This window comes from Bacillus cereus, from assembly GCF_025917685.1.
GTDB classification, from domain to species: domain Bacteria; phylum Bacillota; class Bacilli; order Bacillales; family Bacillaceae_G; genus Bacillus_A; species Bacillus_A cereus_AT.
On record NZ_CP089518.1, the window covers coordinates 5,185,187 to 5,226,893 of the forward strand.

Here is a 41,707-nt window from a genome sequence, read left to right on the forward strand (position 1 = left end):
TAACAGATGAGAATAGGTTTGGTCGTCGAAGGCAGCTACCCCTTTGTAAGTGGAGGAGTAGCAAGCTGGGTTCAAATGATTATCCAGCAGTTTAAAGAACATGAATTTACGATTTTTGCGATAGTCCCTCAAGTAAAAACAGAAGATGAATATCAATATGAAATTCCAAGCAACGTAAAAGATATCATCATGATTCCTTTGCAATCAGAAAATGAATCAAAACATATAAAAACTAATTTAACTGAGCAAGAAGTACAGACACTTCAAAAATGGTTTACATTTCAAGCCAACGATACAACAGCATTACAAATATTAGGGGATAAACAAAAGCTAGGAACACTCCATTCCTTCTTCGAAAGTCGTGAGTTTTATGAAATTGTTAAAGAAAGCTATTTATATGAAGAAAGTAGTGGTTCCTTCTTAAATTATTTTTGGATGTGGAGATCTATGTTCACACCAATCATTCAAATTTTACAAATTGACTTCCCTGAATTAGATCTTATTCATTCTGTATCGACAGGTTATGGTGGACTGCTTGGTGCTGCAATTAGCGCCAAGTCTGACATACCATTTATTCTAACTGAACACGGTATTTATTCTCGGGAGCGCGAAGAAGAAATACTACAGTCTACTTGGATACCAATTGAATACAAAAAAAGATGGGTTTCTTTCTTTCATCACTTGTCTCATCAAGCATATGAACAAGCAGCTGATGTAATTACGTTGTTCGGCCGAAATAGTGCATATCAAAAAGAATTAGGTGCCCCGGCTCATAAACTAAAAATCGTTCCAAACGGCGTTACTTTATCTGACTATAACGGGTTACGTAAACCAAAGTATAATTCGGATAAACTCATCATTTCCGCTATTATACGAGTTGTGCCAATTAAAGATGTAAAAACAATGATTTATGCAGCTAAATTATTATTTGAAAAAAATATTCCATTTATATTTTACTTACTAGGTCCTGATACGGAAGAAGCAGAATATGCTCAGGAATGTCGTGATTTAATTCAACAATTAGGATTAGAAGAGCATGTAATAATGACCGGCAAAGTAAATATTAAAGATTACTTAAAACAAACAGATATTCTCGTATTAACAAGTATATCTGAAGGGCAACCATTAGCTATGTTAGAAGGAATGGCGGCAGGATTACCATGGGTTGTTACAGATGTCGGTTCTTGTAGGGAGTTAATTTACGGGCAAGACGAAGATCCTTACGGGCAATGCGGATTTGTTGTACCACCTGTATCTCCTGAGCAAGTTGCCATTCATTTAGAGTGGTATTATCGTCACCCTGAATCCATTCAACAATTTGGGGATAATGGGCGCAATCGTATTGAAGCGCACTACCAATTATCAGGTGTCGTTGATAGTTATCGTAAGCTCTACTTAGAAAGAGGTAAAAAAACATGGCAGGAATAGGATTTCGTTTACAAAAATTATTCCAAGAAGACTACTATTCTTCAAGAATAAAAGCGTACGGATTTTCATTATTTGTTACAGCTGGTCCGTGGTTAGTCGTTATTTTAGCAGTAACAGCTATTCGATACATTTTAAGTTTGTTCCATTCTATTTCAATTGAGGAACAGCGCCTTTTCACAATTTCAATTTCATACTGCTTTATTTTTTCTCAAATTATATACGGTGCCTTGCAGCTCATCGTAACTAGATATGTGGCTGACCTTTTATACGAGCAAAAAGCTGATAAAGTATTTTCTTCCTTTTTAGGAATGACGAAAATCACACTTTTCTTAGCTATTATCTTATGGCTTTTGTTTGCAATTTTTACACCATTAGCCTTGTATTATAAAATCGTGATGCTATTTTTATTTTTAGCTTTAAATATCATTTGGATTCAATCCATTTATTTAACAGCAGCTAAAGATTATCAGTCAATCGCTCTTGCATTTTTAATCGGTTCAATTTTTTCTCTATGTGGAATTGCACTTATCGCTTACTTTAATCCAACACTTGGATTAGAGCACGGATTTGCCCTATTGCTTTTAATTTCTTTTACAATCGGGACCTTCATTACATTAGTTTGGTTAAGTATCGTTATTGTACGAATGTTTCCAAATAGTGATGCTACTGAACAATTTACCTTTCTTTCTTATTTAGATAAATATCCAGAACTATTTTGGTCGAGCCTACTTTACAATATTGGCATTTGGGTATGTAACTTTGTTATTTGGTTCGGAGAAGGGCGAGGAAATATTGAAAACACGTTTATTTATCATCAAATATATGATACCTCTGTTTTCTGGGCTTATTTAAGTATTATCCCAACTTATATTTTCTTCGTAGTATCCATTGAAACAAGATTTTATGAACGGTATAAGAAGTTCTTCGGTTCAGTTAACAATGGGGCAACATTAAATACAATTTTACAATTAAAAGAATCAATGAACTTTGTCCTAAAACAAGAAATGGAACGAATACTTCGTAATCAAGGTATTTTTTCTTTACTCATTATTTTTATAATATGGATGTTTAGTTCACAATCTGGGAATGTAGCACTTGAATACTCTATTTTGCAGCTGACTATAATTGGTGCTTATGCAAACGGTATGGTTCTTGTTATTACGTTACTACTCTTATATTTTGAAGATCGTAAAGGGGCATTTCGAACATCGGCTCTGTTCTTTTTTGCAAACCTGTTATTAAGTCTTCTTCTACTACCATTTGGATTCGATGGTTACGGTATTAGTTTTGCACTCGGATCTTCTATTACATTCTTATATGCCATTTCTAGACTCTTTACTTATATTAAAGATATTGACTACTATACATTTTGTCAGTCAAATACTTCTATGAAACAGCGAACTTTCTTTACTAAAGTGGCCAATAAACTTAATGGAAAATAAACAGAAAAAAAATGACCTCTTGCTTATGCAAAGGTCATTTTTTCTGTTTATTAAACTTCTAGATAGCCATTTTTGTTATTTGATTGCCATCTCCAAGAGTCTGCACACATCTCTTCTAATCCGCGTAGTGCTTCCCATCCTAATTCACGCTTCGCTTTTGATGCATCTGCAAAACATACTGCAACATCACCAGGACGACGTTCCGTAATTTTATAAGGAACTTCCTTGCCTGAAACTTTTTCAAATGCTTCAACCATTTCTAATACACTATAACCAGTACCTGTACCGAGATTGTATGCATCTATCCCAGTAGTGCCAAGTACCTTTTCAAGCGCCTTCACGTGACCATTTGCTAAGTCTACAACATGAATATAATCACGGACACCCGTGCCATCTTTTGTTGGATAGTCATTTCCAAATACACTTAATTCCTTTAACTTCCCTACCGCTACTTGTGTTACATATGGCATTAAGTTATTTGGAATTCCATTTGGATCTTCTCCAATACGCCCGCTTTCATGTGCGCCAAATGGGTTGAAGTAACGAAGTAATGCAATACTCCATCCTGCATCCGCAAATGCTACATCACGCATAATTTGTTCAATCATTAATTTCGTTTGACCATATGGATTTGTTGCACTTAATGGAAACTCCTCCGTAATTGGTGATGTTTCTGGGATACCATACACTGTTGCAGACGAACTGAAGATCATCTTCTTCACATCATGCTTCTGCATCACTTCACATAGCACTAATGTGCTTGTAATGTTGTTATGATAATACGTTAACGGAATTGCTACTGATTCTCCTACGGCCTTAAAGCCTGCAAAATGAATAACAGCTTCAATTGTATTTTCTTCAAAAATCGTATCCAGTGCTTCGCGATTTAAAATATCTTCTTTATAAAACTTAAACTGTTTTCCTGTTATCTCTGTCACTCGATTTATAGACTCTACCGAGCTGTTCGAAAGATTATCTACTACTATAATTTCGTAACCGTTATTTAGTAATTCCACGCATGTATGACTACCAATATATCCTGCTCCACCTGTTACAAGTATTGCCATAATTATAGTCCTCCATATTTCATTCATTATAAACTTCTCAAAGTATATCACATATTTCTTATCCCATGTTTATTATGCGAACACAAAAACTTACATTTTATCCCACACTTATTTTATACAATACACGATTCCAATTAGATAATAAAAAAACGCCACATAACAGACATCACGTGGCGTTTTTTGATCAAATTACGTAACAATATACACTTAGAAAATGCGCAAGACTACCTAACAATACAAAAACATGAAAAATTTCATGGTGTCCCATATATTTAAACTCCAACCATTTTGGCTTCGCACCATAAATAAACCCACCAATCGTATAAAAAATACCTCCAAGTACTAGGAAAAGAATACCTCCTGTACTTAAATTATCAGCTAGCGGTGCAAAGAATAGAACAATTAACCAACCCATCAGAAGGTAAATTGCTGTCGATAACCATCTTGGACAATTAAACCAAAACATTTTAAAAACAATACCACAAATCGCAGTTCCATAAACTAAACAAAATAATAGCAAACCATTCGCCGAATTTAATGTAATTAAGCAAAAGGGTGCATATGTACCTGCAATTAATATAAAAATCATAGAATGATCTAGCTTCCTAAAGAAATAAATAACACGTTCACTGGCTACAACACTATGATACACAGCTGATGCCATATAAAGGACCATCATCCCCATACCAAATAAAATAACAGCTGTAATTGCAGCAAAAGATGGCATCTTAACAGAAACCTTCACAATCATAGCTAATAATGCAATAAATGATAATACAGCTCCTCCTAAGTGAGTAAATGCATTAACCGGTTCTCTTACATAAGCATTCATATAAACACCCCTCATATAATTACATGTAGTTTTAATAACTACTTGTAATTATATATATATTATTCATACGGGTCAACATTTACATTTCATTTGTTTCGTAATACCATATTTAAAGATATACTAAACATTAAGTTCCACTAAGTTATAAAAGTGAGGGGTTCTACGTGGAAAATATAAATAAATTACTTGAATCATTACATTTAGAAAAAAATATTAAACTTGAGGATATCCCAAATGTCGACTTATATGTAGACCAAGTTGTCCAACTATTTGAGAATACTTATGCGGATACAACGAGAACTGATGATGAAAAAGTATTAACAAAAACAATGATTAACAATTACGCAAAAGGGAAACTATTCATCCCTATCAAAAATAAAAAGTATTCAAAAGAACATATGATTTTAATCAGCTTAATATATCAATTAAAAGGAGCACTCTCCATTAATGATATAAAAAGCTCCTTAGAAAATATAAATGCACCGTTAATAAACGATGATACATTCGAATTAAATACTCTATATAAAGATTATCTTTCTCTTACTGAAACCAATGTGGAAAACTTTAAGCAAGACGTAAATAAGCGTGTTACGGAAGTAAATGAGGTTTCTTCCTTAGAGGATCCAACACTAGAAAAGTTTTTATTACTAACATCCTTCGTGACAATGAGTAATATGTACAGACGATTGGCGGAGAAGTTAGTGGACGATTTAAAAGAATCGTAAATAAAAAAACTATCCACCTGTTACAGTGGATAGTTTTTTGTTTATTTAATTGCTTCATGAACCTTTAATTGTTTCCCTTTAATCGTTGTATTTTTCATGATTTTTAAAACAAGTGGTCCTTTTCCATTTAATATTTCAACGTAAGAAACATTGTCTTGTATTGTAATAATGCCTATATCTTCTGCTGTAACACCTTTAATTTTAGCAATTGTACCGACGAAATCTACCGCCCTGATTTTCTTTTTCTTCCCGCCATTAAAGTACAATTTCATAATTCCTTTGTTTAGGTCTGCATTTTTATCTTTCTTTATAATTGGTTTAGCATGTATCTTTTCCTCAAATACTGCTTTCCCTTTCATAACTTCTTCCTTTGAAGGTGCAAGTGCCTTTGGAATTTCAAAGCCGATGTACTCCTCAATCTCTTCTAAAAATCTATTTTCATACGGTGTTATGAATGTAATAGCTTTTCCTTTATTACCAGCTCGTCCCGTTCTTCCCGTACGATGTACATAACTTTCTTTTTCTAATGGAATATCATAGTTAATAACATGTGTAATATTATCAATATCAATTCCTCTAGCCGCTACGTCTGTCGCTACTAAATAACGGAACTTTCCTTTTCTAAAATCGTCCATAACTTCAAAACGATCTTCTTGTACCATACCACCATGTATTTTGTCACAAGGATAGTTAACGCGATCTAACTGTCTAAATACGTGATCTACATTTTCTTGTGTACGGCAAAAAATAATACAACTATCTGGATTCTCAATCGTTGTTACATCTTTAAGAAGTGACAGCTTCTCCTCTTCTCTCGTCTCAAAAAGTGTATGTTCAATTTTATCTGTTGTAATCCCAGCAGCCTTAATTTCAATATGCGTTGGCGAATCCATATACTTACGAGATAACTTTTCAACATCTTCTGGAAGTGTTGCTGAAAATAACATTGTCATTCGTTTTGTAGGTAACTCGTCAATAATTGCCTCTACTTGATCGATAAAGCCCATATTCAGCATTTCGTCTGCTTCATCAATAACTAAATACTTCAAACAAGCTAAAGAAAGAGTACCTTTTTCAATATGATCTAACACACGGCCAGGAGTCCCAACTACAATATGTGTTTTTTGCTTTAACTCTAATTTTTGACGTGCAAATGGAGATTTACCATAAACTGCAGCAGCCTTAATTCTTTTGAAGCGGCCTATATTCGTAATATCTTCTTTTACTTGTACCGCAAGCTCTCTCGTCGGTGTTAAAACTAAAGCTTGTGGCTTATTCTCTTCCCACTCCACCATTTCACAAAGCGGTATACCGAATGAAGCGGTTTTTCCACTTCCAGTCTGTGATTTCACAACAAGGTCTTTCTTTTGCAGTGCAACTGGAATAACCTCTCCTTGCACTTCCGTTGGATGTTCATAGCCTAAACCAGTAAGTGCTCTTACAATTTCTTTACTTAATGCATAATCAGCAAAACTTTTTTTACTCATATATTAACCTCTTTTTATGATATATTATTTTCTTTTTTTGCTTTTCCTATCACTGAATCATCATATACGTTATTATCACCTTATTCATTATACTTGAAAGCTCACATAAAAAGGCGAATCATTCGTGATTCGCCTGACTAAACAAAAGGGTTTTCTATTTCAAAAATTTTATAAAAATATTATTTCATTATAAAAATAAACATCTATCATTTCATATACTGTTCAACTAACTGATAACATCTTTCCCTAGTACTAGTTGCCTTCGATGAAATAGTTGCTATCCCTGATAATGTTCCCTGCCCAGATTCATTCCAAGCTTCTTCCGCCTTGCGATCTCGATACGTAATCCATTCACGCTGTTTCTCTCTCAAAGTGTTCATTTCACTTGTAGAAAGTTGCTTTTTCAAAACAGCATAAATCTCATTTAAAGCTTGATCCCATGCATCGTATCTTTTAACTTCCCCTTCTTTCATTTCAGTTGTAATTCCGTTCTCATATAAGTAATCGAACTTTTTCAAACTCTCCTCAATACTATTTAGTTTAGTAATATATTCTGCCTTCTGATCGGTAATAACACTTTCTTTCTTCGGCTTCCCTGCTATTACTTTTTCTTCCTTACGGTTCTCATCTTTTGTTTTATCTACCTCTACTGTCCTCGGCACAATCTGTGTAATTTGTTCATTCGCATTTTGATAATATATTTTAAACTGTTCTTTCCCTTTCGTTTCCCTAATAATTACGTTCAGTTGCTCTTTTACATCCACAAACTTCTGTTGGTTTTTCAACTCTTCTACTTTAGCAAGCATTTGCTTATATTTTTCTTCCTCATCTTTTTGATTAGATAAAGCTTCTCGTTTTTCTTTTGCTTGTTTGGCTAATATAACTGAACTAGCAGAATCATTTTCAATTTCTCTTAATAACGAAATTGCCCGATCTATATTACTTTCCTGCAATGCTTCACTCATTTTATTCGTTTGATTCATCTTCAGCCTTACTTCTCGATCATCCTCCTTTTCTTTTAATGCTAATTCAAAAGATGCGACTGCTCTATCGTATTCTTTATTTTCCAGTGCTAAATCTCCTTGTTTCTTCGCCTTATCAAATGCATCATTATTGCTGCATCCAGCAACAACCAACAAAGTTATTCCTATTGTTAGTATTAACTTTTTCATATTATTTCCTCAGCCCCCTCACCCAAAATAAGAAGCACACATACAATTTTATGCAATTATTGAAACTTTCCTTACTTTTTTTATAAACGAACGTTATTTATATAAAGAACTATTTAAATTCGTTTTTAACGTTATTTTCGAAAGATATTAGCTTTTTTTAAAAAAAATGTTAAGAAAATCTTTGACTTCTTAATAAAAATAATGTAAATTATCCTATGGACGAACATTTTTAATCAATAAAAATAAAATATTCGTATTTTAGGGGTGTAAATGATGGAAAACGTATTTGACTATGAAGACATTCAATTAATTCCTGCAAAATGTATTGTAAATAGCCGATCTGAATGTGATACAACTGTCACTTTAGGAAAACATAAATTTAAATTACCTGTCGTACCTGCAAATATGCAAACGATTATTGATGAAAGAATCGCAACTTATTTAGCTGAAAATAATTACTTCTATATCATGCATCGTTTCCAACCAGAGAAACGAATCTCATTCATTAGAGATATGCAATCACGTGGATTAATTGCTTCAATCAGTGTTGGTGTTAAAGAAGACGAATACGAATTCGTACAACAATTAGCTGCTGAGCAACTTTCACCTGAATACATTACAATCGATATCGCACATGGTCACTCTAATGCCGTGATCAACATGATTCAACATATTAAAAAACATTTACCAGAAAGCTTCGTTATCGCTGGAAACGTTGGAACTCCAGAAGCGGTAAGAGAATTAGAAAACGCTGGTGCTGATGCAACAAAAGTTGGTATTGGACCTGGTAAAGTTTGTATTACTAAAATTAAAACAGGCTTTGGAACTGGTGGTTGGCAGTTAGCTGCACTTCGCTGGTGTGCAAAAGCTGCAAGTAAGCCAATTATCGCTGATGGTGGTATTCGTACGCATGGTGATGTAGCTAAATCAATTCGATTTGGAGCAACTATGGTTATGGTCGGTTCTCTATTCGCTGGTCATGAAGAGTCTCCAGGGGAAACAATCGAAAAAGATGGCAAACTTTATAAAGAGTACTTCGGTTCAGCCTCTGAATTCCAAAAAGGCGAGAAGAAAAACGTTGAAGGTAAGAAAATGTTCGTTGAGCATAAAGGTTCTTTAGAAGACACTTTAATCGAAATGGAACAAGATCTTCAATCTTCTATCTCTTACGCTGGTGGAACAAAGTTAGACTCAATTCGTACTGTAGATTATGTAGTCGTGAAAAACTCTATTTTCAACGGTGATAAAGTATATTAATTTTTAAATCTAACTAGAAGGACAAGCATTTTTATGCTTGTCCTTCTTTTTCATGTATAAAAATGTAAATTATTTTCATTTTACTGAATTTTCTAGTATCATATTTTTAGATACTTATAATAAGGGGGATATAACAAATGAAAAATGTAATTGAGAAACGCCTTATTCGCGCAGAAGTCCCTACTGAATTGACATGGGATCTTTCTGATTTATACGAATCTGATAAAGAGTGGGAAATTGCATTACGTGTATTAAAAGACGATATAAAAAAGCTTGATACATTTAAAGGACAATTACACACTAGCCCCACTACTTTATTAAATTGCCTGCTTTTAGAGGAAGAGCTTTTAATGAAATTAACAAAACTATATTCATATGCAAATTTAAAAGAATCTGCTGATCGAACGGATCCAGTTATTCAAGCGAACTCTTCAAAAATTTCTGCTTTATGGACAACTGTACATACTGCACTATCCTTTATCCATAATGAAATCCTCTCACTCGAAGAAGGAACAATTGAAAAATATTTAATTGAAGAAACAAAACTTGAACCTTTCCGTAAATCGTTACTAGAAATACTACAAAAAAGGCAGCACACTCTCTCACCTGAAACAGAAGAAGCTCTTGCTGCACTTGGTGAAGTTCATAGTTCTCCCTACAAAATTTACGGTATGACTAAATTAGCCGATATGGATTTCTCTTCTATACAAGATGAACAAGGAAATGATTTGCCTGTATCGTTTGCATTATTTGAAAGTAAATATGAATTTTCTCCAAGCGCATATATACGTAGAAAAGCATATTCATCATTTGTTGCCACATTGAAACGATATAAAAATACAGTTGCAACAACGTATGCTACTGAAGTAAAAAAACAAGTGACACTTTCTCGTTTACGTAAGTACGAGTCTGTTACCCATATGCTTTTAGAACCTCAAAAAGTTCCACTTGAAATGTATAACAACCAACTAGATATTATTTATAACGAATTAGCGCCTCATATGCGCCGTTTTGCAGATTTAAAAAAGAAAGTATTAGGTCTCAATCAAATGCTCTTCTGCGATTTACACGCACCGTTAGATCCTGAATTTAATCCAACCATCACATACGATGAAGCTGGTAAATTAATTCAAGAATCTTTAAAAGTATTAGGACCTGAATATAATACGATTATCAAAACAGGCTTTAAGGAAAGATGGGTAGACCTTGCAGATAATGTTGGAAAATCAACAGGTGCTTTCTGCTCTAGCCCCTATGGTTCCCATCCTTACATTTTAATTACATGGCAAGATACGATGCGCGGGTGCTTCACATTAGCTCATGAATTTGGACATGCTGGTCATTTTTATTTAGCCAATAAAAATCAGCGCATTATGAACGTACGTCCATCTATGTACTTTGTTGAAGCACCATCAACGATGAATGAATTACTATTAGCCCAGCATTTACTAGCGACTACTGACGATAAGAGAATGCGCAGATGGGTTATTCTGCAACTACTCGGCACATATTACCACAACTTCGTCACCCATCTACTTGAGGGAGAATATCAAAGACAAGTATATACCCTAGCGGAAGAAGGGCAAGCACTCACAGCTACAACTTTAACCGAAATAAAAACAAAGGTCCTTTCAACATTCTGGGGAGATTCCGTAGAAATTGATGAAGGCGCTGGCTTAACATGGATGCGTCAACCTCACTATTATATGGGCTTATATTCTTACACATATTCTGCGGGCTTAACTGCATCTACTACTGTAGCTCAAATGATTAAAGAAGAGGGACAACCCGCTGTTGATCGCTGGCTTGATGTACTCCGTGCAGGCGGTACAATGAAACCACTCGAATTAATGAAACACGCTGGAGTAGACATGTCAAAACCAGATGCAATCCGTAAAGCTGTTTCTTACGTCGGTTCCCTAATCGATGAATTAGAGCGCTCTTATCAAGAATAAAAAATAAGCCCTCGCTTTATGAGGGCTTATTTCATATTTATTTTCCAAATCTTTTACGGTATCCACATTTCCTACATAGCTCTTCGACTGCAACTCTTTTCGAAAATCCATCGACAATATTTGTTGCTCTTTCACCTTCAATAATGTTAGAAAATGAATCAGTATTAATATTACCAAGATTGATGATACCTTCACCATCTAAGCAACAAGGAATAACAGTTCCGTTCGCTAAAATTCCAGCCTGATTACGAAGTCCATGACAGAACCCTTTTCCATCATCCTCTTCTTCATGTAATGCCGGCCACTGGAATTCGTAGTCTTGATTAATAAAGACACGTTCCGCAATTTTTATACCTTTTCCTGGTGTAAGCTTCTCTTCAATTTGATAAGATAGATCAAACTCATTTTCAATTATAGATAATAAATCCCTATTTTTCTGGATTTCAGCATTTGTTTTATTATCCTGAGTTAAATTCCATAATCTTAGTGAAACGATTAAATCCGATTGACTTGTCGCCTCTCTAATGAAAGAAAGTATACTCCTTACATAGCCTTCTTTATCTTGCGATCCTGGGTGTCCATCAAAACTGTGCAGCGAAAAATTCATTTGTCTTAACGCAGGCTTATTTAACAGCCTATGCCTTCTCTTATTAATTAACGTTCCGTTCGTTGTAATATTAACTTTAAACCCTTTTTCATGGCTTAAATCTAATAGTTGATCTATTTTCGGATGGAGCAACGGCTCACCCTTCACGTGCAAATAAATGTAGTCTGTGTGAGGTTTAATTTGGTCTAATCTTTTAGCAAAATCCTCTACAGAAATGAATTGCTTCTGCCTTTCCGTCGGCGGACAAAAGCTGCACGCAAGATTACATACACTCGTAATCTCCAAGTAAAACTTCTTAAACTTCTTCACCTTTAATTCCTCACTTCTCTGACTACTTATACTTTTTCCTCTTCATATTACAGCATATTTTTTTAGAAATAGAAACATACTTATTTTAGGAAATAAGCGTTTACTGTATAAAATACTCCTTCAATCTATTTCTAATTTCTGGAAGTTGCATATTACTATCATGTTTTCTATCTTTAATCTCTTGAATACCTCTCTCAAGGATTTCTTTTGCTTTCTCTTCTTTCCCTGACATCATATAAAAATCACATACTTTTTCATAAAAAATAATCGGACTTCTTGTAGCATAATCTGCCGCAGTATTCCAATCATCAATTTGCGAATAATAGGGAATCCCAATATTCATTACATTATGCATGAATTCACTAAATTCCACTTTATCACATTCTAAATTTTTCAGCTTAAAATGCTGGATATTCCTTGTCCATCCTGGAATATTCCACATAGTCCAAAACTCACAATAATTTTCAGAGTTCCATGTACTGAGCGAGAAGCTAAAGGTTAATTCAAAATCGCCTTGTTTACGAGAAAATTTAGGTACACTCTTTGCATAACGGAAGCCCAATCTTTGTAGTTCATCGACTAAAAAATTTTCTATATATAAACTTAGTAGTTGTTTTGGCTTCATACAGTTCTCCTATTACATATTATGAAATATAGAAAACGGCCACATCTGTAGCCGTTTTAATGTACTAGTATACAACTATTTATGATACGGTTCACCGCGATTAATACGAAACGCTCTATATACTTGCTCAAGCAATACTAAACGCATTAATTGATGTGGTAATGTCATCTTTGAGAAAGACAGAGATTCGTTTGAACGCTTCATTACTTCTGAGCTAAGTCCAAGTGATCCACCAATTACAAACGTTACTTTACTCTTTCCATATGTAGCAAGACGATCTAGACTTGCTGCAAATTCTTCTGATGATTTTTGTTTTCCTTCTATTGCTAACGCAATAACGTGCGTATCATCGGAAATTTTATCCAGTATACGTATACCTTCTTTTTCTTTTACAATCAACATTTCTGCTTCACTTAAATTTTCTGGTGCCTTTTCATCTGGCAATTCAATTATTTCTACTTTTGCGTAAGAAGATAATCGTTTTAAGTATTCTGCTATACCTTGTTTTAAGTATTTTTCTTTTAATTTTCCGATTGAAATAATCGAGATATTCACACCTATTCCCCACCTTACAAACACGTTATCCACAGCACTTATCCACATATCCACAAATGTTACCCACATATTGTGTGAGAATCTGTGTTCGATACAACATATGTCGCCTCATTTTGACAAAATTCACATGTTTTCTTCTCTTCTTCAGAGTTATCCACATTGTTAATAACCGGCGCAACTTCACACTCATCCACAATAATATCTAATGCTAATTCAACATGTTCTAAACAACAAGGTAAATTCATATTCTTCACCTCACTTTTCTACAATAGAAAACAGGAGGTAGGCCCTCCTGTTTTTAATACTTTTGAATGCCTAATTTCACAGTTGTTGTCGCTCGTTTTGTACCACGATAAAACGTAAGAGTCATTTTATCATTAATTTTTTTATTATATAAGGCCGTGCGGAACCCAATAATATCACGCACCGGTTTTCCATCTACCGCCACAATAACATCATGTTCTCTTAGACCAGCTTCCGTACCTGGCGAAGGACTTTTCACATCTAAAACACAAACCCCTTCTGTTACGTTACCTGGTAAGTGTAATGTTTTTGACCAATAGTAATTTGGAATCTCATTTAATGATCTTAGTTCAATCCCAACGTAAGGTCTTTTTACTTTACCGTACTTTTCAAGCTCATTCATAACAGGAACAGCTCTCGTAACTGGAATAGCTAGTCCAATTCCCTCTACTTCTTTTGCTGCAATTTTCATTGAGTTAATACCTATTAATTGTCCAGATACATTTACAAGCGCTCCACCACTATTACCTGGATTAATTGCCGCATCTGTTTGTAATACTTCTACTTGCCAATCGTAATGTCCATCTTGATTTAAATCTACAGGAACAATGCGCTCATTAGCCGAAATAATACCTTGTGTGACAGTTCCGGAAAATTGTAGCCCCAGTGGATTTCCAATTGCAATAACTGGTTCTCCTCTACGAACGGTATTAGAATCACCAATTTCAATCACTTTCTTCACATACTTTGCATCTATTTCTAGTACTGCTAAGTCCGTGACTACATCGGTTCCCAATACTTTACCTGGAACTTTCTTACCGTCACTTAAGCTAACTTCAATACGATTCGCCCCAGCGACAACGTGGTTATTGGTTACAATATACGCATGTCCATCTGTTCTCTTATAAATCACACCAGAGCCTGTACCAGCTTCCGAATCAGCCTCTGAAAAATCATCCCGTTGAATATTAATAACACCCACAACAGCCTCCGAAGCACGATCAACAGCGTCTACAAAGCTAACTTGTTTAACAGACACATTTCCGCTTTGAGCTTCAGCCATATTTTTTTCACTCGCTTCAACTTGCGGAAGCTTACCTTCATGATTTGAAAATAAAGGCGCTCCAAATGCAAATAATGAAGCCCCTACAATTGTTCCCGCTATACTAGAAATAACAATACCTTTATGTTTCTTTTTCCCTGCACGTTTAATACGATATTTTTCTTCATCAATAAAGGACATATTTGTTCACCTATCTTCCTGAAAACAACTATATTCACCTTTATTGTTTACTAAAATGAAGAATTATACGTATTGAATTTTCGTAGGCATTTTTGGATCTGTATCATGTATTTCAAAGGATTCTCCAACCCCAAAACCTTTTTCTTCTAATACTTGTGATACAGACATACGCGCTAATTCTTTCATGTTATTATCTAAGCTTAAATGCGCTAAATAAATGTGTTTTGTCTCGTCTGTAATAACATCCGCCATCGCTAATGCAGCATCCTCATTACAAACGTGACCTACATCACTTAATATGCGTCTTTTAATGCTCCATGGATAGCGTCCCATACGAAGCATTTCCACATCATGATTGCTTTCAAATACGAAAGCGTTCGCTCCCTTAATAACACCTTTCATACGGTCACTTACGTATCCCGTATCTGTAATAAGAGCTAACTTTCTATTGTTGTTATGAAAAGCATAAAACATCGGTTCTGCCGCATCATGAGAAACACCAAATGATTCAACTTCAATATCCCCAAATGTTTTCACGTCTCCTACTGAAAAAATGAATTTTTGATCAGTTGGGATATTACCTATCAAATGTTCCATTGCATTCCATGTTTTCTCGTTCGCATAAACAGGTAAATCATATTTACGCGCCAATACACCTAATCCTTTAATGTGGTCACTATGCTCATGTGTTACAAGAATACCTGATATGTCATTTATATTCAGTTCAGCTTGCTTAAATAAGGCCTCTGTAGCTTTACCACTTAAACCTGCATCGACAAGCAATTTTTTTTCATCTGTTCCTACATATAGCATATTCCCTGTACTTCCACTTGCAAGTACACTAAAATGCATACTCATTCTTTCTCACTCCATTATGTTCTTCCGGCACTTGAGTTTCCCCTAATTCCATAACTTGTCCTTCAATTGCATTCACAAAATAGTCCTTTTTCTGCTCAGTCTTTAAGTTCCACGTTGGAGCAAGCACTTGTATATTAGAAGAAGATTCAGCTAGAGTCGCATATCCAATCTGCGCCTCTTTCACGTGCGTATTTTCTGCAATTTTATTTTTTACATATATATTTTCTAAAGCTGTTTGAGCAGTGATAATTTCTTGTTCTTTCGTTTTTTCACTTTCGCCCATTTCCTTCAAATCCGTTAACATTGTTTGTGTATACGAAACAAGCTCATTTTTTTCATTTAAATCTACAACGATCATTGCATGATTGTTGTAGAAAATCGGCTTCTCCTTATACTTTTGAAAGAAATAAATTTTTGAATCTTTCATTGCCCCAAACTCGTATTTCTGCCCATCAAGCACGTAGTTTTTTAAGAAATCATTATACTTGTCCTTTGATAACGATTTTGCATTTAAAAATGGTTCTTTCAACTTACTTTCTATCTTATATTCTTCTTGCAGATGCACTGTTTGATTTTTTAAAGACTGCACATCTTCTTCCTTAAAGCTTTTATTTTTCGCCATAATAAACGACTCTTTTTTCGGCTCTTTAGGAAAACTCCCCATAGTAATTTTAGACTCTTTTAATTGTTGATCAATTTTTGTTTCTGTCACAAGTTCCAATTGATTACTATCTTGCTTTTGAATGAACTGAAAGATAAGAAAGAGATCTAAAACAAAAAAGGTCACAATAAATATGGTTTTAATTCGATCCCAATCCATTTAGTCCCCCCTCACTCCATTCAAATATTTTTTGCTTACCATTTTCTTCACATTTTACATACCATATCGGCTTTAAAATAACGTTTTTTCCTTCGTTAATGGAATTTTCCAATGATAACTTATAACCAATTCCAACATCCTGAATTGAATTTTTATCAATTTGCGGATTATTCTCTAATGATGTCATCACTGTACGACCCGATGCAAGAGAAGTTGTTAGTTGTTTACTAGGTAATTTGAAACTTGGATCAAAAAGGGATCTTTCATACTGCATGATTTCACCCGAACCCCATGCTTGCTTTAATTCCGCCATTCCATCGCTATTAAATACAGGCAACCCATCCTCATATAAACGGAAGGACGTTTTCCCCTTATTAATATAATCAAAACGATAGAGTTTTAAAGCACCACTATGCCCACTTACAAAGTCAAAACTTTTTTGTAAAAGTGCTGCATTATCCATAGATTCATCACTATGTACAGCGGAGTTTTTGTATTTCAACATTGCATTTGACTGATCAATTTCCATAGAACGTATACCATCTGTAAATATTTTCTTTGATTTCTCAGAAATAGGGCTTAAATAACGTGGATCACTAAATAGTGCATTTTTAAATGTATCCTCATCTAACCTAGATCCAAAATACTCTACCTCACTTAATTCCGTAATTCCATCTGGTAAGTACAGTTTTTTTCTATCACTTATTTGATATTCAAAATACGGTCTCGCTACTGTTATAAGTTGATTTTGAGCATTTATAACATCCTTTACATAAACACCACTCAATTTCGCTTCATATATTTTACGATAAGGATAAGTATCATAGGAAACAAAACTAATTTTAATTTCTTGGTCCTTACTTCGAGAAGGGTCAATTATAATACGATTGAAACTCCTATTACCTTCTATGTTTTTATCTTTAAAATTAAACATACTTTTAATCGTATCCAGTGGAATGTTTGTAGGAAAAACAAACTCGATTTTTTCTTCTCCATGTACATACGAAAGAAAATCACCTTTAGGAACTGTCCCTGTCATTTCCTTTAAATCATGTAACTCTCCATTTTCAAGAATTCTATAAATTAAATCCACATTACTCTTGTTTTCACTCACATAATGATTTTTCTCTTTATGAACAATGACAGAGGATGGGCGAACAACCTCCGAAAGTTTTATTGGATTTATCTCTTCATTACCTTGAACAAATTTTGCATTTTGTATCGAAGTAGAATCGGGGACATATGTCCATAAGTTAAAAGTAAGAAATAGGCTAATAACAACTAGATTAATTAAAACTATCGTTTTAAAGTTTTCCATACTCATTCCCAATCGTCCTCTTCATCAGTTGCCATTGGCAGTGTGAAATAAATAGTTGTTCCTTTTCCTTCCTCACTTTTCGCCCAAATCGAGCCGCCGTGTGCCTCAATCATTTCTTTCGCAATGGCTAATCCAAGACCTGTACCACCCATTTGTCTTGAGCGAGCTTTATCTACACGGTAAAAACGTTCAAATATTTTATCTACATTTTCCTTCGGAATACCCATTCCTTGATCACTCACACTAATTTCTAATAACTCACCGCGGTCACGCAGACGATATGTTACTGTGCCACCTTCTGGCGAATACTTCAATGCATTGGAAATAATGTTATATAAAACTTGTGTAATTTTGTCTGTATCCATATCAATAAATCGAGATTTTTTAGAGAAAGATCGTTTGAAGCTTACATTTTGCTCTTTCGACATTTCAAAGCGATCGATAACGTTATTAAAGAAATCAGTAAAGTCGACCCATTCCTTCATTAAGCGATGTTCTGTACTATCTAGTTTAGATAGTTGTAACAACGCATTTACAAGTCTAATCATTCTTTCTGTTTCTTCTTGTGTAACTGTTAAAAATTGTGGTGCGATATTCGGATCTTGCCATGCACCATCCGTAAGTGCTTCTAAGTAACTGCGCATTGTTGTTAACGGTGTTCTTAGCTCATGAGATACGTTCGCAACAAACTCACGACGCTCTCGCTCTATACGCTCCTGCTCCGTTACATCATATAATACAGCAATTAAACCATTCGCCTTCCCTGTTTCCTTTTGAATGACAGAGAAACTAGCACGTAAAATATATGGTTCATTCCTCGTACTAAAATCTAATAAAACTGAATCAGGTTCTTCATATAAATGATCCAGCGTAAATTCTTCTTGTATCCCTAACACTTCTAAGACAGATTGATCTAGTGCCGTTTCACGCGAAACATTTAACATTTTTTCCGCAGGATCATTTAATAAAATGATGTCACCTTTTCGATCAGTAGCAATTACTCCATCTGTCATATGTGATAAAACAGATGATAGTTTGCGCCTTTCACTCTCTGTTGAAGAACGGGCTTGTTGTAATTTTTTTGATAAATTATTGAAAGATAATGCTAGTTGTCCAATTTCATCATGGCTATGCACTTTTACTTTTCTCGAATAGTTTCCTTTTGCCATTTCAATTGCTTGTCTCCGCATATCTGAAATTGGTCTTGTAATTGTTTGAGCCAACAAAATCCCAAGTACAGCTGTTACTAGTAAAGCAATTACTGTCCCTGTCGCGAAAATTTGGTTTATATCTTTCATTTGTTTATACACATCTTCCATAGATGCAACAATACGAATGACGCCAAGTACCTCTCCTTCTTGTTCTTTTAGAATAGGAGTAATCATCACTTGAACCCGATGACCTGTTTTCACGTCTTTCTCAACCTTTGACTCTGGTTTTTTTTGTACCATTACCCGTTGTACAGCTGTGTCTGCTGACGTTCGTCCTACTTTATTTTGCTTAGACGCGTCTGAAATTGCCATTAATTTTTTAGTAGAATCAATTACGCTTATTTCTTGAATATCTCTCTTACGATCCGATGCAAGTTTTTGAATCGAATCATTAATAGCTTTATCTACTGATTCTGCTTTAGGACGTTCTTTTACAAACTCTTGCTTCAAGTTATAAGAAAGTAAATTTGTTTGCTGCGTTAAGGAATCTTGAAAACCTTTTACAAGGCTTTTTTCTAATTCCCTAACGAAATATACACCAATTACTTGCATTGCTATTAATATTAACAGCATATATATGAGCACAAATTTTAAATGAATAGATTGAAAAAAACCAACTTTCTTCATATACTATTCCTGTTCTGGGTCACGCAAGTAATACCCTACCCCACGTCTAGTTACAATTAAAGTAGGATGACTTGGATTATCTTCAATTTTTTCGCGTAAACGACGTACTGTTACGTCTACTGTACGTACATCTCCAAAATAATCATAACCCCAAACTGTTTGTAATAAATGTTCGCGAGTCATAACTTGACCTAAATGCTTCGCTAAATAATGTAGTAATTCAAATTCACGATGTGTAAGCTCAATGCTTTCTTCACGCTTCGTTACACTATAAGCATTCGGGTTGATAACGATTGGTCCAATAACCATTTCAGTATTTTCTTCTTTCTCTGCAGCACCACCCTGCTGATGACGACGTAAATTCGCCTTCACGCGGGCAAGTAACTCTCTCGTACTAAAGGGCTTCGTTACATAATCATCCGCCCCAAGCTCAAGCCCTAATACTTTATCAATTTCAGAGTCTTTTGCTGTAAGCATAATAATTGGCATTTCTGAGCTTTTACGTATTTCACGACATACCTCTAAGCCGTCTTTTCCCGGTAACATAATATCTAATAAAACCATATCTGGCTGCTCTTCATTTGCTTTTTCAATCGCCTCATCACCATCATGCGCCATTACAATTTCAAAACCTTCTTTTTCTAGGTTGAACTTCAAAATATCCGCAATCGGTTTTTCATCATCAACTACTAAAATTTTCTTTCCCATCATCGTCTATTTCCTCCTTATAAAAATATGGTCAATAATCCCTAAACACATTGACGTTTATATAGTATGTCCCTATATGACCGCATCCTTGGTTTAAGTATTTTCTCCTCTATTCTCATAGACTCATGTATCATCCACTTTTACACGGAATCCTATACGATCTATAGAAAAACCTCTAGCTTCAACTGCTAGAGGCTCCTCATTCTATTGTAAAATAACTACCCACTTTTGTAAAACTGGACAAAATAAAAAGGATATTAAGTGGGCCCACTTAATATCCTGAGAGTGGCTCGGGACGGAATCGAACCGCCGACACGAGGATTTTCAGTCCTCTGCTCTACCGACTGAGCTACCGAGCCAAAACTATATATAAAACCACTAATGGTGGTATAAACAAAAGTGGCGGTCCCGACCGGGGTCGAACCGGCGATCTCCTGCGTGACAGGCAGGCATGTTAACCACTACACCACGGGACCAAAAATGAACATAAAAAAACCATGACCCGTACGGGATTCGAACCCGTGTTACCGCCGTGAAAGGGCGGTGTCTTAACCACTTGACCAACGGGCCACGAAAAATAAAATGGTGAGCCATGAAGGATTCGAACCTTCGACCCTCTGATTAAAAGTCAGATGCTCTACCAACTGAGCTAATGGCTCATACTCACCAACGTCATGTTTTCGTGACGACAAGACATATCATAACATATTATCTTTTATTTTTGCAATACATTTTTTTATTTTTTTATAAAAGATAAGAAAAAACTCATGAGAGCATGAGTTTTTTCTTACAAAAATCAATTTCTTATATCACTTAAGCTTCGTATACATTACGAACGATATTTGTTTGATTACGATCTGGTCCAACTGAGAACATAGATAATTGGATTCCTGTTAATTCAGAAACACGCTCTACGTATTTTCTTGCATTTTCAGGAAGTTCGTCTAATGATTTTACACCAGTAATATCTTCTTCCCAACCTGGAAGCTCTTCATATACAGGCTCACATTTCGCTAAGATGTTTAAGTTTGCTGGAACTTCATCGATAACTTCGCCATTGTATTTGTAAGCAACACAAATTTTAAGAGTTGGAATACCTGTTAGAACGTCGATAGAATTTAATGATAAATCCGTTAAACCACTAACACGACGTGCATGTCTTACAACAACGCTATCGAACCAACCTACGCGGCGTGGACGACCAGTTGTCGTTCCATACTCACGACCAACTTCACGAATTTGGTGACCAATTTCATCATGAAGCTCAGTAGGGAATGGACCATCACCTACACGACTTGTATATGCTTTACATACACCTACAACGCGAGTAACTTTCGCAGGACCAACTCCAGTTCCAACTGTTACACCACCAGCAATCGGGTTAGAAGATGTAACGAATGGGTACGTACCGTGGTCAATATCAAGCATAACACCTTGTGCACCTTCAAATAATACACGGTGATTGTTATCTAGTGCATCATTTAATACAACAGATGTGTCGCATACATATTGCGCGATTTGTTGTCCATATTCGAAGTACTCTTCAAAGATTTCTTCTACGCTGAAACCTTCTGTGTCGTACATTTTTTCAAATAAACGATTTTTCTCTACTAAATTGCGCTCAAGCTTCTCTTTAAATGCTTCACGGTCTAAAAGATCAGCCATACGGATACCAATACGAGCAGCTTTATCCATATATGCAGGACCGATACCTTTTTTCGTTGTACCGATTTTGTTATCACCTTTACTAGCTTCTTCTAACTCATCTTGTTTTAAGTGATAAGGTAAAATAACGTGTGCACGGTTACTTACACGTAAATTATCAGTACTTACACCACGATCGTGTAAGTATTTTAACTCTTCAAGTAATGCTTTCGGATCTACTACTAAGCCGTTTCCGATTACACAAATTTTCTCTTTATAGAAAATACCAGATGGAATTAAGTGTAATTTATATTTAACTCCGCCGAAAACAATTGTATGTCCCGCGTTATTTCCACCTTGATATCTTGCAACTACTTCCGCATGCTCAGAAAGAAAATCAGTGATTTTACCTTTTCCTTCGTCGCCCCATTGTGTTCCTACAACTACTACTGAAGACATTATTAAAGCACCTCCGCGATTTTCAAACGATCTATTCAAACAATATAATTGTACCAAAACCGAAAAAGAAGTCAACCAAAAAGCGAACATTTTTTTAATAAAATTCATTTTCGTTCGTAAGAATTATATTTTCACATTATGAAAGCCTTATCTTTCCTATATAAAAAAAGAAACACATCTTATTATAAGAAATGTGTTTCTTTTTTATACTGCCTTTATGCCCCATCTTCAAAGCGTCGTTCTAAGTTGACGAATTTATTAAATTCCTTAACAAACGCAAGCTCTACTGAACCTACGGGACCATTACGCTGCTTTGCAATAATAATTTCAATGGTGTTTTTATTTTCCGTTTCTCGGTCATAGTAATCTTCACGATATAGGAAAGCTACAATATCCGCATCCTGCTCGATACTTCCCGATTCACGAATATCAGACATCATTGGACGTTTATCTTGACGAGATTCTACACCACGAGATAACTGCGATAAGGCAATAACAGGCACTTGCAATTCACGTGCAATCCCTTTTAATGTACGAGAAATCTCAGATACTTCCTGCTGACGGTTTTCTCCTGATTTCCCGCTACCTTGAATAAGCTGCAAATAGTCAATTAAGACCATACCAAGACCTTGTTCTTGCTTTAACCTACGACATTTTGCTCGAATCTCATTTACTTTAATCCCTGGTGTATCATCAATATATATACCAGCATTAGAAAGGCTACCCATCGCCATTGTTAATTTTGCCCAATCATCAGAAGTTAATGAACCGGTACGAAGTCTTTGTGCATCAATATTTCCTTCTGCACAAAGCATACGCATAACAAGCTGATCAGATCCCATCTCTAGACTGAAGATCGCTACATTTTCATCCGTTTTTGTCGCTACGTTTTGTGCGATATTTAATGAAAATGCAGTTTTCCCTACCGATGGACGCGCCGCCACGATGATTAAATCATTTCGCTGGAAACCTGCGGTCATCTTATCTAATTCAGTAAATCCGGTTGGTATTCCCGTAACTTCACCTTTTTGATTATGCAAAAGTTCAATTTTATCATAAGCATCTACAAGAACATCTTTAATGTTTTGAAATGCTTTTGCATTTGTTTGATGAGATACTTCTAATATTTTTTTCTCAGCCTCATTTAAAAGGCCGTCCACATCATCTTCTCTCTCATATCCATCAGACACGATATGGGTCGCCGTTCGAATTAAACGACGTAACAGCGCCTTTTCAGCGATGATTCGTGCATAATACTCTACGTTAGCAGCAGTTGGAACAATCTCTGCTAACTCCGCTAAGTAAGAAACCCCACCAACTTCTTCTAGTAATCCTTGATCAGCCATCGCTGACGTCATCATTACTAAGTCAATTGGTTCTCCTTTATCCGACAACCCAAGCATCACTTCAAAGATTTTTTGATGTTTCGTTCGATAAAATGAGTCAGGTACCAATAGTTCTGATGCTGACGTTAACGCATCTTGATCAATCAATATGGCACCTAAGACTGCCTGCTCAGCTTCTATATTATGCGGAGGGGTACGATCAGCCATTACATCACTCATGCGCAATCCTCCTTATTTAATTTATTTTTATTGTTCACTAACATGAACTTTTACTTTTGCTGTTACTTGCGGATGCAATTTCACAGTCACATTTGTATAACCTAATGCACGGATTGCATCATCCATTTCAAATTTACGTTTATCAAGTTTGATTTTGTGTGATTTTTGCATTGCGTCTACGATTTGTTTGCTTGTGATAGAACCAAATAAACGGCCACCTTCTCCAGATTTCGCCTTCAGTTCCACAGTTAATTTCTCTAAAGTTTCTTTCAGCTCTTTTGCATTCTCAAGCTCTGCTGCTGCATCTTTTTCTTCTTTGCGTTTTTGAGCTTCTAAAGTTTTCATACTGCTGTTTGTTGCTTCCGCAGCTAATCCTTGTTTTAATAAGAAATTATTTGCATAACCGTCTGGTACGTTTTTTATTTCTCCTTTTTTACCTTTACCTTTTACGTCTTTTAGAAAAATTACTTTCATGATTGTGTGCCTCCCTGTAAATAGTCATCAATAACAAATCGAAGCTTCTCCTCAGCTTCATCTACTGTAACATTTTTCATTTGTGTGGCTGCATTTGTCAAATGCCCGCCACCTCCTAAATTCTCCATGATTAGCTGTACATTCAATTCACCTAAAGACCTGCCGCTAATCCCAATGAAATTCTCTCCGCGTTTCGCAATAACAAATGATGCAATGATACCTGTCATCGTCAATAACGTATCCGCTGATTGTGCAATAAGCACCTGATCATAATAATCATCACTATCAACTTTAGCAATCGCAATTCCATTTTTATAAATGTACGCATTTTTAATGGCTTTTGCAACTCGTAAATACTGATTCATGTCTTCTTTTAAAAGCTCTTGTACAAGTACAGTGTCTGCACCATGCGAGCGTAAATAAGAAGCTGCATCAAATGTGCGAGCGCCTGTACGGAATGTAAAACTTTTCGTATCAACAATAATACCAGCTAACAATGCCGTTGCTTCTAACATTGTCATCTTTAAATTTTTCGGTTGATACTCAAGTAATTCTGTAACAAGCTCTGCTGTTGAAGAAGCATACGGTTCCATATAAACAAGCAATGGATCTTCAATGAAATCTTCCCCGCGGCGATGATGGTCAATAACCACTACATTTTCAATCTTATGTAACAGTTTTTCCTCCATCACCATCGAAGGTTTATGCGTATCAACAACAACAAGTAATGAATCATCATTTGCAAATTCCATCGCTTGCCCTGGTGTAATAAAGTGTGACCATAACTCTTCATTTTGTTTCACTTTATCCATCAAACGTTTGATTCCTTTATCCGAATCATTTTCGTCTAATACAATATATCCTTTGCGCTCATTTAATTGCGCTACCTTTAAAATACCAATCGCTGCACCAATCGCATCCATATCAGGAGCCCTATGCCCCATTATAATGACATTACTGCTTTCTAATACTAAATCCTTTAACGCATGCGAAATAACTCTAGCACGTACACGAGTACGCTTTTCGACCGGATTCGTTTTACCGCCGTAAAATTTAACTTTACCTGTCGCTTGTTTGATAGCTACTTGATCTCCACCACGTCCAAGCGCAAGGTCTAAACCAGATTGAGCCATTGCTCCAAGCTCTGATAAAGGCATATCACCTGATCCGACACCTACACTTAATGTAAGTGGTATATTCCTTTTGGATGTTTCTTCACGCACTTGATCTAAAATGCTAAACTTACCTTTCTCCATTTGCGCTAAAATACTTTCATTTAGTACAACGAAGAACCTCTCTGAAGATGCACGTTTTAAATAAGCACCATACTTAACAGCCCATTCATTTAGACGTGACGTTACAAGGCTTGTTATATTCGTACGTAATTGATCATCTAATCCTTGTGTAACTTCATCATAATTATCTAAATAAATAACGGCTAAAACCGTACGCTGATCCTCATACATTTTTTCAATCTCTGTTTGCTCAGTTACATCAAAAAAATAAATTAGTTTTTCTTCTTTCCTTACAAAAACACGGAACTTTCGACTATTTAAAGATACTATATCGTCCGAAGTCTCTCCTTTAATAAAAAGGAGTAATGTTTCTGATACATCGTACAGATGCCACCCAGCTAATGCGTGTTGCCCCAAACATGAAGACAAGTAAGGATTTGCCCAATCAATCCCATACTCTTTATTGTATAACAATATACCGATTGGCATCTGGTTGAATGCTTCGTTACTCACTTTTTTTACCCTAGTAATCATATCTGTCGTATACTTTTCAAAATTCCTTTGAAAGTTAAGTTCAAATCGTATAACTAAAAAGAAAACGATGCTAAAAATAAAAAAGGCGGCTATCCCCATAATTAAGTGAAAATAACAAAGAATCGAGATTAGCACCAAAACAAAAAATGCCAATACGTAAACAGGATATAAAAACCACTGTTTCTTATAAAATTCAGGCATGTATACAACTCCTATAACGTAAAACCAACACAATTTCTAGTTAGTTAAACAGATTAAACACCTTAAAATAGCATAAAAATGCTATTTTACCCCTTTGTTTTTCATTGCATTTTAGAACGCAATGAAATCCCTAAATCAATTATACCTAAGATTGTCACAAGAGGAAACAGCATTGGAATAAACATACATACAATAAAACTAATAATAGGAACGCCTTTCGTAAAACCTTTTTTGTGTGCTAAAAAAGTGATAAACGTTAATCCTTGCAATACAAGTAGCAAGGCAAAGATTACATGTAGATTAGCAAATACCATATGCAAATATGATGTTGGTTCAACTTTCATGAAAGTTGATAGCAAAATAAACATGACGTAATACCAGACAATACTCTTTGGCAATTGTATATCTTTAAATTTAGGCCAAGGTGTCGCGTCGTACTTTAACTTTCTCAAAACACTACCTGATATTATCACTGTGATCCAAGAAAAACATACAGAAACTAGCACAAGTATACTTGGAAATAACGTTTGTAATATATCGTTCATTTGTGCAAATAACTCTTTTTGTTCTTTACTAACTGGCATACCAGCCGCATTTGCTATTTTTTCACTTTGCGCGATGCTTTCACTAAACATATTTTGCATTTGCTTCATTAAATCTATGTTAAAGAACTTTATACTTCCCACATAAATGAGCATCATACCAATTAAATATGCAAGTGTTCCAGCTATCAATATCTCCACTGGTTTTTTCCCTTTTTTATACATATATCCTAATACAACACCTATTAATCCAAACATCACTGTCTTTATGAGACTAATCGGTTGACTCACGATAACTGTAACAAAAAGCGCCGCTACAAAAATTACGAGCACATTAGATAGTTTATGTCTTACTGTTAATAATATAAATGGTAACGGCAACGCAAATATTGCAACTGTGCCTAAAATCGGAACATACATAGATATCAGCAATAACATTGCATATACAGCCAATAACGCTGCGCCTTCGGTAATAAACCTTGCTTTTTTCACATTTTAACCTCTCTTTCAAAAAGAAAAGCATAGCAAAATGCACAGTAGAGTCCGACTCTACTGTGCATTTCATACGCTATTATTCACCAACATATGGTAAAAGTGCCATTTGACGAGCACGTTTAATTGCAACTGTAAGTTTGCGTTGGTATTTTGCGCTTGTTCCTGTTACACGACGAGGTAAAATTTTACCACGCTCAGAAACGAAACGTTTTAATAAATCAACATCTTTATAGTCAATGCGAGTGATGCCGTTAGATGTGAAGAAACACACCTTACGACGCTTCGCACGTCCACCTTTGCGTCCTGCCATGTCTATTCCCTCCATTCTTTGTTAAAAATAGCCGATTCATACCATTAAAATGGTAAATCGTCGTCCGAAATGTCAATCGGTTGACCAACATTCGAAAATGGATCGTCATTCTTCGTAAATCCAGAGTTACCTTGATTACCTTGGTTACCTGAATTACTAGATTGACCAAATGGGTTAGAGCTTTGGTTACCGAAACCAGCTCCTGATGGTTGCTGATTGAATGAACCACGTTGCTCCCCACCGCCATTACGCGGCTCTAAAAATTGTACGCTCTCCGCAAGAACTTCTGTTACATATACACGTTTACCATCTTGTCCATCGTAATTACGAGTTTGAAGACGTCCGTCTACGCCTGCTAAGCTACCTTTTTTCAAATAATTTGCCACGTTTTCTGCTTGTTTACGCCATATTACACAATTAATAAAGTCAGCTTCACGCTCACCTTGTTGATTCGCAAATGCGCGATTCACAGCTAACGTAAAAGTAGCTACTGCAACACCATTGGGCGTGTAACGTAAGTCAGGGTCCTTAGTTAAACGACCAACGAGGATAACACGATTCATCAATCGAACCACTCTCCCTTATATATCAATTATTTTTCTTCTTCTTTAACAACGATATGACGAAGGATATCTTCGTTGATCTTAGCTAAACGGTCGAATTCGTTAATCGCCTCTGAGTTAGAGTTCACGTTTAAGATCATGTAGAAACCTTCACGTAAGTCGTTGATTTCGTAAGCTAAACGACGCTTACCCCACTCTTTCGTGTTAATGATTTCTGCACCATTGTTTGTTAAAACACCTGCAAAACGTTCAACTAAAGCTTTTTGAGCTTCTTCTTCAACGCCAGGACGAATGATGTACATAATTTCGTACTTTCTCATTACACTTTCACCTCCTTTTGGTCTAAACGGCCCATAATGGGCAAGGAGCAATTAATTTATAGTAATTACTCACGAGTTTAGATTATATCATAGTAAGTTATATGAATCAACTCACCAATACGTAAAAAACTTGGCAAACATATAATATATTTGCCAAGTTCATATCTTTATTTTTCCTAGGAAATATTAAATTAAACGTTAAAGCGGAAGTGCATAACATCTCCGTCTTTTACGATATACTCTTTTCCTTCTAAACGTACTTTTCCAGCTTCTTTTGCAGCTGTCATAGAACCGTTTGTCATTAAATCATCATAAGAAACTGTTTCTGCGCGAATAAATCCACGCTCAAAGTCTGTATGAATTACGCCAGCACATTGTGGTGCTTTCATACCTTGTTTAAACGTCCATGCACGCACTTCTTGCACACCAGCTGTGAAGTAAGTAGCAAGTCCTAATAAGTCATATGCAGCACGAATTAACTGATCTAAACCAGATTCTTCAATACCTAATTCTTCCAGGAATACTTTTTTCTCTTCTTCGTCTAACTCAGCGATTTCTGATTCGATTTTTGCACATACAACGATAACTTGAGAATTTTCATTTGCAGCAAATTCTTTTACCATTTGTACATATTTATTTTCAGAAGGATCCATAATATCATCTTCACTTACGTTTGCTACGTATAGCATTTCTTTCGTTGTAAGTAAATGAAGGCCTTTAACAATCTTCATTTGCTCTTCTGTAAATTCAACAGTACGAGCTGGTTTTCCCTCTTCGAAAGCTTCTTTTAAACGCACTAAAATTTCATGCTCATATACTGCTTCTTTATCTTTTTGTCTTGCTAATTTCGCGACACGCTCGATACGTTTATCAACTGATTCTAAATCCGCTAAGATTAGTTCTAAGTTGATTGTTTCAATATCATCAATTGGATCTACTTTCCCTGAAACGTGTGTAATGTTTTCATCTTCAAAACAACGAACAACTTGGCAAATTGCATCTACTTGGCGAATGTGAGATAAGAATTTATTTCCTAATCCTTCACCTTTACTTGCACCTTTTACGATACCTGCAATATCAGTAAATTCGAATACAGTCGGAACAGTTTTTTTCGGTTCTACTAATTCCGTTAATTTATTTAAACGCTCATCTGGTACTTCTACGATCCCTACGTTTGGGTCAATCGTACAGAATGGATAGTTCGCAGATTCTGCTCCTGCTTGTGTAATTGCATTAAATAAAGTGGACTTTCCTACGTTAGGTAATCCAACAATCCCAGCCGTTAATCCCATATTTTTCACTCCTATGTCTCAATCTTTCATCATTATAGATAGTAACGAAAAAAATGACAAGTTTCCTCCAAACGAAAAAAAGTAACAATTGCCCACTGCAACTGTTACTTTCTCTCTATTCTTCATGCTTCACAAGTATTTTTTTTACCTTACGATCAAACTCTCTTCGAGGAATCATTACCGAATGGTCACATCCCTCGCACTTAATGCGGATATCCATTCCCATACGAATAATCTTCCAGCGATTTACACCACATGGATGGGCCTTCTTCATTTCCACAACATCGTACAAGTTATATTGCTTTTGCTCCACTCTCCAAACCCCTCTCTATACTAAATTGCTTTTTCACTAACCAATTCTTCACGATTATATAAAACCATACGTGGATATGGAATTTCAATTCCATGTAAATCTAGACGATTTTTAATTTCTTTACGAAGGGCTCTTGCAATAACTGCATGTTGCATTGGCTCCACTTCAACAATAACACGTAATATAACTTCTGATGCAGCTAATGTTTGTACACCTAACAATTGAGGTGTTGTTACCATCTTCTCGTACTTTGCAGGTAATTCTACTAATAACTCTTCAATTACTTGCTCTGCTTTTGCTATGTCAGCCTCATACGAAATAGATACATCAACGAATGCCACGCTATTACTGACTGAAAAATTAGTAACTTGAATGATACTTCCGTTTGGCAAAGTATGAATTTCACCTGTCCAACTCTTTACTTTTGTCGTACGCAGTCCAATTTCTAAAACGACTCCTTCAAACTGACCAATTCTTACATAGTCACCTACTGAAAACTGATCTTCTAACAAAATAAATAGTCCTGTAATGACATCTTTCACTAAACTTTGAGCACCAAATCCGACTGCTAAACCAATGACCCCAGCACCAGCTAATAGACCTGATGCATTAATATTGAACACGCCTAAAATCGCAATTAACATGATAAACATAACAACGTATGCCACAATATTTTCAAGTAACTTCGCTACTGTAACTGTACGACGTTCTGAAATTTGAATTGGCGAGCGACTTCCCATACGAAACGCATTTCGTACAATTGCCCTTGCAACTCGCACAACGATTGCACCAAGTATTAAAATAACGACTATTTGTAGTGATTTTACACCTATATTCGTCCAATCAATAGACTCAAACCATTTCAACGCTAAATCCATGTACCTCTACCTCTCCAGCTAAAATTTCTTTTTAGTTATCCTTCTTATTGTATCAGAAGTCTCTCTGATTTCTGAAAAAATTTTATGACTTTAATTCCATTTGTTAACTTCTATCCAGGTATAAAATGGAGCGAATATATATATACTAGTACTATTATTTCCGTTTTCACTCACATTTTGCAAAAAGTACGCACTTATAGTTTTCCATTTTACTCAACGTATAACATATTTTGAAAATTTATTAAAAGGATGGGTGCTTCATGAATATTGGAAGTTTTCGCTTACCTTTTTTCGAAAAAGAAACTCAAAATGTTATGCATCAAGACTTAGAAGCCTCCGAGACAATCAGTAATTTCCTACTTTCCCATATCCCTATTAGAACTAATACACCACTTATTCTCGTTTGTATTGGGACGGATCGTTCCACCGGTGACGCACTCGGTCCATTAGTCGGTACAAAACTGGAACAAGTAGAAATTAAGAACTTCCAAGTATTCGGCACACTAGATGAACCAATACATGCGTTAAATTTAGAAGAGAAAATTCAGAATATACAGAAAGAAAATCCTACTTCTTTTATAATTGCTGTTGATGCATGCTTAGGAAAATCTCAAAGTATCGGTTCAATCACTACCGGAATGGGACCTAGTAAACCTGGAGCTGCGATGAATAAGAAATTACCTGCAGTTGGTGATTTGCATATACATGGCATCGTCAATCTAAATGGTTTTATGGAGTTTTTCGTTCTTCAAAATACAAGGTTAAGTTTAGTCATGAAAATGGCTGATGTAATCGCACAAAGTATCAAAGAAACGGACCAAAAATTATCTACGTTAAAAAAAGCAAACCATCTCTAAATAATAAGATGGTTTGCTTTTTAGTTTTTCTGTGCTAATAATTCTAAAATACGATTTAAATCTTCTTTATTGAAAAATTCAATTTCAATTTTACCTTTTTCTTTTTTTGTTTCTTTAATTTTTACATCTGTACCAAACTTTTCTCTTAAGAACGTTTCGCGCTCTACGAAGAATATATTTCGCTCTTTTTTTATCTGTTTTGTTTCACGTGAAACGCTTTGATTAATCTCTTGGACAATTTTTTCTAATTGGCGAACATTTAATCCTTCTTTTTCGATTCGTTTCAATAAAGACTTCAGCTGTTCTTCATCTTTTATCGTAAGTAAGGTTCTACCGTGAGCCATTGAAAGTTGACCATTTGCAATCATATCTTGTACGAACGAAGGGAGGCTTAATAACCGAGTATAATTTGCAATGTAAGGTCTGCTTTTACCAAGACGTTTCGCTAATCGTTCTTGCGTTACATTTAGCTCATTCATTAACATCTGATATGCCATTGCCTCTTCCATAGGATTTAAATCTTCTCGTTGTAGGTTTTCAAGCAAAGCAAATTCCATCATTTGCTGCTCGTTTAATTGCCTTACAACAGCAGGCACCTTTTCAAGTCCAGCCTCTTTAGCAGCACGATATCTTCTTTCACCTGCAACAATTTCATATCCCTTAATACTCTTTCTAGCGATTAATGGTTGCAATATGCCATGTTCTTTAATAGAAGCCGCCAATTCCTGAATTGCTTCTTTATTGAAATGCTTACGTGGTTGATATGGATTCGGCCTTAATTCAGTTACTATAATCTCCTGAATCGTTTCTTCTTCCTTCACATCCAAATCAGGAAAAAACACATTAATTCCTCTTCCTAATCCTTTAGCCACCTGCAATCACTTCCTCTGCTAAATCTATATATACTTCTGCTCCTCTTGATTTAGCGTCATACTGCATAATCGGTTTCCCATGACTTGGCGCCTCACTTAAGCGCACATTTCGAGGAATAATCGAACGGTATACTTTATCCCTAAAGTATTTTTTCACTTCATCTATAACTTGAATCCCTAAATTTGTACGGGCATCCAACATCGTTAACAATACACCTTGGATTGCTAAATTTTTATTTAAATGTTTTTGCACAAGTCGAACTGTATTTAATAGCTGACTTAATCCTTCTAGTGCGTAATATTCACACTGAACAGGAATAATAACTGAATCTGCTGCTGTTAATGCATTAATCGTTAATAACCCTAAGGATGGGGGACAGTCGATAATAATATAATCATATTCATCACGAACTGGCTGTAATGCCCTTTGCAAACGTACTTCCCGGGAAATAGTCGGTACCAATTCAATTTCAGCACCGGCCAATTGAATTGTAGCGGGTAGAACATCTAAGTTTTCAGTTGCGGTTTTCCGTATAACTCCTTGAACATCTGCATCTTCCACCAGAACATTATAAATACATTGATCTAATTCGGATTTTTCAATTCCCACACCAGTCGTGGCATTTCCTTGAGCATCAATGTCTACGAGAAGGACCTTTTTACCTACTTGCGCCAATCCAGCCCCTAAATTAACAGATGTTGTTGTTTTTCCAACACCGCCTTTTTGATTAGCAATAGCAATGATTTTTCCCATGATGTCACCTACTTTCAACCTTTCTATCTTATTCTAGTAACAATTACGTTTATTGTAACATGAAATAAAAGCTTTTCTTTTACGTCCTTATTAAACTTCAAAATTTATTTCTAAACTCCTTCTTCATTAACAAGAAAATATAGTAAAAGAGACCTCTCCACTAGGATAAGGTCTCTAACACGCCATTATTATTTTTTCTTCGGAATTTTAATCGTAATTTGATAGTACTCATCAAATTCTTCTTCCTCAGAATTAACATTTAAACCACTATTAGTAACCATTTGTAATGACTGCCTAATTGTATTCATAGCAATTCTCGTATCTCTACTTACAGCTTTTTGCTTTGCTTTACGCTTCGGTTTTGCTTCCTCTAGTAATTTTGCAATTCGTTCTTCTGTTTGCTTTACATTCAGTTGTTTTTCCACAATTTCTTGTAAAACCTTCAGTTGTAATTCCTCATTTTTTAAAGGAATGAGAGCACGAGCGTGACGTTCTGTAATAGTTTTTTCTAATAACGCACTTTTTATTTCCTCAGGCAACTTTAATAATCGCAACTTATTTGCGATTGTGGATTGCCCTTTTCCAAGTCGTTGTGCCAATGCTTCTTGTGTTAAATTATGTAACTCAATCAGCTTTTGATATGCCACAGCTTCCTCGATTGCTGTTAATTCCTCACGTTGCAAATTTTCAATTAGCGCTACAGAAGCTGTCTCTGTATCATTTAAGTTCTTTATAATTGCAGGAACCTTTTCCCACCCTAGCTTCGTTGCTGCGCGGAAACGTCTTTCTCCAGCAATAATCTCGTACTTATCATCCTCATATTGCCTCACGACAATCGGCTGGATAAGCCCATGAGTACGAATCGTTAATGCTAGTTCATCGATTCGTGCATCATCGAAAACTGTTCGTGGTTGATAACGGTTAGGGGTAATATTTACTATCGGGATTTCTTGTATTTCCTCATATACCTTTTTATCTATTTCTTCATGGCTTTCCTCTTGTAATTCGAATTCGCTCTCTTTATCTCCAAAGCCAAATAAACGAGAAAACGTATTTTTCATACATATTCCACCACCTTTTAGGCCTATTGACTATTCTCCATAAAATGTTTCCTATGAAACATTTACGTTTTCATTTATATAATTCAATCTTACGTCTAATAAGATTTATTTTTCAATAGGTAATTTATTGGGTGTTCCCGGTTTGCGTGGATATTTCTTTGGTGTCTTGCGCTTTTTCTCGATTAATAAAATATTACGTTCACTTTCCTCAAATGGTAATTGGAATGTAGACATTTCTTTTAATTCCCCGCCTAGCACCTCTAAAGCATACTTACCATTTTCGATTTCTTCATTAGCTGCAGCGCCTTTCATTGCAATAAATGTTCCTCCAACTTTTACAAGCGGTAAACATAGCTCACTTAATACAGAAAGACGCGCAACTGCACGTGCCATTACAATATCGTATGATTCACGTACACCTTCTTTTTTCCCAAATGTTTCAGCACGATCATGACAAAATGCAACATCACTTAACTCTAATTTTTGCGCTAAGTGATTTAAGAAATTAATACGTTTTTGTAATGAATCTACAATTGTTACTTTTAAATGCGGGAAACAGATTTTCAGCGGGATACTTGGGAATCCAGCTCCTGCGCCAACATCACAAATAGAGAATGGTTTCGAAAAATCATAATAAAAAGCAGCTGTAATAGAATCAAAAAAGTGTTTTAAGTATACTTCTTCCTTCTCCGTAATAGCTGTTAAATTCATTTTTTCATTCCACTCTACTAACGTTTCAAAGTAGATTTTGAACTGCTCTAATTGTCTAGAAGAGAGGGTGATACCCTTCTCTTCTAGCATAGATTGAAATTGTTCTATGTTCATCTAGCAATATCTCCTTACTATTTATTGGTTCGATACTCGTGCAATTTTTCCTTGTTCGATATACACAAGCAAAATGGAAACATCAGCTGGATTTACGCCAGAAATACGTGAAGCCTGCCCCATTGAAAGTGGACGAACATCTTTCAATTTCTGTCTCGCTTCTGAGGCAAGGCTAGAAATCGCATCATAATCAATATCCACAGGAATTTTTTTGTTTTCCATCTTCTTCATACGCTCTACTTGCTGTAAAGATTTTTCAATGTATCCTTCGTACTTAGTCTGAATTTCAACTTGTTCCGTAATTTCATCACTTAACGCTACTTCACTTGGTACTAAAAGATGAATATGCTCATATGTCACCTCTGGACGACGTAATAAGTCACTTGCACGTATTCCATCTTTCAATTCACTTCCGCCAATACTACGAATTAATTCTTGAACTTCAGGACGTGGTTTAATAATAATACTCCCTAAACGTTCCTTTTCCTGTTCAATTTGTAACTTTTTATTTGTAAATCGCTCATAGCGATCTTCTTTAATTAAGCCAATTTCACGACCAACTTCAGTTAAACGAAGATCAGCATTATCGTGACGTAATAATAGGCGATATTCTGCACGAGACGTTAATAAACGATATGGTTCATTTGTACCTTTCGTTACAAGGTCATCAATTAAGACACCGATATAAGCATCAGCACGACCTAAAATAACTTCTTTTTTACCTAAAGAACGACACGCTGCATTAATCCCAGCCATAAGCCCTTGTCCTGCTGCTTCTTCATAACCAGAAGTTCCATTAATTTGTCCTGCTGTATATAAATTTTTAATTTTTTTCGTTTCAAGTGTCGGCCATAATTGAGTTGGTACAATTGCATCATATTCAATTGCATAACCTGTACGCATCATTTCAACATTTTCTAGACCAGGGATTGTTCTAAGCATGTCACGTTGCACATCTTCTGGTAAACTTGTCGATAACCCTTGAACATATACCTCTTGTGTATTACGTCCTTCTGGCTCTAAGAAAATTTGATGACGTGGTTTATCATTAAATCTAACTACCTTGTCTTCAATTGAAGGGCAATATCTAGGCCCTGTTCCTTTAATCATACCAGAATACATAGCTGAGCGATGTAAGTTTTCATCTATTAAACGATGTGTTTCTGTACTTGTATACGTCAACCAACATGGAATTTGATCCATAATAAATTTTGTCGTTTCAAAAGAGAAAGCTCGTGGCTTGTCATCACCTGGTTGGATTTCTGTTTTACTGTAATCAATCGTATTACTATTTACACGCGGAGGCGTACCTGTTTTAAATCTAACAAGATCAAAACCAAGTTCCTCTAAATGTTCAGATAAAGTAATAGATGGTTGCTGATTATTTGGACCGCTTGAATATTTTAAATCTCCCATAATAATCTCACCGCGTAAAAATGTTCCAGTTGTAATTACAACTGTTTTCGCTGTGTATTCAGCACCAGCTTGTGTAATTACCCCTTTACATACACCATCTTCAACAATTAAACGCTCTACCAGGCCTTGAAACAACGTTAAGTTTGGTGTTTCTTCAATTGTTTTCTTTAATTCATGTTGGTAAGAGAATTTATCAGCTTGTGCACGAAGCGCACGTACAGCTGGTCCCTTACCCGTATTTAACATACGCATTTGAATATGTGTCTTATCAATATTGCGTCCCATTTCTCCGCCTAATGCATCAATTTCACGAACAACAATCCCTTTTGCTGGTCCACCAACAGAAGGGTTACATGGCATGAATGCTACCATATCTAAGTTAATTGTTAACATTAAGGTGTTTGAGCCCATTCGTGCTGCCGCAAGACCAGCTTCACATCCTGCATGACCTGCACCGATTACTATGACATCGTATGAACCGGCATTGTATCCCATTGTTTATTCCTCCTAATAATCTCTATCTTTCTAAAACGTTGCTTCGCTTTATTATTTTCCTAAACAAAACTGAGAGAATAACTGGTCAATTAGGCTTTCATGGACGGTATCACCAGTAATTTCACCAAGTATTTCCCACGTTCTTGTTAAATCAATTTGTACCATATCGATTGGAACACCATTTTCTATCGCTTCAATTGCATCTCCAATTGTCGTTCCTGCTTGTGTTAATAATCCAATATGTCTCGTGTTAGAAACATATGTCATATCTGCAGAATCAATTGCTCCTTCAAAGAATAAATCAGCTATCGCCTTTTCAAGCTCATCAATTCCCTGCTCCTCAATTAAAGACGTCGTAATAACACGATTTCCTGCAGCTAGCTCTGTAACACGTTCCATATCAATTTCTTGCGATAAATCTGTCTTATTGACAATAATAATGAAGTCTTTTCCTTGTACGGCACGGAATAGTTCTTCATCTTCATTCGTTAAAGCTTCACTATAATTGACTACAACTAACACTAAATCGGCTTGGCTCATCATTTCTTTTGAACGCTCTACACCAATTCGTTCAACAACATCTTCTGTTTCACGAATACCAGCTGTATCTATAAGTTTAAGTGGTACACCACGCACATTAACGTACTCTTCAATAACATCTCTCGTTGTTCCTGCAATATCAGTTACGATTGCCTTTTTCTCTTGAACGAGACTATTTAATAGCGATGATTTTCCAACGTTAGGTCTACCAATAATCGCAGTAGCAATACCTTCACGTAAAATCTTTCCTTGCTTCGATGTCTCTAATATTTTTGCAATTTCAGCACGAACATGTGTAGCTTTCTCAATTAAGATATTATGCGTCATCTCTTCTACATCATCATATTCTGGGTAATCTATATTTACCTCAATATGGGCTAACGTTTCCAATATGTCTTGACGCAGGCGACCAATTAATTTAGATAATCGCCCTTCCATTTGGTTGATTGCCACGTTCATAGCACGATCTGTTTTTGCACGGATTAAATCCATAACAGCTTCCGCTTGTGATAAATCAATACGCCCATTTAAAAAAGCACGTTTCGTAAATTCACCAGGCTCTGCCAAACGTACTCCTTGTGCTAAAATAAGCTGTAATACTTTATTTACCGAAACAAGTCCACCATGACAGTTGATTTCTACTATATTTTCACGCGTAAAAGTCCTAGGTGCACGCATAATCGATACCATAACTTCTTCAATTACTTGATTTGTATCTAAATCGACAATATGACCATAATGAATTGTATGAGAATCAACCTGTGTTAAATCTTTCCCTTTAAAAATACGATCGACTTTCTCAATCGCATCATCCCCACTTACTCGAACAATGGCAATTGCACCTTCCCCAAGAGCTGTGGAAATTGCGGCAATTGTATCGAATTCCATGTCCTTTCACCTCACTTGCTTATTTATCTCTATTTCAACATGATTTTTTTACGTCACTAAATTATTAGGATACCATAACGAACCTATCTGCAAAAGAATAATAACTCATTTTATTATGTCCTCATGTAAAAAACACTAAACTTATTAACAGTGGATAAGTTTAGTGTTTTTTAGTTATCCACATTTGTTTTCGCCTCAAAAAAAACCGGCACTCAATTGAGTCACCGGTCACTTGGAAGATATTACAACATATCGATGTGGTTCTTTTCCTTCAGAAGTTGTAATGATATTTTGATGATTAGATAATGCTTGATGAATAATCTTTCGTTCAAAAGATGGCATAGGTTCCAACATAACTCTTTTTTTCGTACTTACTGCTTGTTTTGCTAATCGATAAGAAAGCAATTCTAACGTAATTTTTCTTTTACTACGATAATTTTCAGCATCTAGTGTGATGCCAATATATTGCTTTGTATTACGATTCGCCACAAGTTTTGTTAAATACTGTAAAGAATTCAAGGCATTTCCTCTTTTACCAATCAAAACACCTACATTTTCACCATAAATTGTAAATTCCACTTCGCGGCCTTTTACAACTTTTCTAATCTCAACTTCCACACCCATATTGCGAATAACATTTTTCAAATATTCTTCACACTCTTGGATGGGATCTTTCTTCACTACAACTTCTACTATAGCGGGGCGATTCCCAAATAAACCTAGGAATCCCCTCTTACCCTCATCAATAATCTTTATATCTACTCGATCTTTCGAAACATTTAATTGTCTTAAAGCATCTTGTACTGCCAGCTCGACTGTTTGTCCTTTAGCAGTAATTATACTCACTTGCTTGATCCTCCTGCCTTACTAGCCTTAATTTCAGGCCCTTTGATCAAATACATTTGAGCAATACCAAAGATGTTACCAACTACCCAGTATAGTGATAATGCTGCTGGGAAGTTAATTGCAAAGACTAAAATCATGATTGGCATAAGCCAAATCATCATTGCCATTTGCGGGTTTTGTCCAGCTGTCCCTGCCATTGCAAGTTTTTGCTGAATAAAGGTCGTAATAGCCGCAACAACTGGAAGGATATAGTAAGGATCTGCCTGTCCTAAATCAAACCATAAGAATGTATGCTTACTAATTTCTGATGTTCTCATAATCGCATGATAAAACGCGAATAAAATAGGCATCTGAACAAAAATTGGTAAACATCCTGCTAATGGATTTACACCATTTTTTTGATATAACTGCATCATTTCTTGTTGTAGTTTTTGCTGTGTTGCTTGATCTTTAGAGCTATATTTCTCTTTTAATCTTACCATTTCTGGTTGTAACGCTTGCATTGCCTTCGTACTTTTCGTTTGTTTAATCATTAATGGTAATAATGCAAAACGAATAATAAGAGTCGTAACAACGATTGCTAAACCATAATTCTTACCGAATAATTCTGCAAAATACGTGATTAACTGAGACAGTGGATATACGAAATATTCGTTCCAAATCCCAGTACTATTTGGCGTAATCGGCTGACCCGTTTCACTACAACCAGTAGCAATTGCCATTAATGCAACAACCATGGCTAGTAAACCTAGTTTCTTTTTCAAAGCCTACTCCTCCTTGTATCGGTATGTATATAGTGTAATTCATTTCCTTACGCTACTTTTTTATTCTTTTCATACCAGAGCGTTTAAAGACATGAATTAAGCTTTTCTTTACTTCTTCATATGTCATCTCTGCACAAGGCTTCCTTGCTATTATAACAAAATCTTTTCCAGAATCTATCTCATCTTTTAATTCCATAATCGCTTGGCGAATCATACGCTTAATTCGATTACGAACTACTGCATTTCCTATTTTCTTACTAACAGAAAGGCCGATGCGAAAGTATGGCTGTTTTTCTTTATTTAATTGGTATACAACAAACTGACGATTAGCATTCGACTGTCCTTTTTGGAAAACAGCCTGAAATTCATCATTCTTTTTTATACGATTTTTTTTCTTCATATCAATTGACACTCCTGTATTTCATCAGCGGAAATTCATTATTATTAGAAAAAAAGACCACTGAACGATCAGTGGTCTACGCAGATAATACTTTTCTTCCTTTACGACGACGAGCTGCTAGCACTTTACGTCCGTTCGCTGTGCTCATACGGCTGCGGAAACCATGTACTTTGCTGCGCTTACGTTTATTTGGTTGGTAAGTTCTTTTCATTATATGACACCTCCCTGAGGAATATCTGTTAAAGACAGTCTAATAAATTATAGTAAATCAACTAGGAAAATGTCAATGGTTCTTGAAATTTTCATCAAATATTCATTTTGAACCTATTCACAGACTTTTTCACATCCCCTATATTTCCTTGTGGATAAATATATTTTCTCTTTTTTTGTATCCACAAACTCTTTTTTTACTTTTACACAGTATATCGTGTTGTGGACAAGTTTATTCCACAAGGTATTGATTTTGTGGATAACTTTCTTAAATTCATTGCTATAGCTACTGTTTTTTGATATTATAGTTGTGTTTTCACTTTGAATAAGTTTTCCACATCTTTATTTTATCCACAATTTGTGTATAACATGTGGACAGTTTAAATCACATGTGGGTAAATAGTTGTCCACATTTGTTTTTTTGTCGAAAACTCTATCTCGGATACAAACAACGTTTTTATATTT

General features: G+C 35.5%; 42 protein-coding genes and 4 tRNA genes (1 of these 46 only partly in view). 7 read left to right on the forward strand and 39 right to left on the reverse strand.

The genetic code is table 11. From position 1 onward, the window contains the following. The 3 genes in view from LUS72_RS26975 to pelG are tightly spaced (at most 3 nt apart) and all read left to right on the forward strand, a layout consistent with a single transcriptional unit that may run on beyond the window. Window positions 1-3, forward strand: the 3' end of a protein-coding gene (locus LUS72_RS26975; RefSeq protein WP_097831371.1) for a DUF2194 domain-containing protein. 1,827 nt of this gene lie to the left of the window's left edge; the window shows 3 of its 1,830 coding nt (coding positions 1,828-1,830); the start codon falls outside the window, past its left edge; its stop codon occupies window positions 1-3. Window positions 4-6: 3 nt separating this feature from the next. Then, window positions 7-1,428 carry a GT4 family glycosyltransferase PelF gene (pelF, locus tag LUS72_RS26980; RefSeq protein ID WP_097831370.1) on the forward strand — a complete coding sequence of 474 codons (1,422 nt, stop codon included), beginning with the start codon at window positions 7-9 and terminating at the stop codon, window positions 1,426-1,428. Beyond that, window positions 1,416-2,870, forward strand: coding sequence for an exopolysaccharide Pel transporter PelG (gene pelG, locus LUS72_RS26985; RefSeq protein ID WP_098361897.1), 1,455 nt, complete (start codon window positions 1,416-1,418; stop codon window positions 2,868-2,870). The genes pelF and pelG overlap by 13 nt, the downstream gene beginning before the upstream one ends. Window positions 2,871-2,920: 50 nt before the next feature. On the opposite strand, the gene galE is transcribed toward pelG, so the two are convergent. Together galE and trhA are read right to left on the reverse strand one after the other, a co-directional pair. Continuing rightward, window positions 2,921-3,937, reverse strand: a complete 1,017-nt coding sequence (gene galE / locus LUS72_RS26990) for a UDP-glucose 4-epimerase GalE (RefSeq protein ID WP_097831369.1) — start codon at window positions 3,935-3,937, stop codon at window positions 2,921-2,923. Between the two features lie 184 nt (window positions 3,938-4,121). After that, a complete protein-coding gene (gene trhA / locus LUS72_RS26995; RefSeq protein WP_097831368.1) occupies window positions 4,122-4,769 on the reverse strand; it encodes a PAQR family membrane homeostasis protein TrhA in 648 nt (215 codons plus the stop codon). Window positions 4,770-4,933: 164 nt separating this feature from the next. Here trhA and LUS72_RS27000 point away from each other — a divergent pair, with 164 nt between their 5' ends. Further along, a complete protein-coding gene (locus LUS72_RS27000) occupies window positions 4,934-5,494 on the forward strand; it encodes a DUF1836 domain-containing protein (protein WP_097831367.1) in 561 nt (186 codons plus the stop codon). Between the two features lie 41 nt (window positions 5,495-5,535). On the opposite strand, the gene LUS72_RS27005 is transcribed toward LUS72_RS27000, so the two are convergent. Then, window positions 5,536-6,981 carry a DEAD/DEAH box helicase gene (locus tag LUS72_RS27005; protein ID WP_097831366.1) on the reverse strand — a complete coding sequence of 482 codons (1,446 nt, stop codon included), beginning with the start codon at window positions 6,979-6,981 and terminating at the stop codon, window positions 5,536-5,538. A 206-nt stretch (window positions 6,982-7,187) separates the two neighbouring features. Continuing rightward, complete coding sequence (locus tag LUS72_RS27010) at window positions 7,188-8,153, reverse strand: lysozyme inhibitor LprI family protein (protein ID WP_097831365.1); 966 nt, start codon at window positions 8,151-8,153, stop codon at window positions 7,188-7,190. 273 nt (window positions 8,154-8,426) lie between these two features. On the opposite strand from LUS72_RS27010, the gene guaC reads away from it, so the two are divergent. After that, on the forward strand, window positions 8,427-9,410 hold the full coding sequence (gene guaC, locus LUS72_RS27015; protein WP_000432440.1) for a GMP reductase: 984 nt from the start codon (window positions 8,427-8,429) through the stop codon (window positions 9,408-9,410). A 137-nt stretch (window positions 9,411-9,547) separates the two neighbouring features. Then, window positions 9,548-11,365, forward strand: a complete 1,818-nt coding sequence (pepF, locus tag LUS72_RS27020; protein WP_264448490.1) for an oligoendopeptidase F — start codon at window positions 9,548-9,550, stop codon at window positions 11,363-11,365. A 37-nt stretch (window positions 11,366-11,402) separates the two neighbouring features. On the opposite strand, the gene LUS72_RS27025 is transcribed toward pepF, so the two are convergent. The 25 genes from LUS72_RS27025 to LUS72_RS27145 form a co-directional block, all read right to left on the reverse strand. Further along, window positions 11,403-12,281: a radical SAM/SPASM domain-containing protein gene (locus LUS72_RS27025; RefSeq protein WP_097831363.1), complete on the reverse strand. Its 879-nt coding sequence runs from the start codon at window positions 12,279-12,281 to the stop codon at window positions 11,403-11,405. Between the two features lie 100 nt (window positions 12,282-12,381). After that, window positions 12,382-12,906, reverse strand: a complete 525-nt coding sequence (locus LUS72_RS27030) for a hypothetical protein (RefSeq protein ID WP_097831362.1) — start codon at window positions 12,904-12,906, stop codon at window positions 12,382-12,384. 75 nt (window positions 12,907-12,981) lie between these two features. Next, window positions 12,982-13,461, reverse strand: coding sequence for a 23S rRNA (pseudouridine(1915)-N(3))-methyltransferase RlmH (gene rlmH / locus LUS72_RS27035; protein WP_097831361.1), 480 nt, complete (start codon window positions 13,459-13,461; stop codon window positions 12,982-12,984). A 59-nt stretch (window positions 13,462-13,520) separates the two neighbouring features. Further along, a complete protein-coding gene (locus tag LUS72_RS27040; RefSeq protein WP_001052825.1) occupies window positions 13,521-13,706 on the reverse strand; it encodes a CxxH/CxxC protein in 186 nt (61 codons plus the stop codon). Between the two features lie 53 nt (window positions 13,707-13,759). Further along, window positions 13,760-14,947: a S1C family serine protease gene (locus tag LUS72_RS27045; protein ID WP_097831360.1), complete on the reverse strand. Its 1,188-nt coding sequence runs from the start codon at window positions 14,945-14,947 to the stop codon at window positions 13,760-13,762. A gap of 63 nt (window positions 14,948-15,010) precedes the next feature. Then, on the reverse strand, window positions 15,011-15,805 hold the full coding sequence (locus LUS72_RS27050; RefSeq protein WP_000061686.1) for an MBL fold metallo-hydrolase: 795 nt from the start codon (window positions 15,803-15,805) through the stop codon (window positions 15,011-15,013). After that, the gene (locus LUS72_RS27055) at window positions 15,789-16,625 is read right to left on the reverse strand and encodes a two-component system regulatory protein YycI (protein ID WP_097831358.1); all 837 of its coding nucleotides are present in this window, start codon (window positions 16,623-16,625) and stop codon (window positions 15,789-15,791) included. The genes LUS72_RS27050 and LUS72_RS27055 overlap by 17 nt, the downstream gene beginning before the upstream one ends. Further along, window positions 16,606-17,949, reverse strand: a complete 1,344-nt coding sequence (locus tag LUS72_RS27060; protein WP_264448491.1) for a YycH family regulatory protein — start codon at window positions 17,947-17,949, stop codon at window positions 16,606-16,608. The genes LUS72_RS27055 and LUS72_RS27060 overlap by 20 nt, the downstream gene beginning before the upstream one ends. Next, window positions 17,946-19,781 carry a cell wall metabolism sensor histidine kinase WalK gene (walK, locus tag LUS72_RS27065; protein WP_264448492.1) on the reverse strand — a complete coding sequence of 612 codons (1,836 nt, stop codon included), beginning with the start codon at window positions 19,779-19,781 and terminating at the stop codon, window positions 17,946-17,948. The genes LUS72_RS27060 and walK overlap by 4 nt, the downstream gene beginning before the upstream one ends. A gap of 3 nt (window positions 19,782-19,784) precedes the next feature. Next, entirely contained in the window at window positions 19,785-20,492 is a 708-nt protein-coding gene (walR, locus tag LUS72_RS27070) for a cell wall metabolism DNA-binding response regulator WalR (protein ID WP_002174499.1), read from the reverse strand. A 283-nt stretch (window positions 20,493-20,775) separates the two neighbouring features. Beyond that, a tRNA-Phe gene (locus LUS72_RS27075) sits at window positions 20,776-20,848 on the reverse strand. Window positions 20,849-20,889: 41 nt separating this feature from the next. Next, window positions 20,890-20,965: transfer RNA gene (locus tag LUS72_RS27080), tRNA-Asp, on the reverse strand. Window positions 20,966-20,987: 22 nt separating this feature from the next. Further along, window positions 20,988-21,059 (reverse strand) — tRNA-Glu (locus LUS72_RS27085). 13 nt (window positions 21,060-21,072) lie between these two features. Then, window positions 21,073-21,148, reverse strand: a tRNA-Lys gene (locus tag LUS72_RS27090). Window positions 21,149-21,302: 154 nt separating this feature from the next. Then, the gene (locus LUS72_RS27095) at window positions 21,303-22,592 is read right to left on the reverse strand and encodes an adenylosuccinate synthase (RefSeq protein WP_000100227.1); all 1,290 of its coding nucleotides are present in this window, start codon (window positions 22,590-22,592) and stop codon (window positions 21,303-21,305) included. A gap of 215 nt (window positions 22,593-22,807) precedes the next feature. After that, a complete protein-coding gene (gene dnaB / locus LUS72_RS27100; RefSeq protein WP_001286243.1) occupies window positions 22,808-24,157 on the reverse strand; it encodes a replicative DNA helicase in 1,350 nt (449 codons plus the stop codon). 27 nt (window positions 24,158-24,184) lie between these two features. After that, the gene (gene rplI, locus LUS72_RS27105) at window positions 24,185-24,631 is read right to left on the reverse strand and encodes a 50S ribosomal protein L9 (RefSeq protein WP_000864222.1); all 447 of its coding nucleotides are present in this window, start codon (window positions 24,629-24,631) and stop codon (window positions 24,185-24,187) included. Further along, a complete protein-coding gene (locus tag LUS72_RS27110) occupies window positions 24,628-26,601 on the reverse strand; it encodes a DHH family phosphoesterase (RefSeq protein ID WP_264448493.1) in 1,974 nt (657 codons plus the stop codon). The genes rplI and LUS72_RS27110 overlap by 4 nt, the downstream gene beginning before the upstream one ends. Window positions 26,602-26,702: 101 nt before the next feature. Then, window positions 26,703-27,635, reverse strand: coding sequence for a YybS family protein (locus tag LUS72_RS27115; protein ID WP_141533477.1), 933 nt, complete (start codon window positions 27,633-27,635; stop codon window positions 26,703-26,705). 79 nt (window positions 27,636-27,714) lie between these two features. Further along, window positions 27,715-27,948, reverse strand: coding sequence for a 30S ribosomal protein S18 (rpsR, locus tag LUS72_RS27120; protein WP_000918874.1), 234 nt, complete (start codon window positions 27,946-27,948; stop codon window positions 27,715-27,717). 44 nt (window positions 27,949-27,992) lie between these two features. Beyond that, a complete protein-coding gene (gene ssb, locus LUS72_RS27125) occupies window positions 27,993-28,514 on the reverse strand; it encodes a single-stranded DNA-binding protein (protein ID WP_000981963.1) in 522 nt (173 codons plus the stop codon). 26 nt (window positions 28,515-28,540) lie between these two features. After that, the gene (rpsF, locus tag LUS72_RS27130; RefSeq protein WP_001233782.1) at window positions 28,541-28,831 is read right to left on the reverse strand and encodes a 30S ribosomal protein S6; all 291 of its coding nucleotides are present in this window, start codon (window positions 28,829-28,831) and stop codon (window positions 28,541-28,543) included. Window positions 28,832-29,022: 191 nt separating this feature from the next. Continuing rightward, on the reverse strand, window positions 29,023-30,123 hold the full coding sequence (ychF, locus tag LUS72_RS27135) for a redox-regulated ATPase YchF (RefSeq protein WP_000524664.1): 1,101 nt from the start codon (window positions 30,121-30,123) through the stop codon (window positions 29,023-29,025). 115 nt (window positions 30,124-30,238) lie between these two features. Beyond that, window positions 30,239-30,436, reverse strand: coding sequence for a DUF951 domain-containing protein (locus tag LUS72_RS27140; protein WP_000436055.1), 198 nt, complete (start codon window positions 30,434-30,436; stop codon window positions 30,239-30,241). Window positions 30,437-30,456: 20 nt separating this feature from the next. Further along, window positions 30,457-31,314, reverse strand: coding sequence for a mechanosensitive ion channel family protein (locus LUS72_RS27145; RefSeq protein ID WP_071744219.1), 858 nt, complete (start codon window positions 31,312-31,314; stop codon window positions 30,457-30,459). Window positions 31,315-31,574: 260 nt separating this feature from the next. On the opposite strand from LUS72_RS27145, the gene yyaC reads away from it, so the two are divergent. Further along, entirely contained in the window at window positions 31,575-32,171 is a 597-nt protein-coding gene (gene yyaC, locus LUS72_RS27150; protein WP_264448494.1) for a spore protease YyaC, read from the forward strand. Between the two features lie 20 nt (window positions 32,172-32,191). Here yyaC and spo0J read toward each other — a convergent pair whose 3' ends face one another. The 10 genes from spo0J to rpmH form a co-directional block, all read right to left on the reverse strand. Continuing rightward, window positions 32,192-33,043, reverse strand: a complete 852-nt coding sequence (gene spo0J / locus LUS72_RS27155; protein ID WP_097831353.1) for a stage 0 sporulation protein Spo0J — start codon at window positions 33,041-33,043, stop codon at window positions 32,192-32,194. Next, window positions 33,036-33,797 (reverse strand): sporulation initiation inhibitor protein Soj, encoded by a 762-nt coding sequence (gene soj / locus LUS72_RS27160; RefSeq protein WP_000516117.1) that lies wholly within the window; start codon window positions 33,795-33,797, stop codon window positions 33,036-33,038. Before soj ends, spo0J begins: the two co-directional genes overlap by 8 nt. Before the next feature lie 188 nt (window positions 33,798-33,985). Further along, the gene (noc, locus tag LUS72_RS27165) at window positions 33,986-34,858 is read right to left on the reverse strand and encodes a nucleoid occlusion protein (RefSeq protein ID WP_097831352.1); all 873 of its coding nucleotides are present in this window, start codon (window positions 34,856-34,858) and stop codon (window positions 33,986-33,988) included. A 105-nt stretch (window positions 34,859-34,963) separates the two neighbouring features. Next, complete coding sequence (gene rsmG / locus LUS72_RS27170; RefSeq protein WP_001019628.1) at window positions 34,964-35,683, reverse strand: 16S rRNA (guanine(527)-N(7))-methyltransferase RsmG; 720 nt, start codon at window positions 35,681-35,683, stop codon at window positions 34,964-34,966. A gap of 21 nt (window positions 35,684-35,704) precedes the next feature. Next, window positions 35,705-37,594, reverse strand: coding sequence for a tRNA uridine-5-carboxymethylaminomethyl(34) synthesis enzyme MnmG (mnmG, locus tag LUS72_RS27175; RefSeq protein ID WP_097831351.1), 1,890 nt, complete (start codon window positions 37,592-37,594; stop codon window positions 35,705-35,707). A gap of 51 nt (window positions 37,595-37,645) precedes the next feature. Continuing rightward, entirely contained in the window at window positions 37,646-39,022 is a 1,377-nt protein-coding gene (mnmE, locus tag LUS72_RS27180; protein ID WP_098361819.1) for a tRNA uridine-5-carboxymethylaminomethyl(34) synthesis GTPase MnmE, read from the reverse strand. Window positions 39,023-39,250: 228 nt separating this feature from the next. Beyond that, window positions 39,251-39,868, reverse strand: a complete 618-nt coding sequence (gene jag / locus LUS72_RS27185; RefSeq protein WP_264448495.1) for an RNA-binding cell elongation regulator Jag/EloR — start codon at window positions 39,866-39,868, stop codon at window positions 39,251-39,253. Continuing rightward, complete coding sequence (spoIIIJ, locus tag LUS72_RS27190) at window positions 39,865-40,632, reverse strand: YidC family membrane integrase SpoIIIJ (protein ID WP_071744226.1); 768 nt, start codon at window positions 40,630-40,632, stop codon at window positions 39,865-39,867. The genes jag and spoIIIJ overlap by 4 nt, the downstream gene beginning before the upstream one ends. Before the next feature lie 52 nt (window positions 40,633-40,684). After that, entirely contained in the window at window positions 40,685-41,032 is a 348-nt protein-coding gene (gene rnpA / locus LUS72_RS27195) for a ribonuclease P protein component (protein ID WP_071744227.1), read from the reverse strand. A 76-nt stretch (window positions 41,033-41,108) separates the two neighbouring features. Next, window positions 41,109-41,243: a 50S ribosomal protein L34 gene (gene rpmH, locus LUS72_RS27200; RefSeq protein WP_000831901.1), complete on the reverse strand. Its 135-nt coding sequence runs from the start codon at window positions 41,241-41,243 to the stop codon at window positions 41,109-41,111. Window positions 41,244-41,707 lie beyond the last annotated feature (464 nt).

Excerpts from the sequence above, each read along its gene's own strand:
- walR (WP_002174499.1), bottom strand. The coding sequence starts at position 20,492 with ATGATGGGAAAGAAAATTTTAGTAGTTGATGATGAAAAACCGATTGCG.
- LUS72_RS27060 (WP_264448491.1), bottom strand. The coding sequence starts at position 17,949 with ATGAGTATGGAAAACTTTAAAACGATAGTTTTAATTAATCTAGTTGTT.
- galE (WP_097831369.1), bottom strand. The coding sequence starts at position 3,937 with ATGGCAATACTTGTAACAGGTGGAGCAGGATATATTGGTAGTCATACA.
- LUS72_RS27095 (WP_000100227.1), bottom strand. The coding sequence starts at position 22,592 with ATGTCTTCAGTAGTAGTTGTAGGAACACAATGGGGCGACGAAGGAAAA.
- rpsF (WP_001233782.1), bottom strand. The coding sequence starts at position 28,831 with ATGAGAAAGTACGAAATTATGTACATCATTCGTCCTGGCGTTGAAGAA.
- LUS72_RS27145 (WP_071744219.1), bottom strand. The coding sequence starts at position 31,314 with ATGGATTTAGCGTTGAAATGGTTTGAGTCTATTGATTGGACGAATATA.
- LUS72_RS27040 (WP_001052825.1), bottom strand. The coding sequence starts at position 13,706 with ATGAATTTACCTTGTTGTTTAGAACATGTTGAATTAGCATTAGATATT.
- LUS72_RS27010 (WP_097831365.1), bottom strand. The coding sequence starts at position 8,153 with ATGAAAAAGTTAATACTAACAATAGGAATAACTTTGTTGGTTGTTGCT.
- rnpA (WP_071744227.1), bottom strand. The coding sequence starts at position 41,032 with ATGAAGAAAAAAAATCGTATAAAAAAGAATGATGAATTTCAGGCTGTT.
- pelG (WP_098361897.1), top strand. The coding sequence starts at position 1,416 with ATGGCAGGAATAGGATTTCGTTTACAAAAATTATTCCAAGAAGACTAC.
- rpsR (WP_000918874.1), bottom strand. The coding sequence starts at position 27,948 with ATGGCAGGACGCAAAGGTGGACGTGCGAAGCGTCGTAAGGTGTGTTTC.
- noc (WP_097831352.1), bottom strand. The coding sequence starts at position 34,858 with ATGAAAAATACGTTTTCTCGTTTATTTGGCTTTGGAGATAAAGAGAGC.
- rsmG (WP_001019628.1), bottom strand. The coding sequence starts at position 35,683 with ATGAACATAGAACAATTTCAATCTATGCTAGAAGAGAAGGGTATCACC.
- guaC (WP_000432440.1), top strand. The coding sequence starts at position 8,427 with ATGGAAAACGTATTTGACTATGAAGACATTCAATTAATTCCTGCAAAA.
- LUS72_RS27050 (WP_000061686.1), bottom strand. The coding sequence starts at position 15,805 with ATGAGTATGCATTTTAGTGTACTTGCAAGTGGAAGTACAGGGAATATG.
- LUS72_RS27110 (WP_264448493.1), bottom strand. The coding sequence starts at position 26,601 with ATGCCTGAATTTTATAAGAAACAGTGGTTTTTATATCCTGTTTACGTA.
- pelF (WP_097831370.1), top strand. The coding sequence starts at position 7 with ATGAGAATAGGTTTGGTCGTCGAAGGCAGCTACCCCTTTGTAAGTGGA.
- mnmE (WP_098361819.1), bottom strand. The coding sequence starts at position 39,022 with ATGGAATTCGATACAATTGCCGCAATTTCCACAGCTCTTGGGGAAGGT.
- rpmH (WP_000831901.1), bottom strand. The coding sequence starts at position 41,243 with ATGAAAAGAACTTACCAACCAAATAAACGTAAGCGCAGCAAAGTACAT.
- LUS72_RS27005 (WP_097831366.1), bottom strand. The coding sequence starts at position 6,981 with ATGAGTAAAAAAAGTTTTGCTGATTATGCATTAAGTAAAGAAATTGTA.
- mnmG (WP_097831351.1), bottom strand. The coding sequence starts at position 37,594 with ATGGGATACAATGCCGGTTCATACGATGTCATAGTAATCGGTGCAGGT.
- trhA (WP_097831368.1), bottom strand. The coding sequence starts at position 4,769 with ATGAATGCTTATGTAAGAGAACCGGTTAATGCATTTACTCACTTAGGA.
- dnaB (WP_001286243.1), bottom strand. The coding sequence starts at position 24,157 with ATGAGTGATGTAATGGCTGATCGTACCCCTCCGCATAATATAGAAGCT.
- yyaC (WP_264448494.1), top strand. The coding sequence starts at position 31,575 with ATGAATATTGGAAGTTTTCGCTTACCTTTTTTCGAAAAAGAAACTCAA.
- rplI (WP_000864222.1), bottom strand. The coding sequence starts at position 24,631 with ATGAAAGTAATTTTTCTAAAAGACGTAAAAGGTAAAGGTAAAAAAGGA.
- soj (WP_000516117.1), bottom strand. The coding sequence starts at position 33,797 with ATGGGAAAAATCATTGCTATTGCTAATCAAAAAGGCGGTGTTGGAAAA.
- walK (WP_264448492.1), bottom strand. The coding sequence starts at position 19,781 with ATGAAGAAAGTTGGTTTTTTTCAATCTATTCATTTAAAATTTGTGCTC.
- ychF (WP_000524664.1), bottom strand. The coding sequence starts at position 30,123 with ATGGGATTAACGGCTGGGATTGTTGGATTACCTAACGTAGGAAAGTCC.
- LUS72_RS27045 (WP_097831360.1), bottom strand. The coding sequence starts at position 14,947 with ATGTCCTTTATTGATGAAGAAAAATATCGTATTAAACGTGCAGGGAAA.
- pepF (WP_264448490.1), top strand. The coding sequence starts at position 9,548 with ATGAAAAATGTAATTGAGAAACGCCTTATTCGCGCAGAAGTCCCTACT.
- LUS72_RS27030 (WP_097831362.1), bottom strand. The coding sequence starts at position 12,906 with ATGAAGCCAAAACAACTACTAAGTTTATATATAGAAAATTTTTTAGTC.
- LUS72_RS27055 (WP_097831358.1), bottom strand. The coding sequence starts at position 16,625 with ATGGATTGGGATCGAATTAAAACCATATTTATTGTGACCTTTTTTGTT.